This is a genomic window from Plantactinospora sp. CA-294935, from assembly GCF_050936445.1.
Classification (GTDB): domain Bacteria; phylum Actinomycetota; class Actinomycetes; order Mycobacteriales; family Micromonosporaceae; genus Plantactinospora.
Window position 1 is genome coordinate 8150251 of record NZ_JBNJMU010000001.1, and the last position, 57671, is coordinate 8207921.

The window sequence follows — 57671 nt, forward strand, 5'->3', positions numbered from 1 at the left end:
GGCGGCACCCGCGCCCCAGGCCACGAACAGGTCGAACATCGCCAGGTCGAAGGTCTGGTCGAAGGTCTGTGAGCAGACGTCGTCCGGGCCGATGTCGTATCGGTCCAGGTTGTACCGCAGGAAGCTGTCCATGTTGGCGTGCGTGACCGGTGCACCCTTGGGTCGGCCGGTGGAGCCCGAGGTGAACAGCACGTAGGCCGCCTCGTCGTACCCGGCCCGCGGCAGGGTGCCCAGAGGCGTCGCGGCCGGTGCCGCCACCCGAAGGCCGGGCAGGGCCGCCGCAAGGTGCGGCAGCGTCGCCGCCGCCGACCGGTCGGCGATCAGTGTGTCGACCCCGGCCATCGCCGCCATCCGGCAGGTGCGCGCGGCGGGGAAGCCCGGACTGAGCGGCACCGCCGTCGCGCCGGCGTAGAGCGTGGCGAGGAGCCCCGCGTACGACTCGATGCTGCGCATCGCGAGGATGCCGACGGTCCGCGCCCCGCACGCGGTCAGTCCGCCGGCCCAGCGCCGAGCCACGTCGTCCAGCTCGGCGTAGGTCCATTCCTGGCGGCCGATCCGCAGTGCGACGCGGTCCGGCGCGGTCGCCAGGCCGACGGTGAACCACTCGTGCAGCATCCGTCGCGGTGGCTGACCGGTCACCAGGCGACCATGCTCTCGGTGAAGAGTCCCATCCGGCTGAAAAACCGGGTGGTCTTGCGCATCACGGTCCGGTGGAACTCCTGACGGTACGGGTCATTGACCACTTCGGAGCGGATCTGCCTGGCCCCGGTGAGCGCCGCGTCCGCGTACACCGCAGGGTTGTAGAACGCCCGCAGGCACGAGCTGACATATCGCGACAGATACGCCGCGGCGCCCGCGACCTCCTCGGGTGTCGCGCGGTGCGTGGCTTCCTCGTACAGCGCCCGCATCATCTGCCGGCCGAACGCGATGTGCCTCGACTCGTCCTGGTGATGGACGGCGTTGATCCGCTGCGCGATCGCCGGCAGTCGGTCGTCGGTCGCCATTTTCGCGTTGTAGTAGTCGCACAGCTCCTCCGCGATGAGGATGCGACCGAAGATCATGACATCGCGTACCGCGTCGTTGCCCTCGGCGGCGTGCCCGATGACACGTTTGGTGCGGTAGACCTTCCCCCCGTACCGGTTGCAGAACTGGGCGAAAAACCACATGTGTTCGTTCTCTTCGTGAATGAAGTCGTGGAAGAACTCCGAGAGGCCCGGGTACCGCGTGTCGTAGATCCGCCCGGCTACCTCGCCGATCAGGTCGCGGATGAGATGGACATTGAGGCTGAAGAAGTTCACTGCCTCGGCCTGGGTCAGGCGCAGCCGGTCGGCCTCCGACAGGCGGTCCCAGACCGGGGTCCCGTAGCACGTGGTCAGCTCCGGACTCATCCAGAACTGGTCAGCCGGCAGCTCGTCCGGCCAGTCGAAGATGTCGAAGACGTGGTATCGCTGGTCCCGCGACTGGCTGCTCAGCTTGGCGGCGACCGTGGTGAGCCGTGCCCATGTCTGCCGCACCGCTGCCTGCCCCTCCTCGACAGTGCCGGTCACAGCAGGCCCCTGACCGCGTGCCAGATGGTGCCCGGAGTCGCGAACACCTCCGGCTGCAACAGCTCGGGCGGAAGCTCGATGTCGAACTCGGTCTCTAGATTGACGATCAGCTCGACCACTTCCAGCGAGTCGACCCCCAGCTCGGCCAGGCCGTGGTCGGGGTCCAGGGGCGCGGCGGCGCCGAGCAGCCGGCTGCGCTGCCGGATAAGCGATTCAAAGGCTGGTGGCCAGTCCACCATGTCATTCTCCTGTGTCGCGGTAGGTAGGAAATCTCGCGGGGACCGGCTGACCGGCGTGGGCCACAAGGTCACGTCGCTGGGCTCCGATGCGGCCGAGAACGCCGCCGAGCGAGCGGGTCCGATGCCACCGCGGCCCGGCGATACCCCACTGCCGCAGGGCATCCACCAGCACCGGGTCGACGGGAACCCAGACCCCGTCGACGTGGAACTCCGCCCACGAGTGCGACGCGGAAATCGGCGGGGTCAGCGACCTGCCGTGGGAGAACCGGGCGACCAGTCCCCGGTTTCCGGCCTCCTCGACCAGCATGCGGGCCACGCCGACGCAGTCCGCAATGCCGGCGGTACGAACGAAGCCGGTGTCGGCGCGCAACGTCTCCGGGAGCCAGAGGAACCGGATGTGCCGGGTCTCCTCCAGCAGGTCGAGCAGCGCGGCCGGCAGGTCGGGCCAGCTGCGCGGCCGGTCGAACGTCACCGAGTGCAGGACACCGCCACGGGCCGGCGCAGAGGCCGTCTCATGCCAGCCGTCCTCCGGCACCGCCAGGCGGTACCGGCACGGCCCGTCATGCCCGGGATCGGGACACCGCGCCAGGTAGTCCATCCGGTAGCGGGTGTGGGCGGTAGGGCGCTCCAGCTCGCGGATCCACCAGGACAGCACCTTTCGCTCGCGGGACCGCGCATCCAGGTGTACCGCGACGTTGCGCAGGTCGGTGGCGTCGAACCGGGCGCCATCCGCGCCGGACGCCGAGGGCAGGCCGGCGGCGACGAGGGCGGCGACCGCCGGCCCGTCGATCTGGTACTCGGCGGCGGCAGCGGCGGCGTCGACCTCGAACCGCCGATGGGCGTCCGGCACCCGCAGGATCAGCGCTACGACGGCGTCGAGCTCCCGGCGCTCAAGGCTCAGCGACGACGTCACGGCGCGAGCCCCGCGAGCCGCCGGTACGGACCGTCCTGTGTGACCAGTTCCTCGTGCCGTCCGCGCTGGACAAGCCGGCCGTTGCTCATCACCAGGATCTGATCGGCGTCCTCGGGGTGGGAGAGCCGGTGCGCGACTACCACCAGGGCTTGACCCGTGCCGCGCAGGTTGGTCACGATCCGGTCCTCGGTGCGCCGATCGAGGGCGCTGGTCGCCTCGTCGAGGATCAGCAGCTCGCAGTCGCGAATCAGGGCCCTGGCCAGCGAGACGCGTTGGATCTGTCCACCCGACAGACCCGCCCCGGCGGAGCCGAGCAGCGTCTCGTACCGCATCGGCATGGCGTCGATGTCGTCGTGGATCTCGGCCAGCCGCGCCGCTGCGATGACGTCGTCGAGGGAGCACTCCGGCCGGCCCAACGCGATGTTCTCCCGGATGGTTCCGGCGGACAGCCGGGCGTCCTGGCGCACGAACGCCATCGACCGCCGCACCGCCGGCCGGTCGAGCCGATCGGTGGGCACACCGTCGATGAACACCGTGCCGGCGGTGGGCAGGTAGAGCCCGGCCAGCAGCATGGCCAGCGTCGACTTGCCGGAGCCGGACTCGCCGACGATGAGGGTGAACTGTCCAGGCGCCATCTCGAAGTCGATGTCGGCCACTGCCGGTGACGCGGCGCCGGGATAGGCGAACCGCACGGCGTCGAGCCGGACCGCGCCGGTGACGCGGAACGGTGCCACCGCATCCGGCCCGGCCTCGGGCTGCGCGTCAAGGATGTCGGCGAGCCGGGTCAAGGTCGGTCCCAGACCGGCGATCTGCAGCCCGGTCTGGGTAAGGCTCGCCAGCGGTACGAACATGCCCATGGCCAGGGCGGAGAAACCGACCACGCGGGACAGTGAGATCTCGCCGCGACCGAGCAGGACCAGGCCAGCTCCGAGCACGGTGAGGGGGGCCAGAAACTGAATCGCGGTACTGGCGGCCTCGCACACGGCGAGGAACCGCCGGCTGCGGGTCCTGGCGTTCACCTCGTCGGCGAAGGTGTGGCTCCAGTTCTCCGCCGCGACGCCCTCGAGCCCGGACGCCTTCAACGTCGGCACTCCGTCCAGCAACTGGAACAGCTCGGTGTGTGCCCTCGCCTGCGCCTCCAGCAGAGCGGCGGTGAGGTACTCCTGTTTTCGCCAGCTAGCGGCGAGCAGGCCGACCTGGGCGACGGCGAGGGCAAGCACCAGCGCGCCGAGGCGCAGATCGGCGATGACGACGAGCCAGCCGTACACCAGTACCAGAACCCCGTCGAGCACGGCCGACAACGCGGATCCCGTCAGGACCTGCCGTACCGCGTTGCTGGTCCGGACCCGAATGGCGAGGTCCCCGGTGTGACGCCGGGCAAAGTAGTCGAACGGCAGGGAGACAAGGTGGTGAACCGTCCCCAGGGTCACCGACTTGTCGGCGAGGGTCTGGATGGACAGCATTGCCATCCTGCGGGCGGTCTGCATCCAGAAGTACATCGCGAACAGCACGATCGGCGCCGCGACGAACAGCCACGTGCTGACCGGCTCGCCGGGCTGGTTCGCCCGGTCCACGACGTAGGAGGAGGCGATCGGCACGACCAGGCTACACAGGGTCAGCGCGACCGAGGTCACCGCGAGTGGTACCCACGCGCTGGTGCGAGGAAAGAACTTGCCCACATAGGGCATGCGGCTCGCACCGAGGCGCTGGCGGCCGGACCTTCGCCGCGGCGTCACGGCGCCGACCGGCGGGTGGAACTCCAGCGCCACCCCGGTGAACGCCTTGCCCGCCTCGACCAGGCTGACCTTGCGGCGCCCGAAGGCCGGATCGACGATGTACAGGTGGTTGCCGGTCACCCGTTCCAACACGACGAAGTGGACGAAGTTCCAGAACAGGATGGTGGCCGGAGCGAGGTGACGCAGCCCGTCGATGGAGACCCGGACACCGCGGGCGGCCAGACCCCGACGCCGGGCCGCGGCCAGCATCGACCGGGCCGCAACTCCGTCCCGGCCCGTGTTGGTCTCGATTCGCAGCGCGTCGAGCGGCTCCGGCCGACCGAAGTAGGCGAGGACCATCGCCAGGGCGGCAGCTCCGCAGTCGCTCATCTGCGCCTGGAGCACGAGTGGAACCCGGTTGCGCCGGACCGTCAGCGCGACCCACATGTCGCGCCACCGCAGGTCGCGCCACCGCAGGTCGCGCAGCGGGCCCAGGCTCGGTAGCGCCCGCCAGCCGACGTCCACCGCTTCCCCGGCCTCCCGGGTGAGACCGTAGTTGCGCACCGCCTCGCGCCGGAAGCGCTGGCGTCGGTCCGTGAACTCCGTCGGTGGACTGGTTGCCGCCGGTGGCGGGGTGGGCTGTTCCGCGTGTCCACGCTCGTCCAGCGTGCTCATCCGCCGCTGCCCGAGTCGACCCGGATCACCTGCGCGGTGATGGCCTCCGCGGCAGGCGAGAGCAGGAACTCCACCGACCGCGCCACATCGTCCGGTGTGGCACCCCGATCCAGCATGTTGCGCCGGTTGATCGCGGCGCGGAGGTCGTCATCGATCGCCGCGGTCATGGCGGTGTCGATGAAGCCCGGTGCGACACAGTTCACCGTGATACCCCGGCCGCCGACCTCGGCGGCGAGCACCCTGGAGAACCCTTCGAGAGCGCACTTCGTGGCGGTGTAGGCGCCGAGTCCGCGAAAGGTCCGGTGGGCCGCGATCGACGAGATGTTGACGATGCGTCCACCGCCGCGATACATCGCCTTGACCGCCGCCTGGCACAGCGACATCGGGGCCTCGACATTGAGCTGCCACATCCGGCTCACGTCCGACCAGGCGGTGGCTACGTGCAGAGCCCCACTCGCGACCCCGGCGTTGTTGACCAGGCCGTAGAGGTCGGCGCACTTCCGGAGCCGGTCGGCCACCGCGATCCGGTCATCGCCGGAGGTGAGGTCGGCGGCAAGGAATGTCAACGGGTCGCCGACTGCCTCCCGCAGCGCCGCGAGCTCGCTGGAGGCGGTCCGCGACACGGCGACCACCCGATACCCGGCGGTGAGCAGCCGACGGGTGACAGCCAGCCCGATGCCCCGCGAACCGCCGGTGACGAACACCGTCCCGAGCGCCTCACCCACCACGGACCGCCTTTCCGGACAAGGTCATCGGGAACTGGTCGACCACGGTGACCCGGCGCGGCTGTTCCGCCGGGGCCAGTACGCGGCGGGCATGGGCCTTGACCCGCTGGACGACCGCGTCGTGGTCGCATTCCGGCAGTGTGACGATGTCGGCGCCGACAACGGCACCGAGCACGCTGCTCCGGACCGGATAGACCCGGGCCGCGACGACCTCGGGGTGCTCCTGCAACAGCCGAGCCACATGGCCGGGTACGACCTTCGTACCACCCACGTTGATGACCTCGCCGCGCCGCCCGAGAACGTGCACCCGTCCACCGTGGATGGTGGCGGCGTCGCCCGTCGGCAGGTACGGTGCGCCCGGACCAGGCGACACCATGAGTTCGCCGTCGCGTATCGCCAGTGCCTTCCCGGCCGGCCCGTACCCGTCGAGGACGGAGAGAGGCAGGCCCGGAAGTCCGTCGGTGACGGTGGCGATCCGGCCGAGTTCGGTGCTGGCGTAGATCTGCAGGACGCGCCGCGGCGCGAACGCCGCCCCAACCAGCCGAAGCAGGCTCGCGTCCACCGGCTCGCCGCCCATCGAGACGGTGTCTACCCGCGGCCGGGCGGCGTCGGTCCCGCGGTGCAGCGCCGCCATCCGCCAGAACGACGGTGTGCCGGCGACGACCTCGTAGCGCGCACCTGTCCCGGCGGCGAGGTCGGTGGGCCCGAGGAAGTCGATGCGGGCGGCCCGTCCGAGCGCCTGACTCACGGCTTCCACGCCGGCGTAGGTGAAGGGGGCGTACCCGACTCCCCACCGTTCGTCGCCGTCCACGGTGTCCCAGTCGACGCCGCGGGCCAGGTCATGCCACCTCCAGTGGGTCGGCGTGGGGGTACCGGTGGTCCCGGACGAAAAGATCCACAGCCCTCCGGGCCGTTCGCCGGGGCCAGGGTCGGCCGCACCGGTGCGCCGGATCCCGCCGCCCGCGACGTCCAGTACGGCCTGCGGCCGCAGGACCGCCAGCGCCGACGCGGCGATGGTCGGGCCCACCACTACGACGGACGCGTCGAGCGGACGGAGCCCGCACAGCGCGACGACAAGGTCCGTTCCGGCGGTCACCTCGACCGCGAGGTGGCGCAGGCCGGTCGCCGCGACGGCGGCTCGCAGTCGGGCGACCCGCCGCCGCAGCAGATCTTCACGTGTGACCACGGACACGGCTCAACTCGCCGCCGGCCGCAAGGCCCGGCAGAGGTCGCCGAGCGTCTCCATGCGGTCGACGGCGACGACGTCCAGCAGTACGCCCAGCTCCTGCTCGAACTCGACGATGAGTTCCGCCATGACGAGGCTGTCGATTTCCAGATCGACCAGCCGCATGGCGCCGGTATAGCGTGCCGCGGCGCCGGGCGGCGGCACGGTGAGCACCCGCTTGACCACCGCGTCAAGGGCCCTCTCGTCGATCACTGCGTCCGCGTGGATGCTTTCCACCGGTCAACCAACTCCATCCCTGGATAGCGCCTCGGACCGTTCGCCGCAGGCTGTGCTGGGCACCACCGCAATCCGCCCGGGAACCGCCAGGAACGGCCGACTCGCGACCATGGAACGGATATGGTTGGCAAGATCGTCCGGCGTGACCTCGACACCGGCGACCGCGACCTCGGCGGCGAGCAACGATCCACCATCCTCCGCGATCTCTACGAAGGCCCTGGACGAGGCAACCGCGGGATGTGTGTCAAGGGTCGAGGTCACCTCGGCCAGGTCGACGACCAGCAGGACCGTACCGTCGGGTGCCCGCAGTGGCGTGAGCTGCGGGCCACTGCCCGTTGTCGGCGTGATGCGGCATGAATCGTCCCCGTACAGTTGTGCCCGGAAGGCGGCGACGAACCCGGCGAAGCTGGCTTCCGACATGGTCGCGCCATCGACGGTCAGCCGGATGCGCAACCCGTTGGGCCGCTCGTTGGCGGCGATACGCAGGCCGTCGGCGGTCCGGTGGAACTCGGGGGTGTACGCGCCACGCTCGACAGTGATCGCGCTGCCGTCCGGAGAGTCGTGGTCGGCGTTGTCCTCCAGATACGTCATGAGCAGGGTGCGGTGGACCGGATGGCCCAGGCGCTGCGCCACTGTCGCCCACATGTCGTCCAACGCCTGCGGCGCGACGTTGCGGCGCGAGGCGGCCGACAACAACTCCCGCCGGGCCTGCACCAGCAGGTCGACCGGCCTGGCCGGCCTGTCCAGTACGACCGGCACGGTGACGTCGAACATGCCGACGACTTCCCGCTCCACGTGACGCCTGCCGTTCAGGCTCATCGAGACGGCGATCCGATCCTGCGGCGTCGCCAGGAACACGGTGGTGGCGAACACCGCGAGCAGCCATTGGACCGTGGTGAAGCCGGACTCCCGCCAGCGGCCGCGCACATCCTTCCACTCGTCACCGACGACGAGTAGCAGCTCGGTCTGGGCGACCGGTGCGGCCGGTTCCCCGAGGCTGGGAAGGAACTGGCACCGGGGCGGCAGCCATGGGCCGCGCCGCCGCCAGTACGTGGACACCGCGTGCGACCGGTCGGTGGCGGCGGTCGCCTGGCCGGTCACCGCAGCGAGATAGCCGGCGTCCTCCGGGTCGGTGTCGGTCGCCCGGCCGAAGTAGGTGTCCCACAGTCCGCGTACGACGATCATCCGGGCAGTGGCGTCGACGGCGAAGCCGGAGAACACCCCGATCACCGCGTGCAGCGTCGGCGAGAACCGCAGCAGGCGGAAGATGAACGGGTACTCGACCGCCAGGTCGAAGGTGTGCGTGAGGTCCGCCGCCAGGACAGCGCGCACGTACCGCGCGAACTGCGCGGTGTCCTTGGCCGTCACCTGCGTCAGTGCGACGAGTTGGCGATTGTCCGGCACCGGCCGGATCCACTGGACGGGTACGCGGTCAAGAGTGGTGACGCCGATCCGCAGCGCTGCGTGCCTGGCGACCGTCGACCGCACCGCGGCGAGGAGTGCCTGAACGTCCAGTGGCCCACTGACCCGGTAGGACATGAAGAGTGACGTACTGCCCTCCGGCCTTTCCACGAGCGCGCGGTGGTGCGCGAGCTGGCCCGGGAGCAACGGATGGACCGCGTCGGTGTCGAGACTGACTGGCTCAAGGCGGGCTTGCCGCGATGGCATACGGGTCCTCATTCCAGCAGTGAACCTTTTTCAACCCGGACCGCACGGCGCTTACGCACCGCATCCGGCCTTGCGGTCCGTCGGACCGCAAGGGAATGTTGAAAAAGGTTCACTGGTCACCTACCGGAGGGCAACGTTCAGCATGACCGTCCAGGTCCGCGCCGGTCATGCTCAAGATCGGCACAGTACCAACTCCCCCGGTACCGTCAAGATCTCCGCATTTGAACGGAGGTCGACGATCGGTGCGATTGCACGATCGCGCGAATCCGTTTCCGGTCCACTTTGCCGTGTGGTGTGAGAGGCAGGGCATCGACCGCGACACAGCGGGCCGGCACCTTCGCCGGTTCGAGGCGGCGGGCCAGTTCCGTCAGCACGTCGTCTTCCGGCAAGGAAGTGGCCACCACGACGGTGAGCGGGCCGTCCTCGTCCGGCGGAACAACGGCGGCGCCCTCGACGCCGGCGATGTCCAGGGCCGCCGCTTCGAGTTCGGCGACGCTCGACCGCACGCCGCGGTGCTTGAAGACATCGTCGCGCCGACCGTGCAGATACAGGTAGCCGTCCCCGTCCAGGTGGCCACGGTCGCCCGTATGCAGCCGCCGACCGTTCGCGGTCACCCGGAAGGTGGCGGCGCCGAGCTGCCGGTCGCGCCAGTATCCGGCCATGACGTTTCCACCCTCGACGACGACCTCACCGATTTGGCCGGCGGGCAACGGTCGACCCCGGCGGTCGACGACGTGCACGACGGTGCCGGGAATCGCGCGCCCGACCGACCCCGGGCGCACCAGGTCGCCGTCCGGCTCCAAGATGGTGGCTCGCTTGCACTCCGTCAGTCCATACATGTGCACCACGGCGGCGCCGGGGAACGTACTACGCAACCCGTCGGCGAGCCGCGGCGGCATCCGGGCGCCGGTGCTCGTGAACATCCGGACCGACTGCGCCACCGCCGGTGGTGTCCTGGCCGCCAGCCGGAGCAGTGCGGTGGCGATCTCCGGCACCACGGGCACGATGGTGGCCCGGGAGCTGTTTATCCGTTCGAGAAGGGCAATTCCCTCTCCTGGCCCAAGCGTCTCCAGCCGCGCCCCGGCGGCCGTAGTGAGCAGGATCTGGTAGAGCCCGTAGTCGAACGAGGGCGGCACGCAGGAGAGCACGACGTCGTCCGGCCGGTAACCCAGGACCTGCCCGATCGCCCTGGTCGCGAAGAGGACCCGGTCGTGCGGGCACACCACGCCCTTCGGCCGCGCGCTGCTGCCCGAGGTGTACATCAGGAGAGCGGGCGGCCCAGGGTCGCGGTCGATGGGGCCGGCATCGGTCGGGCGCGAGTCCGCGACGGGCCCGTCGAGCCTACTCAGGATTTCCCCGAACCGCGCCTGTGACCAGGTGGGGGCGGGGACGTCGACACTTGCGGGGTCGATGCCTATCACGAGGGCTGGAGCGATGTCGGCAAGTACCATCCGGAGCTGGAATGGGCGCATTCCGGCCGACAGCGGCGCCAGCGTCAGGTCCGCATAGGCCGCCGCGAACAGTATTGTGGCGAACCCGGCGCTGCCGGACCGCACTGCGATCCGGTCCCCCGGCCGCAGGCCCTGTACGCGAAACAAGCCGGCGAGGTTGAGGCTACGCCGCCGGAGTTGTTCGTAGGTCCACCGCTGGACACCGTCGACGACCGCGATGCGATGGGGATGCCGTTGTGCGGCAGTGTCCAGCAGGGTATGGATCCGCATGTCAAACAGGTATTGAAGCATGGCGGGGCGACGACGGGGCCACCGAGGTTCAACCGACGACGCCGTTCAACTCCCGGGCAGGGGCCGCAGGCTGCGGTCTTCGGACCGCGGCAAGGCCGGATCGGCCGCATGACGCGGAGCCGACCGGCTACTCCGCCGGGCTCGGGTCGGTGGCCGACGCGTTTCTCGGGCGGTGGCCCGCCGAGGCGACCTACTCCGACAGCATCTCGCTGAACTGGTGCCATCCGCCGGCACAAGCTTGGGCGACAGTGCGAAGCGGCTCATGGCAGTGCGCGGGAACGGTCTCCGCGGCGTTCGCAGACTGCGAGATGAAGGCAAGCGTCGCCGAAAGCAGCCGGAGTAATGCCTTGCCGTGATCTGTATACCGCAGTGAAGGATCCTCGATGAGCCGTGCCAACTGTGGCCGGATGACGGCTTTGAGGTCCTGTGCCGTCGCCGGCAGCCCGTCCGTGGACGACGAGCCCCGCATCTCAGGTGACGGTCCCGCCGCAGCCGCCTCGGCGGCTGGGGCACGAGCCTCGCCGAGCGTCTTGCGACGAACGTCGAACGCCGTTCCGACCGAGATGCCGGACCGGCGCGCCATCTCACGCAGACTGACACCAGGCTCGCGGCGCACGATTTCCTCGGCCAACCGCCTGCCTTCCTCGACCGAGACCGGATGCCGGCGCCCGTCTCGGCCGATCCGGATGTTCAGGTGATGACTCTCGTCGGTTGAACGCCGCCGAAGCGCGGCGACGGTCTTTGCCGCGACCCCGCACACCGACGCTATCCGGCGGTCTGACCACTGAGGATGCGAGGCGAGGATCCGTTCGGCCGCGGCCAGCCGGTCCCGCGTGGTCAGCGGCAAGCCGTGCTCGACGTTCAACTGCACCGCCGCGACGAACGCGTCGACGTCGGAGCCATCGAAATAGACGACAGGTATCTGCCTGTCCCCTCGCGCACGCGCGGCGCGCAGCCGATGCATGCCGTCCACCACCCGCAGCGAGGACCGCTGGACAACGATCGGTGGTACCTCGTCGGCCAGCTCGACGAGCAGCCGCGCGTGCCTTGCGCTGACCCCATCCAACCTCGGCGAGAAGCCGGCCCGCAACGAACCTACATCAACCGTATCGACATGCCGAACTGCATGAGCGGCCTCGCTGCCTGCCTTACCAAGCTGCGCGGTGTCGCCGCCATCCGGTCGCCTCTTCATCTGCACCTCGTGCCGGTTCATCACCATGAGAATGATTGCTCTGATGCCCGCCGCCCACGCGCCGACGAGAGCCTGGAGCCAGGGCGGTGCACAGCCGGATCTGGAACCTCCCCGCCATTGCCCGTCGGCAACGACGCATCCGTGTCGAAGATGCTACGACCGCCTGCGTATATTTGGCGTATATAAAAAGCACATTCGATACACCCTGTGTCTGTCGCGTAACGCATGGAGGATGGCGGCACGCTTGCTCAGAACAGGCGTTGATCAGGGCTTGTGGATCATCGTCGTAGTGGGTATCGTCCATGACCCAAAGCCTCCGGCGAGTCATCAGGGTCAAGGATTAGGGCGACAAGGAAGAAAAAGTCGTCCACCTCTATCCTGAGGTACATAGGCGCCTCAAGAACCTACTCAGGACGCACGGGCGGGATAGCTGATGTCACGGAAGTCAGAACTGTCGACCACAGATAAGGGCGACCTCCTAGTTACGCCATGGTGGTAGCAGCGATGGCGTCACAGCAGTCGACACTACGTACACCCGGGCCGGACGAACCGTTGTCGGTGATCTTGAAACTCGTCGGGGACGCCTGCAACATCAACTGCTACTACTGCTACGAGAAGCGCAAGCCCTACGCCGGCTACGACAAGCTCTCCCTCGAGACCGTCGCACGCCTGCTGGACCTGGCGGACGGCCGGCCACTGAGCCTGGAGATGCACGGCGGCGAGCCGCTCCTGTACGGCATGGAGGCGACCTCCGGCCTGCTGAGGTTGCTGCGGGGCTACCCGGGAAACGTGTCCCTGAGCGTACAGACGAATGCCACCATGTTGACGCCGGCATGGTTCGACCTGTTTGCCGAAGAATGGCCCGAGATCGACATCGGAATATCTCTTGACGGGGATCCGGAGGCCAACCGCAGCCGTGTCGACTACCGTGACCGGAGCACATCCGAGCACGTACACCAGGCGCTGGAACTGGCCGCCGAGCGCCGCCTCGCGGTCGGCTTGATCTCGACCGTGACCAAGGACGTGTCGCTCCGCCCGGAGGAGACGCTCGACTTCGTCGCACGGTTCGAGGCGGTGAAGGCGGTGAAGTTCTCCCCCTGCTTCGACTTCAACGTCATGCCAAAACGAATTCCGGTCGGCAATCGCGAGACCATGCTGCCCCTGTTACCCAAGGGCGAGGAGCATGCCGGCTGGGCGATCACGCCACTTGAGTTCTCCGCTTTTCTTGTCAGGGCGTACGACCACTGGCGCGGTACCGGCCTGTTCCGGCGGTTCCTGCTCGAGCCGTTCACCAGCGTGATCCGGGTGCTCGCCGGCCGCGACACCCGATTCTGCCACTTCACAGAGCAGAAGTGCGCCTTCGTCCTGACCCTCTACCCCGACGGTCGGCTCGGCAGCTGCGACGAGTTGGGCGTACCCGACGGGCTGCTCGGTACCGTCCACGACCTACCCTCGCTGGCCGCGGCGACATCCCTCGTCACCAACCCTTCGCTGCGTACCGGCCTTGACGAGCTGCTCGACAAATGCACCGACTGCGACTACCGGCAGACCTGCGGCGGAGGCTGCCTCGCCACCCGCCTGCGTTACCGGAACAGCGCCTTCTACGAGGACTACTGCACCCATCGAATCGAGATCATTGATCACATCGCGGCGGATATCGCCGGAGAGCGGGCAGCCCGTGAGCACTGACGTCGCCCTCACAAACGTGTGGCCGAGCCTCGCCCATGACCTGAAGGACCTACGCGAACGTCGCGCGGCACAGGTGCGGGCCGCCGGGGCACGCCTCGACGAGCGCTTCGTCGTTCCACCGACGCTTGATGCGCGGCAGTACGCCCTACTGCACCATTTCACCTATGCCATCACGGCCGCCGTGCGCGAGCGGCGCCTTGACGACGCACGTGACCTGACCCAACGTTGGGAGACGGCGTCCACCGCGAGCGGCACCTCGCTTCTGCCAGGACATGACGTACGCGTCGTCGCTGCCGACGATTGCGAGCGGTCCGACGACGACCGGTACGAGTCGCCGCTATTCCTCCACCTGGACCCTGCTTCACGAACGGTGCCGTCGGCGCCGTGGTCAGGTGCCGGGGAAGCGATCCAACGCGCCGGACTGGACCACTTCATTACCTCCGTGACAGGTGTCGTCGTCACCTTGCAGGTGCGCGGTCGACGCGACACCACACAGAGTTATGCGTTGAAGGCTCTGCCCGGCACGATCTTCATCGACGTCGTGCAGGATCCCGTCCGCCTGGGCGAGTTGATCCTTCACGAATCGGCCCACACACTGCTGAATGAGATCTTCGCGGCATGCGGGGTGGACCTGGATCCCGAAGCGCGCTGGTACTCGCCGTGGAAGCAGGCCTACCGGCCCGCGTACGGGTTGCTGCACGCCGGCTTCGCCTTCGGGGTCCTGCAGAAGTACTTCGAGTTCCACGCGGCAGCCAGCGATCGGCCGTCCGCGTACGCCCGAGTCCGGGCAGAGATCGGCGCGGAACAGTGGGACCTCGCGCGCGGCTCCGTACGGGACGCCCTGGCCGAGGTCCGCGATGAGCGGGTGGCGTCACTGCTGTGGAACTTCGTCGCCTGATGGCGCCCGTTCCCCAGAGGCAGGCGCCAACCGGTCCATGTCCCCAACCAGCCGCAGAAAGGAGCAGCATGAAGTCAGACCAGGAGTTCGAAGAGTTCGTGGACGCGATTCAGTCCGCCAACTTCGACCCTCGCGACACCCGCGCGACCGCCCACACGGCGGCCGTCTTCGCGAGTGACTGGGATCGCGTCGAAAAGGCGATCGAAGCTGACCAGACCGACAACTGAACCTTTTCCAAAGGTTCACTGGTCAGCCACGGCCGGTGGCTTCCGGGCTACCGGTGGCCACCGGCCGTTCCCCCGTCGACAACCTCGGAAGAGCGCAGTGATCATGCCGTCCAGCCCCACCGAAGAGGCCGTGTTGGCGGCGGCCCGTGCCTGGTCCGCCAGTGTGGGGGTGACCCGTAGCAGCAGCATCACGCGTCTCGACCGCATCGGCGTACCCGTTGCCATGGCCGTGCGGCCCGGCGCGCTGGCCGGATCACTAGTCGTCACGGGCGGTAAGGGAACGACCGAGGCCGCGGCCGAAATCGGGGCCCGGCTGGAGGCGGTGGAGTTGGCGGCTGCGGAGCACACCCGATCCCAGGTGCCGCTCGTCCGGACTACATACCGGGCAATCGCCGCCCAGTTCGGCGGTCCCGCCGCGCTCCTGCGGCTGTGTCCCCGCATGGACGTACGGATTCCACTGGACGAGGAGGTGACTGCGGCCCAGGGAACAGACCTGTGCACCGCCGCGCCCCGCTGTCTCCCCAGCGAGCTGGTTCTCCTCCCACCGCCGCCCGACGCGGCCGTCCGGCCGTACTTCGGGGCGAGTTCCTTCGGACTCGGATGTGGCCTGACGCTGGAGCAGGCCACCATGCACGCCATGCTGGAGGTGCTGGAACGCGATGCCCTCTCGTTTCCATCGCACGCCGGTCAGGAATGGGCCATCGACGAGTGCTCGCTGCCCGACCGCCTCAAGGACCTGGTGGTGCGCGCTCGCCAGGCCGACGTCGCGGTGCGGCTGCTGGTCGTCAGGCAGGAGTTGGGACTGCCGGTCGCGCACGTCGTGCTCTGGGATCGGGCCGAGACGGACCGGCGGTTCGTCAACGGCGGGCACGCCTGCGCGCGTTCCCTCGAGGCGGCCCTGGAGCGTGCCCTACTCGAGGCGCTACAGAGCCGTGCCGCCTTCATGCACGGCGGCCGCGAAGATCTGCCGAGCCTCGTCGAGGTAGCGACGGAGCAGCCCCGGCCGGGTGACGGGTCCGCACTGGACCTTTTTCCACCTGAACCGCGCGGCGCTCACACCCCGCGTCCGACCTCGCGCTCCGACGGACCGCAAGGGGAGGTTGAAGAACGCTCACTGTCCGACGTCAGGCATCAATTCAGCCAGCCGGTACCCGACGACTGCGCTGGTCTCGCAGACTGGCTGGCCGAACGCGGCGTCGGTCCGACGATCCGGTTCGTCCTCCGTGACGGGAGCATGGGCGGGCCGTGGGTGGTGCGTACCGTCATTGTCGGCTGCGAATCATACGTACCCCGGCTCTCGCCTCGAGTGGGTCCGAGACTTGCGGCGTGGTCGCATGGCTGACCGTGACCTGATCTTCGTCGGGCCGACCGGGTACCAGTCGAACCGCCTCGGCGCCGTCTCCGAGCGGTACTCGGTGTTTCCGCCGTTGATCCGAGGCATGTTGGCGCCGCTGCTGCAAGATCACCCCTCAGGCCGGGTCATCCTTGTCGACGGTGGCTTCTACCACGAGTACGCGGTGGACCACCGGGAGATTTGCGCCGCGTTACGGGACGGACGCGAAGTGATCGGGCTGGGCTCCATGGGAGCGTTGCGCGCGGTCGAACTGCGGTCCCACGGCATGCGCGGCTACGGCGCGGTGGTGGAGCTCATCGGACGCTACGGGCTCTACGACGACGAGGTCATGCTCCTACACGGAGCCGAGCCGCCGTACCGGCCGGTGACTGTTCCTCTCGTGGAGGTTCGCGCGGCGCTCGGACATCTGCTGCTCGCCGGGCTCGTGGATGCCGACGATGTGGCAGGTGTCATCGCCGAGATAGCCGGCCTCTGGTTCGCCGACCGCAGCATGCCACGGATCCTGCAGGCACAGCAGCGCCGGACTCCAGGCCGTCCCCAAGCTGTGGAGGCGCTGCGCAACCAGTTGCAGGGACCGGCGCTGTTGAAACGAATCGACCTGGAGTGCCTGCTCGCCGGCTCACCACCGCCTGCGGTCCGCATGCTGCCATGCGGCGCGGTCGTTCCGGACTCACCGCACGGGTTCGAGCCGGCCTGATGTTCACCGCACTCAGCATGCCCGCAGACTGGGCCCACATCTCGGCCAACGGCGTTCCCTACCATGATCCCGTCATCGGCCCCCGCCTCGCCGAACTGCAGTGCCGCGACGACAGCGAGGTCGCCGGCCGCAGTGCGGCGGCGGTACGCCGCGAGCTGAACTGGCTCGGACTCACCGGCGACGAGCGGATCTTCCACCCCTGCTGCGGCCCGGGAACCTACGCCCGCGAGATCGCGAACGGCACGGGCTGCCGCCGTTACCTGGGCGTCGACATCAACCCGGCAGCGATCGCCGCGGCGACTCGTCGCTGCACCGATCGGAGGTGCCGCTTCCATCTCGGCACGTTCGGAACAGACTCCGCGGTACCGGCGCACGACCTCTGCCTTCTCAGCTACGAGCTGATCAACCAATTCGAACCGCCGGCGCTCGTGGCGACGCTCGGTCACATCGCCGCCGGGCTTGCGCCCGGTGGGCGGGTCTTCGTCGACGTGCGCACTCGGGCGGGCTCCGGGATGCACCCGGTCGACAGCGAGTCGAGTCACTATCCTGCCGGCACAGGAGTCTTCCTGCACGACGAACACGACGTCGAGTTCCAGGCTCGGTTCGCCGCCGAAGGGCGCCTCTACCTGCAGCGTTTCCGGATCACGCGTGACGACGGCACGAGGCGGGAGTTCTACTCCTGGCTGTGGCTGTACGACCAGGACGAAGTCGCACGCGCGGCCGCATCGGTCGGCCTCGACCTGGCCGCGGCCGCGCACGTGCATGCCGGCACCGATATGCGGCCGCCGTCCGCGGCCGGCTCGATCCAACTGGTGTTCGTGAAGAAGACGAAAGGCGCACGACCATGTTGACGACCTCGGAATCGCTCCTGGTGCACAGTATCGAGCAATTCCTGACCCCGACCGAGTGCCAAGCGGTTTGCGATGCGGTGGATGAGCAGATCGCGGCTGAGGGCCGTTCCACTTTTGAAGGGGAACGCACCGTGTCGGTTCACGCCGTCGACGGAATGAGCACCCGGGACGTGATGGACCTCTATGAGCCGGCGGGCCGTCTGGAGCTGTTTCCGCTGCCCGAGGCGGCGACGACGGTACTGGAGGAGGCGGCGAGGCGCGCTCTTCCCCACCTGTGCAGCCTGTTTCCCACGGGCCGCCGGCTGACCTCCTGGATCTATCTCGAGTACGGCGTGGGCCAGTACATCACGCCGCACATCGATATGCCGTTCGACGAGAACCAACCGGATCACGTAAAGGTCGCCGGAGTGAGCATAACGCTCAACGACGGCTTCTCCGGCGGCGAGTTCGTTGTCGGAACCTGCGGCAGCCCGGACCTGTGGACCGAGCCTACGGATGAGTTGCGAAGAGTCCGCGAAGGAGCGGACTACACCACGCCGTGGTACAAGGCGCTGCCCCGGACTCAATGGCGCACCCGCGTAGCCACGGGCGACCTGGTCATGTTCGGCAGCCAGCTCAGCCACAGTACGGAGCCGGTCACCCAGGGACGGATCAAAAAAGTCATCGGCTTCTTTACCAACTGACGGAGAATTCAATGGACGCGCGTCTCGCATACGAACTGGCTGCGCTCAATTCCAATATGTCCGATGTAGAGCGCCTGGTCTCACTGCACTGGGGCCTGTCCTCGGTCTTGCGGGCCGGGGTCGCGGGCGACGTTGTGGAGATCGGTTGCAACGCCGGTTATACCAGCGTCTGGCTCGCGACAACCATGCTGGCGCTGGACCCCGAACGTGAACTGGTGCTGTTCGACAGCTTCGCCGGGATGCCCGCGCCAGGGGAACTGGACACCCATCTGCCGGAGGGCGAGTGCCTGGCGTCGGCGGAGCAGGTCGAGCAGAACTTCCGCGGCAGGAATCTGCCGATGCCGCGCGTCGTCGCAGGCTGGTTCGACGAGACACTCTCCCAACTACCCCAGCGGGTGTGTTTCGGTTACCTCGACGGCGATCACTACCGCTCCATCCAGCTGAGCCTGGAGCAGGTGTGGCCGCGCCTGGAGCCCGGTGGGCTGCTCGTCATCGACGACTACTGCGACTTGAGCCGCAACGAGCGGGCCTGGGATGGGCTGCCCGGTGTGAAGAAGGCCTGTGACGAGTTCTTCGCCGGCACCGGCTGCGTCGTGGAGGTCGTCCCGGGCACCTCCGATCTGACGCTCGGCTACGTGTACAAGCCCGCACCGCAGGGCGAGTCCCGATGACGGCCGACACGCCGGCGATGCACCTCGAGTCCCTGGCAGGAGTCTCGCCGACCCACGTGTTCCGCGACGTGCTCGAGACGACCACGGCGTACAAGTCCAGGTCGGTGGTCTCGTTCACCGGATGGAGTACCCTCCTGCTGGTCGAGCGGGCCGACGTCCCCGGCGTGGAGTTCGTCGCCAAGGGGTTCTTCGGCTACCACAGCGTCATCGACGCCGCCCCGGTCCAGCTACGTCCGGAACTTCATGGCTACTACTGGTACCGGCAACTGCCGGAACAGGCACACCGGTATGCGCGGGACCACTTCGTTCAGGAGGCGAACCTGCTGTCGCGGCTGAGCGGCTCGCCGTACTTCCCCAAGCTGGTGGAGATGAACCTCGCGGCCCCGGTGCCGCATTACGTGATGGACTACCTACCGCTCGGCTCGGTGCGTCAATGGCTCGCGGCACACGGCGCACCGTCGGCGGACGCCGCCGTCGCCTTTGCGCGCCGGCTGCTGACCGGGATGGCCGTCCTGCATGACGCCGGGTATGTCCATCGGGACATCAACGCCGAAAACGTGCTGATGGCCGACGACGGGCCAGTCATCGCCGATCTGGGTTGCGTCCGTGCCCTCACGGCCGCCGAGCCACGATCGCCGAAGTCAGCCTTGATCTCGTGGCCCCCGGAGTACGACGCGGGGTACCACGAGGCGGACTTTGCCAGTGATCTCTACTGTTTCGGAATGGTGATGTACGAGCTGCTCGCCGGCACCATGCCCCGGTACGGCGCTCCCCCGTTGCGCAGCGTGGCGACCGAGCACGACCCACGATTGGTCGATCTGGTCGAGCGGTGCGTGCAGTGGAGCCGCGACGGCCGGCCGCAGAGCGCCGCCGCCGCCTTGGAGGCGCTGTCGTGACTGCCCGGACACTCGCACCGCGTTCGCCGGTGACCGCCCCGCCTCATCCTGACGACCTGATGCGGCACATGTTTCTCGGCCGACTGATCAGCCAACATACGATGATCTTCGAGCCTCTGGTGTACGCGGAGCACCTTCGCGTCTTGGCGAGGCTGGTCGACGACTCCGTGCTGACCCCGACCGGCGCCGGACAGCTCGCCGCATACACCCCCGCGAATGTGGCTACCGCATGTATGGCCGCCGCCGCTGGTGTGCCGGACGGCGGCTGGCCGGCATTCGCCACCAGCCTGCGGTCCCACGAACTGTCCCTCGGCGTCCGCAGCCACCGGTTTGTGGCCAGTTCGTCCAGCACCGAGGACCTGCAATCTATGCGGGCGGCAGTAGAAATCCTCGTGGAGGGCGACCTGAGCGCCCTGGTGGAACTGGGGACGGGTGGATTGGTACCCGTCGCGGCGCTGCCCGGGCAGGGAAGCCTGGGCGCCAGGCTGCTGCTGGCGCGGGATCGGATGTTCGCGCCGGGCGCCTCCGTGCTGGAGTGCCTGCTGTACGAGGTGATCGCCGCCCCCGCACGGATCTGGGCGGCAGTCGAGCCGTCCGTGTACGAGTGTCTTCGTCGCGTTCTCGCCCCGGTCCGAGTCGAGGACGTCTTCGTCGCCGGCTGCGTGGCTCAACTACTCGAGCGGGCGGACGACCGCGGAGACAATCTCGCCGCGCGTATACCCGCGCTGGTCGCACTGGTGGAGACAGTCCGTTCGCCGCAGACGAGCGCCGCTCGAACCGTCGCCCTCGGGCTGAAGGAGGCATCGTTGTTCGCCGAACTGCTCTGCTGCTGGTGGCCGGGAACCGAGCGGGCGGTGCATCTGTTCACTTCCCGGCTCGACTACCTGACACGACACCCGGCCGGGCATCGAGCGCAGGAGCGCTGGTCGTGATCCCGACGAGCCGGCGGGATCGGAGGTTTCCGTTCATCGCGTTGGAGGGAACCGACGGCAGCGGAAAGTCGACGCTACGGATCGAACTGGCGAAGGCGTTGCGGCGAGTCGCACCGACCGTGACGGAGCTCGGCCAGCACAGCTGGCTTGACGCCGCCTCCGCACGTGTCATCGTGGGCAACCGCATGGCTCGCAGCAGCTGGAACGCCGAAGCTGTCGTGGAGGCATATCTTCGGGACAAGCATCTCCACTTCGAGTTCAACATCAAGCCCGCTCTCGCCGTCGGTCCGGTACTCACCGACCGGTACGTGCTGAGCGATATCGTCTATCACCACGTCCTGCACGGTGTACCGATGGAACGCATCAGCGCCTCCATGGCAGCACTGCGAATGCCGGCCCCCGACGTGATCGTCTTCGTCGACACCCCACCCGCGATGGCATGGACGCGGATCGGGACACGCAACAAGGAGCTGCGTCCCTACGAACGCCCGGACACACTCGTCCAGCTCTACGACGCCTACAACCGCGCTATTCAGGCCAACCTTGTGCCGACGCGCATCCTGCGATTCCGCAACAACGATCAGCTGTCGGAGAGCGCCGTACAGGGCCTCGTTGACTCGCTGCTGCCAGAGTTCCCACATCTGTCGACCAACCGAGAGGCGCCCACCGATGTCTGAGGTCCGAGTACGCGTTGCCGCCTATGTCGTGCGTGACACGCCCACGGGACCGGAATTGCTGGTGTTCGACCATCGGGATCAGCCCGAAGCAGGCACGCAGGTCCCTGCCGGAGGCGTGGACGCCGCTGAACCGCTTGAGGACGCGGTCATTCGCGAGGTGGCTGAAGAGACCGGCACCGTCGCGGTCACCGTGCGGACAAGTCTCGGCGTACAGCAACGGCCACACCCGCACACCGGTGAGCCACGAGTCACCGTCTTCTACTACGCGACCACGACGGAAGGTCGGGACCGCTGGTCTCACCAGGTCGCGGGCAGTACCGGCACCGATGACGGGATGGTGTTCGACTGCTTCTTCATCCCGCTGACGCAGGCGCTGGACCTGCTGCCGGACCGGCAGGACGAGTTCGTTCCCGCGCTACTCAAGCTGCTGCCCGAGAATGCATAGCGTATCCGCGGGCTTACCGGGGACGTCTCACCCGGCGTCGTCGCCGAACGACCTCTCGTCGGGCAACCCGGATCCGGACCTGCTCCTCTGGCGCCACGATCGCTGGCCCACCACGGTTCCATCCGACCTGCTGCTCTACGGCACCCCCCGGATCGTCGACGATCTGCTCATTCAGGCACAGGCATACCTCGCCGGGCAGGGGGTCGACCGCGATCACCTGACGCTACTGCCCGGCGGGCTCGAGGCGGTTGACCGTGCTCTGGCGACTCTGTTGCGCCCCGGAGACCGCATCATCGTGGAAAGCCCCACGTACAACGGGGACCTTCCGCTCATCGCCGCGCTCGGTCTGGTGCCCGTGCAGGTACCTGTGGACGAGGAAGGATTCCAACCAGAGGCATTCGCCGAGGCGCTCGCGGATGCCACAGGCGTCCTGTACCGTCCGCGGGCCCAGAACCCCACGGGGGCGGCGCTCACCGCGCAGCGCGCCGAGACACTGCGTGCCATGATCCAGCAGGTTCCGCAGTTGCTGGTGATCGAGGAGGACCACGCCGGGGGGATCGCGGGTGCCGACTATGTCTCTGCCGTTCCCGCTGGACACCCGCGATGGCTCCACGTCGCGTCCGTGTCCAAGTGGCTTGCCCCTGACCTGCGGTTCGCGATGGTGTGTGGTGACAGCGAGTCGATCGGGCGCCTGGATCAGCGCAGGCTGCTGGGCGGCGGGTGGGTCAGCCGCATGACGCAGCTCGCTGTGGCGGCCCACCTGGCCGACCCCGGCCTTCCGGCCGACCTGGCCCGGGTGCGCGTGGAATACAGCACACGACGCCGGCACATGCTTGAACAGTTGGCGGAGCGCGGCCTGTGCGGGCACGGGCGCACGGGGCTGAACGTGTGGATCGAGGTACCCGATGAGGCGGAGACCGTGGCGCGGCTGGCTGCGCACGGTTGGCGCGTTGCCCCCGGATCGCGATTCGCGGCCGCGGTGCCGGCGATACGGGTGACCGTGGCCGGCCTCGGTGCGGCGGCGGAGGCGAGCCGGTTCGCCGATGACCTACTGTCGGCATGCCAGGGAGCAACGCCGTGTCGCTGATCGAGGCTACGATCCGTCACGAGCTACGCAAAGCCGCAGATCAGGGCAAGCGTTCGGTGGACGAGGTTCTGACGGGAAGGTCCTTTGCGGCCGTGGTACTCGACGACGGCAGCATCGGCGCCGCCATGGACTACGAACGGTTCCGTCCCGGCGTCGCGTCACCCGCCGCAGTCACGAGTCTGCGAGGCGTCCACCTGGCCGACTACCTCGGGACGTCGCCCGGCGCGTCCCTGTTGGACTGTGACCTGGTGCGCACACCTGCGGCTGGTTCGGACCTGACCAGGCAAGCCGTCAAGATTGCTCTCCTCAGCGCGTTGTCTCGATCCTGGTTCCGGCACGGCGGGCTGGAGGAAGCGGGATTCGATCACATAGTGGCGCCGTTCGACGAGGTACATCCTCATCAGCCGGGGTCAGCGGTGACGGAGGCACTGACCCGAGCTGTGGGAGACGCCGCTACGGTCGGCATCATCGGCTTCGGCGGGCTGATGGAGCACCTGGCCGAAATCGACGGCGTACGCCGCGTCCTGGTAGCCGATCTGCACGAAGCCCCACGCGTCGAGCGCGTCCGAGAGACTCTCGCCCGGTTCAACGCCAGGTTCGGTGAGCCGCGCATCCAGATGGTGGGCAACGACCTGCGCCGGTTGGCGGACGAGTGCGAGGTCGTCCAGATCACGCCCTCGTCGCTCTGCAACGGCACGATGGACGAGGTACTCCGGACGCTGCGCGGGTTGCGGCTGATCGTCGTCGGGCCCAGCGGCGCCCTGCCACCGCCGGTGTGGCGTGGGTACGGTGCGGTCCTGGTCTGCACCGAACTCAAGGACAGCCGCTTCGTACGGGCCTACCACAACGACGACCACCTGTACGAATGGTTCGTGGAGTACGACCGGCGGCTGCTCTATTGGCCGACCAGCGACGATGGCCGGTGATATCGGGCACCCGTCCCGGTCGATCCGGCCACGCCGTCCGATTGGTTCATCTCCGAACGCCGCGCCGACCACGGCGGGTGGCGGCTGTGCCGCGGTTCGCCCGCGCATACGCCCGCTGGCGGCAGGTCCAACCGTCGAGGAGCAGGCGCTTACCGTGCTGTCACCGGCGCGCGGGTCTCCCCCGGCCGGCCGCTGACCTGTCGGACCCGTGGGTGCGGTGCGCAGCGAGCCGGCGCCCGCACCGACCCGCGCGCCTGCCCAGCCACGTGGCCGCTAGCTGCCGACCCGCTTCCCCGGCGGATCGGGTCGAGTCAGGGTAGGTGCGTCCCCCGCCCCGGGTGGGCCCTCCGGCAGGTTGCTGCCGCCGGGGGCGAATGTCTCGGAGCTGCCATGAACACCACTGGCCTGGTCCGGGTGACCGTCGCGGCGCCCTCCCGACGGATCGACCTGGCCCTGCCCGAGCGGTCACCGCTCGCCGAACTGCTGCCCGCCCTGTTGGCGCACGCGGGTGAGAGCCTGGCCGACGCCGGGGTCGGTTCCGGCGGGTGGGTGTTGCGCCGGGTCGACGGCACCGCGCTGGAGCCGGCCCGCACGCTATCCGGGCATCGGGTACGGGACGGCGAGGTGTTGTACCTGACGCATGCCCGTACCGACTGGCCCGAACTGGAGTACGACGACCTGGTCGACGCGATCGCCACCGGCTCCGCCCGGATCGGCGGCACCTGGGGCCCGCCGCACACCAGGACGGCCGGCCTCGCCGTGGGCGCGCTGGCCGCCCTGCTCTGCCTGGTCGCGGTGGTCCGGGCGGGACCGCCGTGGTCCGGTCCGGCATGGTGGGCACTTGGTGCGGCCGGCCTGCTGCTCGCCGCCGGTGTCGTGGCGGCCCGGGCGGGCGGCGACGCCGGGGTCGGCGTGGTCAGCGCACTGGTCGCGTTGCCGCTGGCTGCCGCCGGCGGTGGCCTGGCCCTGGCCGGTGACCGTGCGCTGACCACGCTCGGCGCGCCCCATCTGCTGGCCGCCGGAGCCGCGCTGCTCCTCGCCTCGATGGTCGGCCTGCTCGGCGTGGTGGACCGGGCCGCGCTGTTCGTCGGCAGCGCCACGGTCGGCCTGCTCGGGGTCGTCTGCGGCTGGCTCACCACCCTGGAGTCGCTGGAGGGGCACGAGACCGCCGCGATCGTGGCAAGTCTCGGCCTGGCGTTCTCTCCGGCACTCGCCCCGCTGTCGATCCGGCTGAGCCGGGTACCGATGCCGGTCCTGCCGCGCGTCGCCGCCGATCTGATGCGCGACGACCCACAGCCACCCCGGGCCGCCGTGTACGCCGCCGTGGTGCGGGCGGACAGCCTGCTCTCCGGCATGGTGGGCGGCCTCGCACTGGTCGTCGCCGTCTGCCAGGTGCTGCTGGTACGCGACGCCGGCACCGCCACGGTGGTGCTGGTGGCCGTCCTGACGGTCGGGTTCCTCCTCCGCGCCCGGCTCTATCCGATCGGACGGCAGCGGGTGCCCATGCTGGTCGCCGGGCTCGCCGGGGCAGTGTGCCTGGTCACCGGGCCGCTGATGGCGGACCGGTCGAACCTGCTCACCGTGACCGGACCGGTGCTGCTGCTGGTCGGCCTGCTCGTCGCGCTGGCCGCCGTGTGGCACGCGACCCGCCGCCCCAGCCCGTACCTGGGCCGGTACGCGGAACTGCTGGAGGTGCTGGTGGTACTGGCGGTCGTACCGGTGGCCTGTGCGGTGCTCGGCTGGTACGGCTACGTACGCGGGTTGGGCGGCTGACATGGCGTCCAAGCGCGACCAGTTGCACGCACACCAGTTCCTGGTGCAGCGGGTGATCTCGGGGCTGGTGACCAGGGAGAGCGACCCGGAGCAGCCACCGTTCCGCCGGCCGGTCAACGCCGCGTACGGCGGCATCGCCCTCGCGGTGATCGCGCTGGCCGTGGTCGGCATCTACGGGATCATCGTGCCCGGCGGCAACAAGAGCTGGCGCGGCGGCGACGCGGTGGTCGTCGAGAAGGAGACCGGGACCCGCTACGTCTACCTGGACGGCCGGCTGCATCCGGTCGCCAACTACACGTCGGCGCTGCTGGCGCTGGACCGGCACGCGCCGACCCGGGTCGTGTCGCGCAACTCCATGGTCGGGGTGGGGCGCGGCCCCCGCATCGGTATCCCGGACGCGCCCGACGCCCTGCCCGCGCCGAAACGGTTGCTCGCCGGGGATTGGACGATCTGCTCCCAGCCCGGCCGGGACCGGACCGGGGCGGCCGTCGCCGAGTCGGTGCTGATGGTCGGGCACCGGCCGGCGGCGGGCCACCCACTGGCGGACCGCGCGCTGCTGGTCGCGGAGGCCGGGACGGGCGAGCGTCACCTGGTGTGGCACGGATACCGGCACGAGATCGGCAAGGCGGACGCGGTGGCCGTGGAGGTGGCGCTGCGGGCCGGGCCGGCGATCCCGGTCGACCCGGCGGTGGTCGACGTGCTGCCGGCCGGCCGGCCGATCGCGCCGATCGCGGTACGGGAGGTCGGCAAGCCGTCCCGGGCGGTGCCCGGCCGGCGGGACATCCGGGCCGGCCAGGTGCTGGTGGCGACGAGTTCCGGGGGCGTACAGCACTATCTCGCCGAGGTCGATCAGTTGCGGCCGATCAGCGAGTTGCAGTACGACATCCAGCTCGCCTCCCGTGGGACCGCCGCCGCCTACCCCGGGGACGAGCCGACCGGCGTCCCGCTCAGCCTGCCGGAGGCGGCCGGGTCCAAGCAGGCGGCCACCGTACCCGTGGCGGCCGGGAGTCCGCCCGTCCAGCGGCCGGAGTTCGCGGCCGGTGCCACGACGACCACCATCTGCCTGGTGTTCGCCCCGCGCGGGCCGGTACCGATCGTGCTGCTGGATCCGGGGATGCCGGATGCCGACCCGATGCGGCAGACCCCCGGCAGCACCGACCTGGGCACCCGGCTCGCCGACCGGGTGCTGGTGCCGGGTGGCGGGGCCGCGGTGGTGGAGTCGATGCCCGGCCCGGATGCGCCGGCCGGCACCCTGCTGCTGGTAACGGACCTGGGCATCGCCTACCCGATGGCCGAGCCGAAGGTCCTCGATGTGCTCGGCTACCCCGGCGTACGCCCGGTCGGCATGCCGGCCGGGGTGGTCAGCCGGCTACCGATGGGCACCACCCTGAGCCATGACGGTGCGCTGCGCCCCAGCCGGATCTGACCCCGGTCAGCTCCACCGGACCGGCCAGGCCTGAACCCCCGGCCGGTTCCACCGGACCAGCCGGACGCGGCCCCGGGGAGGAGATATCTCCCCGGGGCCGCGACGCGGGACGTGCCGGGGTCAGTGGCGATGGATCCGCGCCGCCGGGCGGGAGCCGTCGGTGCGCTGCTCACCGACCTGCCACAGGTCCTCGTCGATCAACTCCACGGTGGCCGGCGCGTCCGCCTCGCGGATCCGTCCCGACCGGGGTGCGACCGCGTGCGGGTTGCCCTTGCCCGCCTTGCCGCTCAGCATCGCGGGCATGCCGGGGGTGGGGTTCTGGGGTCCACGGCCCCGACCGGTCGCCGAGGATCTGGCCGCGCCCGACCCCGGCCCCGCGCCACCGCTCAATCCCGCCCCGGCTCCGGCCACCGGCGGCATCATCGGCGGTGGCATCATCGGCGGAACGCCGGCGCCGCTGGCCGAAGCCCCGGCCGGCGTGACGGGCGGCAACGCGGGCGGCGGGCCACTCGGCGCGACCTGCGCCGGCGCGCCGACCGGGACGGCCGCCTGCGGGATCGAGGCAGAGCCCACGCCGACAGCACCGCCGACGCCCCCACCGCCGAGGCCGGCCACCCCGGCACCACCACCGGGGCCGCCGAGGTTCACCCCCGGGATGCGGGCGCCGCCGCCGAGATTCGCGGCGGGCACCCGCCCGCTTCCGCCGGCACCGCCGATCGGCGGGCTCATCGGCGGGAGACCCGGGCCGATGCCGGGGCCACCGCCGATCGGCGGGACCGTCGGCGGGGCGGCTCCGCCGGGGCCCATTCCGCCGGGGGACGGGGCACCGGTCGACGGCAGCGTGGGGGTGGACGGCTGGCCGGAGAGCGACGGCGCCGGCCCGCTGCCGGTGGGTGCCGTGCTGTCGGTCGGCGCATCGTCCGACTGGGTGGGTACGTCCGGCGTGGTGCCGGGGACGCTGCCCGGCGGGACCGCGCCGGGGGCGGTGTCCAGAGCGTTGTCGCCGCCGGTGTCGCCCCCCGGTCCGGCGGTCCGGAGCGGGGCGTCGGCGGACAGCGGGTCCAGCGCGTCCGGAAGCCAGATGTCACCGTTCACGGCCGCCGCCACCGCGTTGGTCGCGTCGTCGAAGAGCTTGCCGAGCGCGGTCATCCTGGCGGCGGCAGCCTGGAGGTATCCCTCGATCCGACCTGCGAGCTGCGTGACACCCGCTTCCCAGCCGGGATCGGAGAGGCCCATCGGTGGGTTGCTGACCATTTTGAGCTGTTCGATCAGCGGCTTGGCCAACTCGTACTGCTGCACGACAAAGGCGTAGGTGGGGCCGATCTCCTGGCCCGCATCCTGGATCTTGTGCCATGGCGCCTGCCCGCCGATCTGGTCGCGCCAGCCCCCGATCGCCAACGCGTCCTTCTCGGCGGCGTTGCGCATCTTCTCGCCGTTCGAATCGTCCCACGCCTCGTGCAGCGCGGCGGTCTCCTCCGTTATCGACTTCGACGCCTCGACCAGCTCGCCCCAGGCTCGGGTCCACACGCCGATCTGTGCCCAGATGGCCTCCTTGTGATCGTTCTCTGCCTTCATGGTCTGCACCATCTGCTCGAACTGTGCGGTGTAGTCCATGTCATTCCCCCTCCGGGCTCGGTGCGGGCGGGGTGGCGGGCCGTAGGCTCTCGATCGAGATCCGGTTCTCGTCGTTCGCGGCGAGGTACTGATGGCCGCCCTGATTGGCGGCGTACTCGAACTGGTCGAAACGGTTGTTGACCATGGTCATGAAGTTCGTCAGCGTCTCCAGGGCTCTGGCGTTCGCGGTGACGAAGTTCTGGCATTCCGGCAGCCCACCGCAACCGGAGAGCTGCTGCTCCGGCGGAGTGGCTCTGGCGAGCGTGTAGCGCAGCATCGCGTCGGATTGCCCACTGAGCAGCCCGCCTGATGGATGTGTCATCTGTCCTCCCGGTCCAACTGGGTCCGTGCCGTTGGTGCAGTTCAGCAGCCTGGCCGCCGGGCCGGGTGCCCGACGACCGCAAGCGGTCAGGCCGGATCGGCGGGTGGCAGCCAAGCGAGCTGGACGATCTGCGGCGCGCCGCGACGGGTGACGAGCCGCCCTCGGCCCGGGGGCAGCGGCTCGGCCTTGAGCCCGCCGAGCAGTGGTCCCTCGTCCTTCGACCCGGACAGCAGCAGGCCGGCCGAGCCGACGTCCCGGACCCGGGCGACGAACGGGTCGTGCATCGCCCGGCCCGCCCCGCCGGTACGCCGGGTCAGCACCAGGTGCAGACCGATGTCCCGGCTCTGCGGCAGGTACGGCAGGAGGGGCAGCAACGGGTTGTTCGTCGGCGTGGTCACCAGGTCGTAGTCGTCGACGAGGACGAACAGCTCCGGCCCCTGCCACCAGGCCCGCCTGCGCAACTGCTCCGGGGTGACGTCGGGTCCGGGCAGCCGGTCGGCCATCCCCCGGGCCGCCTCCGCGACCAGGTGTGTCGTGGTGACCAGGTCGGTGCCGTAGCCGAGCAGGTACTCGCCGTCCACCTCGCCGAGCAGCCCCCGCCGGTGGTCGACCAGGATGAGCCGCACCCGGTCCGGCTCGTACGTGCGCACGATCCGGCGGGCGAGCATGCGCAGGAACCCGGTCTTGCCGGACTCGACGTCGCCGAAGAGCAACACGTGCGGTTCCGAGTCGAAGTTCAGCCGCACCGGCTCGAGATCCTGTTCGGCGATGCCGATCGCGAGTTGGAGGTTCTGCGGGTCGTCCGCGGGCGGCAGGGCGAGGTAGGGCACCCGGTCGGGCAGCATCCGCACCGCGGGCGCCGGATCGCCCGTCCAGGCGCTGCGCACCGCGTCGACCATTCCGGCCATCCCGGCGGTCAGGTCGTCGGGGGTCCGCCGGCCGTCGACGCGCGGCAGCGCCATCAGCATCTCGTGCTTGCCGACGCTGATCCCGCGGCCGGGTGCGTCCGCCGGTACCCGCATGGCGGTCTTCCGGTCGATCATGGAGTCGATGGGGTCGCCGAGCCGCAGCTCCACCCGGGTCCCGAAGAGGTCCCGCACCGCGGTCCGCAGATCGAACCAGCGCGAGCATGCGACGAGCAGGTGTACCCCGTAGGCCAGTCCGCGGGTCGCGATCCCGGCGACCACCTCCTCGAGGTCCTCGAACTCCTTCCGAAAGGTCAGCCAGCCGTCCACCACCAGGAAGACGTCGCCGTGCGGATCGTCGGCGACGCCGCCGCCCGCGAGCAGCGCACGGTAGGCGGCCATGCCGTCGATCTCCCGGTCGGCGAACCGGCGTTCCCGCTCGGTGAGCACCGTCGCCACCTCGGCGACCGTACGCCGGACCGCCGCCGGGTGCTGCCGACCGGCCACTCCGCCGACGTGCGGCAGGCCCTGGAGCGAGCCGAGCGCGCCGCCACCGAAGTCCAGGCAGTAGAACTGCACCTCGCGCGGCGTGTGGGTGAGCGCGAGGCTGCCGACGACGGTGCGTAGCGCGGTGCTCTTCCCGGACCGCGGCGCACCGACCACCACAGCGTGTCCGGCTGCGCCGGCCAGTTCCAGCACCAGCGGGTCGCGCCGCTGCTCCAACGGCCGGTCGACGACCCCCACCACCGCCCGCAACGAGCCGGGTCGGGCGGGCCGGGCCGCCACCAGCCCCCGTGCCGGCTCGGCGACCAACCCGCCGAGCAACTCGTCCAGGGTCGGGGACTCCGCCAGCGGCGGCAGCCACACCTGGTGCGCCGGCGTACCCCGGCCGGCGATCCGCTCCACCAGGATGTCCAGCAGGCTCTCCCCGACGGCCTCGTCCGGATCCTCCTGCGGCCCGGTGGGCTCGGGCTCCGCCTCGATCTGCGGAGCGAGGTAGCTGGTCGAGTACTCCATCAGCCCGAGCCGTTCCGGCTCGCCCGGACCGGTGCCAGCGGCGACGGTCGGACTGTGCACGCCGGAGACGTACGCGGCGCGGAACCTCGTCATCGGTTCGGTGCCGAACTTCAGGAATCCGTGGCCCGGCGCCCGGGGCAGCGAGAACGCGTCGGGTACGCCCAGCACCACCCGGCTGTCCATGTCGGAGAAGGTGCGCAGGCCGATCCGGTAGGAGAGATGGGCGTCCAGGCCCCGCAGCCGCCCCTCCTCCAGCCGCTGGCTGGCGAGCAGCAGGTGTACGCCGAGCGAACGGCCCACCCGGCCGATCTGCACGAAGATGTCGATGAAATCCGGGCGGGCCGACAACAGCTCGCTGAACTCGTCACAGACCACGAGCAGCGTCGGCACCTCGGACAGCGGCGCGCCGGCCGCCCGGGCCTTCTCGTAGTCGCGCATCGAGGAGAAGTTCCCCGCCGCCCGGAGCAGTTCCTGCCGCCGGATCAGCTCACCGTTGATCGCGTCGGCCATCCGGTCGACCAGCGGCAGCTCGTCGGCGAGGTTGGTAATGACCGCGCTGGTGTGCGGCAGCCGGTCCATCCGGGCGAAGGTGGCGCCGCCCTTGAAATCGATCAGCGCGAAGTTGAGCATGTTCGGCGGGTGGGTCACCGCCAACGCGAGCACCAGGGTACGCAGCAGCTCGCTCTTGCCCGACCCGGTGGCGCCGATCAACAGCCCGTGCGGGCCCATGCCCTCCTGCGCCGACTCCTTGAGGTCCAGCTCGATGGGGGTGCCCTCCGGCCGGATGCCCAACCGCACCCGCAGCCGGTCCCGGCTGGGCCGCTGCACCCAGGTGTCCACGGGATCGAACGCGTACGGGTCACCGAGGTCGAGCAGGTCCTCGAGGCCGAGTTCGACGTTCAGCGGCTGCTCGCCACGGCCGCCACCGGTGAGCCGCAGCGGTGCGAGCTGGCGGGCCAGCGCCTCGGCGCCGGCCATCGACAGCGCGTCGGCCCGGCCCAGCTCGGTCTCCCCGTCGGTGGTCATGCTGGACAGCGAACCGTCGTCGGCGACGTCCAGCACCACGGTGGACCGTTCCATGGCCCGGGGCGGTGCGGTGGTCAGGTCGACCACCGAGACGCCTTCGACGCCACCGCCGGTCATCAGGTGGTCGGAGCCCGCGGTCGCGCCGCCGTCGAGCACCACCACGAGGTGGGGGCCGGCCACCCGGGCGCCCCCGTTGTCGGGGTCGAAGCGCGGGCGGTTGCCCAGCAGGTCGTCCAGCATCGCCTCGAGGGCGGTGATCGTCGGGGCGACCAGCCGGACGGGGCCGAGCGCGTCGACGCGGTCCGGGTGCAGCCCGTGCGGCAGCCACTTGAGCCACTCCCACTCGGGCCGGCACCCCGGCCCGGTGCAGACCGCGATCCGCAGGTCGTCGGGGGCGTGCAGGGTGGCGAGCTGACCCAGCATCGCCCGGACCAGGCCGATGACCCGCTCGTGGTCGCCGCGCACGTGGATCCGGCTGAACCCGTTGACCGCCATCGCCAGCGGCAGGTCCGGGATGGCCGAATGGGTGGTGATGAACCGGCGCAGGGCGAGCGCGGAGAGCGGCTCCAGCTGCTCCATCGGCTTGGTGTCCGGCGGGATCAGCCGGGTGGCCAGGCTCTGCCGGCCGACGCCGATCCGGGTCACGCCGAAGTCCGGGGCGTCCCGGCGTCGTTCCCAGAGCCGGTAGCTCGGGACCAGCGACCACAGCGTCGCGGGGTCCGGGTGCAGATACCAGAGCGCGGCCCGCTGCCGGTCGGCGGCGCGACCGACGCGTATCCGGTGCTGGGCCAGGCCCCGCAGGTAGAGCCGGCGGGCATTGCCCATCTCGCGCTTGCTCGGCCCGCCGCTGTTGAGGAAGGCGACCGCCACCATGGCCAGCATCGCCACGCCGAACAGCCCGAACACCACATAGCGCAGGGTGGCGTACCCTCCGGAGCCGCTGCCGCCGCCGAACATGCCACCGCTGAACATGAGCACCATCGCGCCCATCATCGCGATCATGGGCAGGACCATCAGCAGTTGCGTCCACTGCCGGGCCGGTGGCGGTGGGATCTCCGGGGGCGCTTCCAGCAACAGCTCTCCGGAGGGCATCTCCGGAGCGGGCCGGCGGGACGGCCTGCGCACCACCACCGTCGCCATGACCGTGACCTCCCTACGTCTTCCGCCTGCCGCGATCGTCGCCGCTGCCGAGGACGCGTGGGCCGGGATGGCAGGAAGGTGCCGACGGGGCCGCCGGTCGACCGGGTCCCCCTAGCGTCGACACCGGGTGCCGCATTCGCGGCCCGGGCCTTCCGGCTCACCAGCACCCGGCATCAGCAAGAAGGAGCAGCCGATGAGCATGCTTGCCGGTAGAACACCAGGGATAGATTCCGCGTCGCAGGCCACCAACGCCGTCGCCGATTCCATGGCGTCGTACATCTCCAGGTTGGAGGCGATCGTGGCGGAGGTGATGGAGACGTGGCGGGGAGGCGCGGACCAGGCATTCAGGGACAAGCACCAGGAGTGGCGCCTGGCCGGCGAGGACTGCGTCCGCAAACTCCGGGAGCAGACGGTCGCCCTGCAGAAGAGCAGCGGTGAGTACCAGGGCGTCAACACGGAAGCGGCGGGGCTGATGAGGGGGACGCAGCACGGCGGCGGGTCCGCGCCGTTCGCCGGCGCCCTCGGCGGCCCGGTCGCCGGTCGATAGTCCGGACACCGGCAGAGAGGATTCGGCACATGACGGACTGGATCAAAGCCGACTTCGGGGCCCTTGACGGACTCCGGCAGGGCATCGTCACGACCGGCGCCGGCTTCGACGACGAACACGACAGCTGGTCGTCCGTGATAGGCCAGCTCACGCAGGACTGGCCGGACCTGGCCGGCGCCAAATTCAACGAGGTCACCACGGCGGCGCTGAACTTCGACCGGGTGAACAACGAGTTTCTCGGCATGCTCGGCATCGCCGTCGACCGGGCGAACCAGCTCTACCAGGGCACTCTGGCGGAGGTCAGCAGGCTGATCCCGGACAGCTGACCGGTGCGGAGTCGGCGTGGCGGCCCCGGGGAGAGCAGCCCCCGGGGCCGCCGGGCTGACGGCCGTCGGGAGATGCGCTCTCCGGGGCGCCGCCCCGAGCGGGTACGGCAGTAGCCAACTCCGGGGCGTCTCTTCGAGCGGTCAACTCCTTCGACCGGTCAACTCCGGGGCGTCTCTTCGACCGGGGGCGGCGGAAACAGGAAGATCTGCTCCGGTGGTTCGTCCCGGGGCAGAGCGGCCGGCAGCAGCTCCGCCCGCCCCGGCAGCCAACGGCGGCGCCGGCCCCGCGGCAGCGCCCAGGCCAGCACGGCGGTCAGAGTGAGGGCCATCGCGCCCGCACCCGCGCCGAGCTTCGCGCTGACGCTCGCCCGGTCCCACCAGCCGGCAACGCGGACCGCGTCCGGATCGGGCGCCGGGAGTACCACCTCGGGCATCGCGAGCGGTTCGCGCCCGGAGAGCCCTTCCGTCACCGCCCGGTACGGGTCGACGACGCCGGCGCCGAACTCCCGGCTGGCCCGGCCGCCCCGGGCCGGTGCGGCGGTCGCCATGAGCCGCTGGGCCACCTGTGCCGCGGTCAGCTCGGGCCAGGCCGAACGCACCAGGGCGGCGGCGCCGGCCACGAACGGTGCGGCGAAGCTGGTGCCGTCGTGGTACGCGTGTCCACGGACCCTGGCCGCGCCGGCCACCCGGGTTCCCGGCGCCACCAGGTCCACGTAGTCGCCGACCTGTGAGCCCGACGAGCGGGCACCGGCGATGTCGATCGCGCCGACCCCGAGCACCCCCGGATAGGCCGCCGGAAACGACGCGGCCGGCCCGCGGTCCTGCCGGTTGCCGGCCGCCGCGACCAGCAGGGCGTCCTTGGACTGGGCGTAACGGACGGCGTTGCGTACCGCCGGGAAGTCGCCGTAGCCGGAGAGCGACAGGTTGATCACCTTGGCGCCGCGGTCGGCGGCGTACCGGATGCCCTGGGCGACCGCGCCGGGATCGATCGGGCTCGGGTCACCCTGGTCGTTGAGTTCGCGGTCGGTGATGCGGACCGGCAGGATCCGCGCCCCCGGCGCGACCCCGCGGAAGCCGACCCCGCCCGCCGGTCCGGCGGCGATGATGGAGCCGACCGCGGTGCCGTGCGAGACGCAGTCGAAGTTGCCCGGCAGGTCACCCGAGAGGAAGAAGTCCGCACCGGTCAGCACCCGACCGCGCAGTTGCGGATGGTCCGCGTCCACCCCCGAGTCCACCACCGCGACGACGACGCCGGCGCCCGTGCTGTGCCGCCAGGCGCTCGGCAGGTCGAGCAGTTGCTGCGCCCACGGCAGGTCGGCGATGACCGGCCGTGCGGGCTCCGGGTCACGGCAGGCCCCGGCCGGCGGCGCGGCCGACGCGGGCACGACCGAGACCGGCGGCACGGCCGCCGCCACCGCGATGGCCAGCAGAACGGCGGTGGGTCTCTTCATGGTGACGCATGTTCCGGTCACGCACCGGGTCCTGGCCACCCGTGACCGGAACAGGTCAGCGCCGCCCGACGCGGCGAGGGGCGCGACATGCTGACGATCGGGTGTGGAGCACAGCGGGAGGCCAGGTTGGACATCCCTGTTGGCGAGCTGTCCGCGCGGCTGGCCGAATACTCGCGGCTGACCGAGGACCTGCTGGCGATGCGCGAGGGAATCGACCAGATCCGCGTCACCGCCTACTCGCCGGACGGACTGGTCACCGTCACGGTCGGCGGCCGAGGTGAGCTGGTCGACCTCGAACTGGACCCGCGAATCTTTCGTGAACCGGACGCCACGGCCCTGGCCGGAAGCATCGCCGGGACCATCCGGGACGCGGCCGACGCGGCGGCCCGGGACGCGGCCCGGATCGCCGCGCGGCTGACCGGAGCCGAAACCGACGACGAGGTGGACCCCCTGTTCGACCCGGTTCTGCGGCTGCTCGACGGTGAGCCGGAGAGGAGTCAGCGGCTGTGGCGGGGATGACCGGCGACGGCATCGGAATGGACATCGGGTCGACCCGGGCGGTGATGGAGGCGCTCGGCCAGGTGGCCGCCGCGTTCCGGGCCGGCTGGACCAGCAGCGAGGCCGAGATCGAATCTCATGCCGGCCAACTCGGTAACGACCGGCTGGGCCGGAGCTTCCGCGAGTCGTTCGACCCGGTGGCGGAGCAACTCGGGGTCGATGTCGACCTGCTGATCGGCAAGCTCGAGCGACGGGCGGAGACGGGCCGTCTCTCCGTGGAGCGTTACGAACTCACCCGGACGGAGACCGAGCAGGTCGTCAGGGACGTGCCCCGAGCGGGCCAGTCGTAGGGGTCGGCGGGTACCGCATGGACATCCCCGAGCCGCCCGACCCGAGCGGGTTGTGGCAAGAGGTCAAGGCGCTGGCCAACCCGTGGCCTCAGGACAGCGAGACCCGGGCGTACGCGCTGGGGGATGTGCTGGAGGCTGCCGCCGGAGTGATCGAGCGAGCCGACGACGACACTCAGGCGATCGCCCGTCAGCTGTTCACGCTCTGGACGGACATGGCGGGATTCAAGTTCGCGGAGACGCTGCGTGTCCTCGACGCCGAGCACCTACCGCTCGTGCTGATCCTGCGCGAACTGGCCAAGGGCGCCCGCGAGTACGGCCGGACGATCATCGAGACGAAGATCAGCATCTGGATCGAGATCGGCGCCAACGCCGCGCTGTTCGTCGCCCTGAGCCCTATTCCAGGCGGTAGCGCCGCGGTGGCGGCGCGGGTCGCCGGACGCCTGGCGACGCTGGTCGCGGAAAGGGCCGGACAGGTGGCGGCCAGCGGCCCGCTACAGGCGGCGAGGCAGATCGCCACCCAGGCCGTTCTCGGGGCCGCTTCCGAGGCGGGCAACACGGGCACCACACAGCTGATCAGTATGGCCACCGGCAACCGTGATCAGTTCGATGCCAAGGACGTCCTCGTCGCCAGCATTGCCGGGGCCGGCGGGGAGGTGGCCGGGGACGCCCTCCGGAAGGTGGCCACCGGTGCGATCACGGAGGCCGTGGAGCGGGGCCTCGAGCGGATCGGCGTCCCCGCCCCGATCGCCAGCCATCCGGCGATCGCCGCAGAAGCGATCGTCAACAACGGCCTCACCTCCCCGACGGCCAGCTACGCCGCCGACAATGCCGTGAACGGCGACTGGGCGGCCCTGACAGACGTCGACGGCTACCTCACCGCCGTGCGGGACGGCGGGTTGAGCGCCGGACTCATGGGTGCGGGCGCCGCCAACACCCTGCATCTCGGCATGCAGCTGAACCAGCTCGGCTCGGCGCCCACGACGGTGCCCGTCGGTGGGACCGGATCGACGCTGCCGGCCGACGGGCTCCCACCGTCCAACCAGCCTGCGGCGCCGCTGCCGGACCAGGCCGCGGCTCCCTCATCGCCCGACCAGGCGGTGGGGCCGCCCGAAACGGCGGTAGGACCGCCTGACGCGGCGGTGGGACCGCCGGTGGACCGGGCCGTGACCCCGCCGGTGGACGATACAGGCTCGGTTGGACCGGGCACCAACGAGCAGGGACAGAGCGCGCCGCCCTCGACCAGCACCGCTCCTCCGGCGGCTCCCCAGGGCGCCGGCACGCCGGGGTCGATGCCGAGCGACGCCGGGACGACCGGATCCGACGCCTCGGATCCCACGCGGTCCGAGACCGCCGCCGGTCCGGCGGTGAGCCCGTCCCAACCCTCCGGCCCGGTGGCCGTGCACCAGCCTGAGACGGTCGCGCCCGGCGACGCCTCGGGGACCACCGACGCACCGGTGGACGGCGCGGCGGAGGCCGGCCCGTCGGCCGGCAGCCCACCGGGAGGCAGCCCACCGGGAGGCGGCGCACCGGACGCCACCCCGTCAGCGGCCGGGCCGTCGGAAGGCGGCCCGTCGGCAGTCGGACCAGCGGCAGGCGGCCCGTCGGCAGGCGGGCCAGCGGCAGGCGGCCCGCCCGCGCCGATCACCGCACCGGCCACGCACACCACCCTGCACCCGACCGCCTACTCCGCACCGCATCCGACCGGTCCGGTCGGTGTGACCACGAGCGGGCCCCCGACGGGACAGGCTCCGGTCGCACCGACCGCTCCGGCCGGGACCGGCGCGGCCACGGCCGCACCGACCGGACCCGCCGCGCCACCGAACCCTGCGCCGACCGTCGTACCGACCGGCCCGGCGACGAACCCCGGCGGTCCGGGCACCGAGTCCGGCACCGGCCGAGGACGGAACGGCGCCGCGGCCAGCCCGCCCGGCCCGACACCCGACGGCGGCGAGCGGCAGGCCGAGCCTGCCGCGGAGACGGCCAGCCCCGACCCGGCGCGGCCTGCCCTGCCCGGTACCCCCGTCGTCCCGGATTCGGCAGCGGCCGGTGCGCTCGCGGCGGCGGCACCGGCCGTCCGCCCGGTAACCTCCGTCGACTCCTCGGCGCCGCCGACGACGCCCACGCACACCCGGCTCGCCGGTCCACCCACCCCGGTCGGTCGCGCCGCCGGCCAGGACACGACCACCCCGGCGGTCGCCGACGCCAGGCCCGCCGGCCCGCCCGACCCCGACCCGGCGGACCCGACCGGCCCGCCCGACCCCGACCCGGCGGTTCCCGATCCGGCCGACCGCGCGGCGACTCCCACGGACGGGCCGGGTGCCGCCCCGTACGGTCCGGACCCGGTGTGGGATGTCCGGTCCGGCGACGATGGGCACATCCGGCCCGACGAATTCATGTTCCTGGACGACGAGTACGAGCGGCTGGACGCCCTGCTCGACGCCGAACTGGAGCGGCACGGGCTGCGCCGGGACCCGGACAGCGACCTCGTGCGGGTCGGCGTCCTCGACGGGCAGGATCCGCGCGGAGTACTGGTCGGTGCCCTCGCCGCGCGGGCGTTCGGCGGTGGCGACGTAGGCACCGTGCTTGCCCAGCGCCTGCCCGGGGCCCGGTTCGACCTGCTGCACGAGGGACTCGGGAACCTCTCGTCCGACCAGGCGCGCCAGGTGTTCACCACCGACATCGGGACGGTACTGGACACCCTGGGTCGTTCGGGACCCGATCGGGCGGCGTACCTGGTGGTCACCGACTCCAATGGACAACAGCGCGGGTACGCGCTGTTGTCGCGGTCGCGGGACGGCGGGCGTGTCGTGCTCGGATACGACCCGCAGACGGGCCGGGAGGCGGCAGTCGCGGGCGCCGCACCCGACACGGTACCGGTCGAGGATTTCCTCGGGGTCAGGTCGCCGGTCCGCAGCGAAGTGATGCTCCTCGGTGACCGGCCGATCCCCTGGGACGACCCGCGGGTCCCCGAGTCGGCGCGGGCGCTGCGGGCCGAACAACAGGCGGTCGAGTGGGACGGGTACGCCGTGGTCGGTCACGGCGGCGGCCAGCCGACGGACGTCATGCAGAGCGGCGGCTCGATCCGCCCGCGTGACGTGTTCGACATGACCGAACAGCATCGCTGGGCCGCGCATGCGTACGACCGGTTCCGGTCCGATCCGACCGATGTCGCGCAGATCGCGGAGAATCTGGCACAGGTACCGCGTGCCGACGGCTCGGCCGGCTTCAGCGCGCCCGAGATCCAACAGGTCAAAGAGCACCTGTTCGTCAACGAGCACCTGTTGAACGTGTACGACGACAACGGTGATGTGGTCGGTCACCAGATGGGCCGCTTCGATCCGGACGCCGACATCGCCGAGGCGTGGCTCCGGCTCCGGCGTGGTGAGCCGTTGCCGCAGGACGTACTGCTGCTCGAACACGAGCTGCGCGAGTTGCGTTACGCGGCCGAACACCCGGAGGCTACATACGCTGAGGCACACGCGCACGCGAACGAGCGGTTCGCCTGGGAACGGAACATCCCCGAGCGTACCGGGGAAGATCTTGACGGCTGGGGATACCGGGATGGCGATACTGCAACGCTTCCGCAAGGCGGAGGAGACCGACCAGGAGGTCCACTACCTCTTCGGCTATCCGGAACTGGACCGGAGGTTGACCATCAACAAGCTGGACCGGACGTTCCGGGTAACGGACCAGCGGGAGGACCACGCCTTCAGAGCGGTGGTACGACGAATCCTGGCCCGGGAGGCCGCGGAGAAGACCTGGCCGCCGGGGGGCGGGATCCAGTCCTAGCCCGGGGCTCGGGTGGGCGAGGTCCGCACCCCGGCCCGCAGGCGGACAATTCCCATACCGCGACCGAGGTGCCGGGGGCACCCGCGCACGATGGTCCGTCGGCTCCCCGACCGGTGTTCAAGATGCTGACGCAGGCGTTGCGGGAACACGGTCCGCTGACGGTCGACCGCAGGAATCTCACCGCGGTCCTGCGGTTGCCGGGCAGGCCGCCGCTGCGGTTCCGCGTCGGCACTCCGCCCGAGGGCAAACGATCGCACCGATCCGACGTCGTGATCGGTGGCGAAACCCACGTCGATGTCGTGGTCTCGGCCGGCGCGCCCACCGGTTCGGCGGGCGCGCGGTGGGCCGCCCGCGTCGTCGGCCACGAGTTGGACGAGGACGCCGCCCTGCGCAACGAGAGCTTCGTGACCCGGGCAAAGGCGAAACTGCGATCGCTGACCGACGGACCAGCGCATCCCGACGCGCTGCGACGCGGGGCCGATCCGTCGCGCAAGAGGCTCAGTCCGCACGACGAGGGCCACCGGGCCGAGGTGAAGCTCCTTGTCGCGGAACTGACGACGGCGAAGGCATTGGCGGCGTCGGGGTCGGCAGTCTCCGCGAGAGCGGTGAAAGACATCGAGGTCGAGTTGGGCCTGCTGCTCGACCACCTCGGCATCGGGCATCCGGACCCGAACGCCCCGGACGCCCGGCACGCCAGACATCGGCTGGGCCTGTTGAACCTCAGCGTCGACGAGTTCGCGACGGTCCGGCGACTGTCGAGCCACGATGCCGAGTGGCGCTCGCCCGGGCGGCGGGTGGCCCAGTTGGCGCGTACCGGCGAGGTCGCGACCATCGAACTACGCGACGGTACCCCCGTGCCGGTGCGGTTCTCCCGACGTCAGGTCGGGAGCGGGACCGGGTTCACCGTCAACCCGCCGAGCCCGCGACCCGGTCCGGACGGAGTGCCGGTACGCGGCTCCGACGGGCTGGTGCTCACCGGCCCTGCCGAGGTTGTCTTCGACCGGCAGGCGAACATCCCGGAGTTGGCGCAGGGCGCGATCGAACGACTGCGGACCGAGCTGGAGCCGCCCACCTTCGTACCGTGGATGTCGCGGGTGAACGCGTCGCCCCAGGCCCGGGTGAACACGTCGGCGGAGTCGACCCGGCTGCGCGGTGCGTACTTCTCCGCGAAGACCGCGATCGAGGACGGCCTGGCGGCGGTCGACGGGCATCGACTCTTCCTGCTGGAGTCGACCTTGCCGGTCGGCCCGCCCTGGAACGGCGAGGGTCATGTCGTCTGGGTCGACAGCCCTCGGCAGGAGCGGCGAGCCGACGACGGCCCGCTCGCCGTGGTACTGCGGATCGGTCCGCTACCCACGGGGCAGGCATACCGCGTGGAGCCGGTTGCCGACCCCGGTCCCGGTACGGCACGTCAGGTCCGGGTCGTGATCGCGGAAACGGTCGGTGCGGACGTGGACGCGCTGAAGGCGATCGTCGCCGAGGCGGTGCTGCGGGCGGTCGAGACGGTCCAGCACGGCGACGACCGGGGGCTGCTGGCGGCCGTCGAACAGGCCCACCGGACGGGCGACGGCGAGCGGGTGCTGAAGCTTCTCGCCGAGGCGGAGCTGCTCAGCGACCAGCCCGGGTCCCGGCGGCACGTCAAGGGACTGCGGAACTGGCTGGCCGGGAGGGCTGGGCCGGCCATCGCGCTGAAGATGTTCGACACCCGGGCGAGGCCGAACGACAGCTTGGGGTTGAAGGTCCTGGATCTGGCCCTCGACCGGGCCGCGGCGGACTTCACGCCCGGCGTGCGTGGTGCCCGGATCCGCGATCTGTCCGACCCGGTGGCGTTCGTCAGGATCGGTGACTCCTCCTACCAGGTACCGGTCAAGCCGACCGGGTCCGACCGCCGCGACTTCGCCGTACGGCTCGTGCCCGATCCGGGGGCTCCGCACGGGTACCGGCTGCTGGTGCGGCCGGACGCCAGCGAGGCGGCGATCCTCGTCGAGACCGCCGGTGCACTGGCGGAGTTCGCCACTCTCGGGCCGCGGGCCGGCTCCGGCCAGGCGGTCGACAAGGCGGCGCGGGGGGCTGCCGGCAAGGCGGCGCGCGACGCCCGGGTCACGGTACTCACGTCGCTCTACCGCGTCGCGACTCCGGCTGAACGGATCATGATCGAGCGGTACGTCGACGCGACAATGCCCGACCTGCTCGGTGGCACCATCAAGCACAACCTGCGCGAGTCGGCCGGGCGTCGGCGGGCCAGGATCGACCAGTCGTTGGTGGCCCGGGTGGGGCGCAAGCCGTACTGGCCGCCCATGTTCCGTCGGCTCGTCTCGTCGGTCGGCAGCGGCGGCAACACCCTGATGGTGGGCTTGGAGTTCGGCCGCGACCCGGTCGGCATCGCGACGAGCGTGGCGTCGGGCTTCGCCAACAGCGTCGCCCAGGCCGACGCCGACGCGAGACTCGGCAGCGCGTTGCCGACCGCACGGCTCGTCACCGACCCCGACAGGTCCCTGGTCGGCGAGGCGCGCAAACCACCCAAGCGCGAGCAGGGCGACCCGATCGCGAAGAACCTTCAGAAGCGCACGCCGGCGGCGCTCGCCGGCAGCGGCGCGACGGCGGCCGTGCAGTCCACCGGCGGCGACGTGCAGAAAACCGCTGCCGGCGGTGCGATCACGCTCGGCGCGTCGCTCCTGCAAGCGGTCGCGGACAAGGCCGCCGATCCGCACGAGTTCGACGCGACCAGGAAGCGCGCCGCCCTGGAGAAGCAGGAGCCGGACACGGTCCGCAACGTCTGGGCGGAGAACGTCTACCACCGGGTCCGGACGTTGTACGACGACGATCCGACGCTCGACGCGGATCTGGAGCGCGAACTGAAGGCAACCCGCAGCCACCTCGAAGAGGCGATCAAGGAATCCGAGGCCGAGGTCAAGGACAAGATCGAGGCACTGAGGCGGCGCCGCAGCGTGATCGTCCAGCCCGCCAGGACCCTGTGGAACCACACGGGCGGGCGGGTCTCCGACTCGTGGAAATTCGATCCACCGCCGGGCCTGACCTACGAGCTGGTCCACCTGCCGAAGGCGAGGGCGGCCCTTCCGGTCAATCCGCTCCGGGTCGGGTCGCAGCAGGCGCTGATGCAGGTGGCATCGCTGTACCTCGGTTTCGCCACCACCCCGGAGCTGCTCACCGCGAACATGCTGATGCAGGCGGGACGCGGCCTCGGCTACGGGGCGGGCTGGACGCCGCTGTCGGCATGGGAGGCCGACGACAGGGCGGCGGCCGCCGCCGCCCGAGCCTTGTACCAGCTCAGGGAGTCAAAGCAGATGATCGACGAGTTGCTCGTCCGCGACCGGCATCCGGAGAACCATCCAGGTGTTCCGGCCGGGCGCCTCGCGATCTTCAAGCAGGTCCAGCAGGACCGGTCGGCCACGGTGATCGAGGGCAGGGACGGGATCACCGGGATCCCGCAGGAGCAGTCGTTCCGGTCGCAGTCGGTCAAGCACGTCGCGGGCCTGGCCGGCGGGGTGGCCGCCGCCGCTCCGTTGCTCGGGGTGGGAATCCCGATCGGCGACGAGATGATCTGGCTGGTCGGGCAGGCCGGCTACACCGCTGCGTACGCCGCCGGCGAGGGAGTCATGCGGGTGGTCAGCCCGATCATCAAACGGATCGATGCCGACACACAGCTTCGTGCCGAGGCCGACCGGCTTCCGTTCACACCGCTGCACATCGCGCAGGACCTGACCAGGATGGCCAGGAATGCCGCCGAGGCGGCCAAGCAGATCACACCGATGCCGAGACCGGCGGAGGAGCCGGCGTCGCTGCCGAGCAGGTTCACCAAGGGCGCGGCCCGGGCAGGGGTCGGCGGTTGGCGACTCTTCGCCGCCGGTACGGCGTTGCGGCCCGGTGACAATCCCCCCGGTCCGGTGCTGCTGGATCGGCATGATGCCGTGGCGGTCAACCGCCTGGTCGAACACGCCGGGTACCTGCACCGGATCGCGGCGGCAGAGCAGCAGGGGCAGCGGATCCCCGTCGGCCTGGACCCGGTGATGCTGCGGGGATACCTACGGCTGGAGATGGAGCGCCTGGGCCTGCTGGTGGAGCAGGCCGGTTCGACCGCGCGGTGGGACGCCGTAACCGAGGACGCCAGGCTCCGGTTCGGCCTGGACCTGAACGGGAAGACGGAGCTGGGCACGCTGCGCGAGGAGTCCGACCGCTGGCCGAGCGGCACGAAGCCGAAGGAGGTCATGGAGTTCGTGGCCGAAGAACGCGGGGGCGACAAGGTGGGGTACGGCGTGACCCGGGCGATCGACGTGATGACCCGCGAGGGGTGGTTCAGTTCAGACCCGAACACGCCGGGCGGGGTCCGCCAACTGCGTCTCGTCGCGGAAAACACGGTACGGGTCAGCACCGATCACGGCCGCTTCGAGCTGCGGGTGGGATCCCGCGACAACGGAGCCGACGGCGGCCTGGCCGTACTCGAACCCCGGCCGAGCGGGGCGCATCAGCTCTACGTCGACAGCTCCGTGATCGCCGACCCGCAGCGCCTGGCGATCGTGCTGCGCGGCGCCGTCGACACCTGGCTCGCCGACCGGTTCGGTGGCGCCGCGGCCCTGGTCCTGCGCGACCCGGCCGAGCGGTGGCCGACACCGTGAGCACCTCCGTCGCCGGACTGGTCGCGATCGGCCACTACCTTGGCCTCTTTCCGGCCGAGCAGGACCAGTGGGGTCACGAGGTCCGGCGCGGACCCGACATCGAGCGGCTCACCGAGCCGGAGGCCAGGGCCTGGGCGGCACCCGGCGACCCGAGCCACCAACCGTCCATCCTCGACACCCTGGTCGACCGCGGCCTGCTGGTGCCGGTCTCCTGGGCCGACGCCACCGGGTTCGCCCGGGCCCACCGGCTACTGCCGCTGCTCTCGGGGCTCGGACCCGATCCGGACGATCCGGACCGCCGCCGAATCGGCACGTTCGGGCGGCCGATCGTCACCGTGGACCGGCTCGGCTACGAACTGTGGGCCGAAGCGGGCGGTCAACCGTCACTGTGGGCCGCCTGCCAGCGGTACGCCGGCAGCACCGAACCGATCCTGACCGACCCGTACGCGGTCCTGCTCGCCCTGCTGGACCGGCTCGACACGCTCGTCTCCGCCGGGGCGGCCTGCCTCGACCTCGCCGTGCCCGCCGACCCGGGACCGGAGTGACATGTCCGCCAGCAAACTGCCCCTGATGTTCCCCGTCGGCCACTACCTCGGGCCGGCCGTCGACACCTCGGGACCCGTCGCCAGCCCGCACCGGGTACGCCTCGCCGGGCAGATCCATCCGCTGCCGGGCGGCGACCCGTACACCCTCTGGCTGCTCGCCCACGGCGTCGCCGGCGGACCACGGCCCTGGACCCCGGCCCACATCGCCGCCTCGGCACCGTGGCTGACCCGGGCCCGCTTCGACCGGGCCGTCGCCCACCTCACCGAGCGCCGGCTGCTGCTCGTCGTCGACCCCGACTCGGCCGAGGCCGCCGCCGTGGCACGGTCCTACCGGTGGCACAGCATGCTGCACGGGCACGGCATGCGACTCGGCTGGCACGGCCGCTACGGAATCGGTGGAGCCGACGGACCATGGATTCTCGTCGACAACCTGGTCCACGACATCTGGCGCTGGGCACCGGTCACCCCCACACTGTGGGACGCGTGCGAAGCCCTCGCCCCGGCGTACGCGCATCCGCCCACCGACGACGATCCCACCGTGACCGGTCCCGACGAACTGCTGCCCCACCTGCTCCGCGGGTTGCACCTGCTGATCTGCTCCGACGCGGGCTTCCTCGACGAGGCGCGCCGAGAGCCGGGTGCATAGCATGGGCGGCATGGCGTTGCGGCTGGCGCGGACGAGCGCGGAGGCGCACCTCTACATGGAGCTGCACCCGTGTGAATCCTGTGGGGAGAGCAGTTTCGACCCGGCCAGCTCGGTCGTGGCGGCCGAGGGTGAGCTGGCCAGCCGGTACAGCGGCACCTGCCTGTCGTGTGGCGCGGCCCGCGAGTTCATGTTCCGGCTCCCCGCGGAAGTCCTGCTGACTGACGACGAGGACCCGCGGTTCGGCGACGATCGGCCGTCCGAGCTGCTGGACGCGGGCGAGTGGCTGTGGCTGGCGGACGTGCTCGCGAGCGGCACGCCGGTCGACCCCGCCGGAACGGCCGCCCCGGGACGCCGGAGCGCCCGCATCGACCTGCTCACCGCGGCGTCGGCGCTCTCCGAGGTGCTGAAGTTCGTGCCGGCGGGTGCCGACGCGGTACCGGCGGAGGCGTTGTGGAGCGGCCGGGGCCATGAGGTCTATTCGGCCGAACCGGGCCGGTTCCGCCGGATCCGCCTCGAAGCCGTCCGCGACACCTACCGCGACATCGCGGCACGGTTCGGCTGAACCCCGGCCTGACACGGTCCGTCGGACAGCGGGCCGCACGTCATGGAAACCTCATGTGCCCGGTCCGATCGTGTACCCGGTGGCGCGAACGCGCCGTCCGGCCACGACGGACAGAGTGAGGACCCGGTGCGCTCTCCCCTGGTGACGGCCACGCTGGCCAGGACCGCCGGCAGCACGTCGGACAGCAGTACGCCAGACGGCGGTCGGTCAGACGGACCGTCGGGACGCGACGGCGTCCGTCCGGCCCGGGACGCGGGCGGACCGGCGGGGTGGGAGGTCGGCCGTGGACGCCGCTGACCGGGCCGCCCCCGGGTCAGCCGTCCCGACGCCGGACGCGGTGGCGGCGCCACCGGCCGCCGGTCAGAGCGCTCCCGCCGCTCCGGTGCGGGTCGCCCCCGCCACCGCGCGGCTCACGGTGACGGCCGCTCGACAGCCGGCCGGCCAGGCGACACGCGCACGACCAGCGGCCGGCCGGGCGACCTCCGCTGGCCAGAATGCCGATCCAGCGACATCCGCCCGACAGGCCGCCGACCCGGCGACATCCACCCGACAGGCCGCCGACCCCGCGACATCCACCCGACAGGCCGCCGACCCCGCGACATCCGCCCGACAGGCTGCCGACCCGGCGACATCGGCCCGACAGGCCGGCCGGCCTGCCCAGACGGCCCCGCGCGCCCAGCCCCGGACCCTGCCCCGGACGGCCCCGGCGCACCCCTCGACCGCCGCGACGGCCGTCGCCGCCGGGCCACCGGCGCAGGAGGCACCGGTCGGCGGTTGGGGCCGGGACTTCCTCGCACATCTCCACCTGATTCAGGTCGTCTGCTGGCAGGTCGCCGGGCTGGCCGTGCTGCTCGCCGTCCGGCAGCCGGTGCCGGTGCTGGTCTGCGTGTCCGTCGGCGCGGCGGTACTGGTCGTGCTGACCACGGTACGGATCGACGGGCGCTGGCTCCCCGAGCATGGCGCGCTGGCCGTCGGTTACCTGTCCCGTACCCGCCGCCGCGACCTGCCGGAGGACGCCGGGAAGACCCCGACGCTGCTGGACCTGCTGGTCCCGAGTTGCACGGTGCGGGCCGTCGAGACCGGCCACGGGTCGGCCATGACGACCAGCCACCGCAGCGGCCTGACCGCCGTGCTGCGACCGGCCGCCGGCGGCACGGACCTCGTCGACCGGTTGCCCACGCCCGCGGCGCTGCTGCCGCTGGTGGACGGGCAGCAGCGCGGGTTGGGCGTCCAGACGGTGTACCACGCCGGCGTCGGGCGGGACGCCCCGGTAAAGGTGTGGCTGGCCGTACACGCCGCCCGCAGCGTCGAGGTGCCCGGCGACGACGAGCTGGCACTGATCCTGCGCAACGCCGTACGCCGGATGCGGCAGGTGCTCGGCCGCGCCGGCGTACCGGCCGAGCCGCTGACCGAGGAGGCCGCGTTCGCGGTGATCACCGGCCTGGCCCACGTCACCGGCGGCCGCAACCAGATACGCGAGGACTGGCGGTTCTGGCGCACCGGGGCCGTCTGCCAGGCCACCGTCCAGATGCGAGGGTGGCACCGACTCGCCGATCCACAGGCGAAGCGGCTGATCACCGACCTGCTCAGGGTGACCGTCGACGCGGCCGCCACGGTGACGGTCACCGCCCGTCCGGATCGGGACGCACCACGGGTGGACGCCGTGCTGCGGCTCGCCGCGACCACCGAGGCCGCCGTCGAGGCGGCACTGGCCGGAACGGCGACCCGCGCCGCGCGGTGCGGCGTCCGTCCCGCCCGACTCGACGGTGCGCATGCCCGTGGCGTTGCCGCGTCGCTTCCGATCGGAGTTTTCCTGACTTGAACGCACCCACAGTCGACGACGATCCACACCGGACACCCGGGTCAGGACCCGGCCGGAGTCCCCGGACGCTACTGGTCGCGCCGGGGCGGCACGGCGCCTACCGCACGATCGGTGCGGCGCTGCGCGACGCGCCGGACGGCAGCGTCATCTCGGTCGCCGACGGCAGCTATCCGGAGACGTTCGAGCTGCTCGACCGCTCGCTGACGGTGCGGGCGGTGGACGGCGCGACGGTGCTCCTGGACGGCTCCGGCGGCGACTGGCCGGTACTGGACGTCCGGGGCGGGTCGCTGGTCCTGGAAGGCATCGACGTGCGGGCGGACCTCGCCGCCCTCCGGGCGGAGAACGCGAACGTGACGGTCGAGCGGTGCAGCCTCACCGCCCGGACGGGTCCGGCGATCAGCGTGCGCGGCTGTCCCCGCTTCGCGGTACGCCGGTGCAGGATCTCCGGTTCCGCCCAGGGCATCGTGGTGGAGAGTTCCTCCGGCCGCATCGACGACACGTCGATCGACGACGTGGCCAGCGACGGTGTGGTGGTGGGGCTCGGTGCCGATCCGGAGATCCGCAACTGCGTCATCTCCGGCTGCGGGCAACGCGGCATCTACGTCTACCAGTACGCCCGCCCGGTCATCGAAGCCTGCGACATCTCCCGTACGACTGGCGCGGGCATCGCGGTGGCGCACCACAGCCGGCCGGTCGTACGCCGTACCCGGGTGCGGGACGTGCAGGACGTCGGTATCACGTTCGGCCCCGGCTGCGCGGGCTCGGTGGAGGGGTGCCAGTTGGACAACACCGCCGAACCGGCCATCGAGGTCGCCGAGGGCGCCACGCCGACGGTGACGGAACCCGCGCAGCGACCGGCCGCCACGGGGGACGTCGGGCTCGACGACCTCCTCACCGAACTGGACGGCATGGTCGGGCTGGCCGCGGTGAAGGCCGAGGTGCGGGCGCTGGTGGACGAGATCCAGGTCAACGAGTGGCGTCGAAGGGCGGGGCTCCCCGTGGGCGGCGTCAGCCACCACCTGATCTTCGCCGGTGCGCCCGGCACCGGAAAGACCACGGTGGCACGCACCTACGGAAAACTACTCAAGGCGCTCGGCGTACTCGCCCGCGGCCAGTTCCGCGAGGTCTCCCGGCGCGATCTCGTCGGCCAGTACATCGGGCACACCGCGGAGAAGACCACGCAGGTATTCGAGGCGGCCAGGGGCGGCGTGCTCTTCATCGACGAGGCGTACACGCTGTCCCGGCAGGCCGGCTCCGGCGGTGACTTCGGCCAGGAGGTGATCGACACCCTGGTCAAGTTGATGGAGGATCACCGGGACGAGGTCGCGGTCATCGCCGCCGGTTACACCGACGAGATGACCGGCTTCCTCGCCGTCAACCCCGGTCTGGCCTCGCGGTTCTCCAAGACTCTCGAGTTCGAGAACTACACCCCGGAGGACCTGCTCCAGATCATCGGCAGGATGGTCGCCGACGGTGACTACCTGATGGACGACGAGGCACGCCCGGTGCTGCTGGACTACTTCGGCCGGATATCGCGCGACGCCAACTTCGGCAACGCCCGGGACGCCCGCCGGCTCTTCGAGGGGGTACGCAAGGCGCAGTCGCAGCGGCTCCGCGCCCTCGGACGGGTGCCGGACGTGCTCGAGCTGCGTACGGTGACCGCCGAGGACGTACGGGCGGCGAGTACCTGACCGGACGCGCCCGCCCACGGTGGAGCCTGCATCGGGCCGGACGACACGCGGCGCGAACCCAGGGTCCAGCACGACCACGGCGTCCGGCTGGACGCCACGGCAGCAACCTGCCGCTGGGCGCCGGCACGGCTGCTTCGTTGCCTACCATGGGGCGACCCGCCGGAGGGGAACCTGCGCGGCGGCCGGCGGAGACCGGCCCGGAGAGGACAACCAGAACCATGACGACCGATCCCGAACACGGCGAGCTGGTCCCGCTGGGAGACGGTCCGGTGGCCACGGTGTTGGCGGGAGTGGACGGGGCGACCGGTGAGGCGTTCGCGCTGAAGGTCTTCCCCGGCGGGCTCGACCGGCGTACCCGAGCCGAACTGGATCGCGAACTGACCCGGCTCGCCGCGCTCCGCGCCCAGGCCCCGGTCCTCGTTGCCGATCGCGTCGAGGAGCGCCCGGACGGGCGCTGTGCCCTGCGCATGGAGCTGTGCACCCAGTCGTTGCCGGAGCTGCTCGACTCGTTCGGCCCGCTCTCCGTGGCGGACACGCTGGTATTGGGCACCGTACTCGCGACGGCGCTGGCGGCCGCGCACGCGGCCGGGCTCGTGCACGGCGGGGTCCTCCCCGGGAACGTGCTGTTCCGACCCTCCGGCGAGCCGGTGCTGTCCGACTTCGGTCTCACGCTGCGCCACGCATTCCCCCGCGATCCCCTGCGAACCGCGGATCTCCTGCCGCCGGAGACCGTACGGGACGGCTCCGCCGACGAGCGGTCCGATCTCTACGGCCTCGGCGTGGTTCTCTACCTGGCCCTGTCCGGCCGGTCCCCGCATCAGGGTCCGGCCGGCGAGGAGCCGGAAGCACGCCTGCTACGCGTACTCGGCGGACCGGTGCCACCACTCGATCGCCCCGGGGCGCCACCGGAGCTGGCAAAGTTGATCTCCGCACTCCTGGCGAAGGACCCGGACGCGCGCCCGGACGCCGCCTCGGCGGTAGCCGAGCAGTTGGACGCGCTCCGGATTCGGATCGCACCATCGCCCCCGGACCACCAACCGCCGGCCGTGGAGCAGCGCGGATTCGACGACTTCGCCGCGTCCGGCGTGCCCGGGGCGGAACCGCCGAACCCCGGCACGGAACCACAGTCCAGCGCAGCCGCACCGCCGAACCCCGAAGCCGAACCACCGAACCTCGGAGCCGAACCACCGAACCCCGGCACGGAACCACCGAACCCCGAAGCCGAACCACCGAACCCCGAAGCCGAACCACCGAACCCCGAAGCCGAACCACCAAACCCCGGCACGGAACCACCGAACCCCGAAGCCGAGGAACCGAACCCCGAAGCCGAACCACCAAACCCCGGCACGGAACCACCAAGCCCCGAAGCCGAACCGCCGAACCCTGGCCCGGAACCAGTGGCCGGTGCAGTGACACCACCGACCCCCGCAGCGGGACCGCCGGCCACCGTGACGGCGTTGCCAACCCCCGCAGCACAGTCGCCGAACCCCGCGGTGGAGGTCTCCGGTCGGGCCGCGCCCCGCCCCCAGGGCGAGCCGATTCTCGTCTTCGGCGCGGAGACACCGCTCCGGCGGGTCACCCGTACCCGGTCCGTGCTGATCGGGGTCGGTGGCCTCGTACTGCTCGCCGCGGTGGCCGGGCCGGTGCTGCTGAACCGGACCGGTGAACTCACGGTCCCGCCGGCCCCCGCGCAGACCGGGGTGGCCAGCCCGGCGACCGCCTCGCCCCGGGTGGTACGGCTGGAACTGGCCGATCCCGCCGATCGTGGCAACGTCGTGGAGCTGTCCTGGCAGAGCAGCGAGCCGCTGGACTTCGCCGTGATCGTCGCGGCCGAGGGTGAGCGGGCCCGGGCGCTACTCGCCCAGCGCAACACCACCTATCGGGTGCCCGTGGATCCGGTACGCCGGTACTGCTTCCTCATCCAGGGCAGCGACGGCAACCAGGTGTACGAGAGCCAGCCCAAACCGATCCGGGGCGCCAGCTGTGTGAAGTGACGAGGAATTCAGCGACGCGGCGGCAGCAGTACGCGCGGATCGAGCAGCGCCCGCAGTCGCGCCCGCCAGCCGCGCCGGGCCAGTCCACGGCGTACCGCCCGCACCGCCGCCCACGCCTGGCGGCCATCCTGCTCCCCCGGCGCCGCCGGTGACCACAGCGCCCGGTCCACGACGACGGCCAGCCGCCGGATGTCGTCCACGGTGGTCCGATCGGCGATGGCGACCGCGCTGGTGGCCAGGTCGCGTACCGTCATCCCGGCCGACACCGGGACACCGTGCGCGCGTAGCCGGTCGCGGACCTCCGCCCAGGCACCCACCACCGCGGCCGCTCCCGCACGGCGTCGGCGGCGCCAGGCCCGTCCGGCCGTCGCCGACGGCACGCCGACCAGCCACGCCGCCAGCAACAGCACCGAGGCGCCGAGCAGCACCCGCCACGTCGCGGCGCCCGACACGGCGCCGTCGTCCGGTCGCACGGCGGCGGCCGGACGCGGCGCGACCGGTGGATCGCGGAGTTCCTCCGGTGCGGGGAGTTGGGCCCGTACCCGCGCCGCGGCGGCGGCCAGCCCGACCCCGGAGACGGCGGTCGACGCCGACGGTGCGACTGCCGGATCCAGCGGTACCCAGCCGACCCCCCGCACGGCGACCTCGGGCCAGGCCAGTACGTCGCCGTTGCGAACCGTGTACCGCCCGTCGGGATCGGGAGCACTGGGCGCGCGGAATCCGACGGCCAGCCGCGCCGGGATGCCCCGGATCCGCGCCAGCGCCACGTACGCGGCGGCGAACTGCTCGGTCGTGCCCCGCCCGCTGCGTAGCAGGAAGTCCGCCAACTGTGGCCAGGAGTGCCCGGTGGGCAGGTCGAGCCCCGTCGCCAGCCGGTAGTTCTGCCGGAGGAAGCGCTCCAGCACCAGGGCGGCCTGGAAGGACGGGCGCAGCCCGCCCGTCGCCCGCTCGGCGAGTTCGGCGACCCCGGCCGGCACCGTGCCCACGCTACCGAGCCCGCCCGGGACGAGCGGGTCGATCGCGGCGGCGGCGAGCGCCTCGGCGTCGACCGCCGGTTGCCACCAGGTCAGCGTGTACCTCGCGACGCCGTCGGCCCCGGGCAGCAGCAACGTGCCCTGCTCCTCCTCCACCAGCGGCTCGACCCCACGTACCCCGGCGGGCCAGGTCTGACTCGGCAGCCACGGGCCGGCACCGGCGGCGAAAGTGTCGATCTCGGCGGACCGGGTCCGTACCGGTACGCTCACCGCGCCGCCCGGCCACAGCTCGGTGCCGAGCCGCCGGTACCGGCCACCGGGCTGCCAGTTGACTCCGTCGAAGGCGTCGAACACCACCAACGGCCAGCGGTCCACCCCGGCCCCGCCGCTCACCCGGAACACGGCGGTGCCGGGGTGGGCGAGCCGGTACGCGATCTCGTCCAGCGGGCTGGTCACCCGGGTCTCGGCGAGCGGAACCGCCTGGTCCGCGCGGAGCGAGTATCTCGGTGGCACGGTGGGCGGCAACAGCCCGGCGAGGATCACCGCCACCACGGCCAGGACCACCGACGGGACGGCCCTCCGCAGCAGCGCCGCCGCCCCGCCCCGATCCGAATCGCCCGGTCGGTCCGGGTGGCGGTGCTGACCGGGGTCGACGCCACGCTGCACCGCGACGACGGCTGCACTGTGGAAGGCCAGCAGGACTCCGCCGACCGCGGCGTAGCCGAGCGCCGCGGCGACGGCCGGACCGGACGGCATCGGGGCGTAGAACTGGCTCAGCAACGTGACCGCGAAGCTCGGGGCGAGCGCCAGCACCGGTCTGCCCAGCCGGTCCAGCAGCTCGACGCCGAGCACGGCGGCGAGCACCACCAGCAGTGGGACGAACAGCAGCAGCGCCGGATCCGGCCGGGCCGGCCAGGTCGACTGGAGGGCGAGCTGCCAGGAGTCGGTGAACCCGGCGGCCAGGGCGCGCAGCGTACGCCCGGTGGGCAGGCCCGCCACCGTCGTCGACCAGAGCACCGTCTCGGCGACGGCCAACAGGCCGGCAACCGCCAGCAGCAGCGGCCGCCAGGGCAGCAGGGCCGCGCGCCGCGCGCAGGCCAGCGTGGCCAGCAGCACCGCCACCGCCGGCACGCCGACCGGGAGGAGCAGCGCCGGCACGCCGAAGACCGGCGCGAAGAGCATCCCCGCGACGACGGCCGCGAGCACCACGCACGAGGCGGGTACCGCCCGGAGCACCGCACTCATCAGGGCAGCTCGTTCCATCGGCGCACCGCTTCTTCGGCGTTTTCCGCGACGAGCACCCGGACGCCGGACGCCGGGCCGGATGGGGTGTTCGGCGGCGCCGGCTCGGAGCGTTCGACGCCGCCCGGCCCTCCGGAGCCGTCGCCGGTAGCGGCCAGGACGATCACGACGATCGCCAGGAACCGATGCCGCGAGCCGGCCAACGCGACCGGCGGCGTCGTCCCACCGGTGACCGCCACCAGGCAGCCGCCGGCCGGACCGCCCACGGCCAGCGACACCGGCACAAGATCAGCTTCCCGCCCGCCGTCCTGCCCCAGCTCACACAGCACGTCGAGCAGCCGGCGTACGCTGTGCGCCCCGCCCGGCGTGCACAGGTCGAGGCCGGACGAGGTGACCAGGCGGCTGTGGTGTCCCGCCCGGGCGGCGGCACCGAGCAGGGACGCCGCCAGATCCACCGCCTCCTCGAACTCGGCGGCGGTCAGCGCGTCGGGACGGGTGTCGAGCAGCAGGGTGAACCTCGGCTGTTCCGGATCGGCCAGATCGCGCACCATCAGCCGGCCCGTCCGGGCGGTCGCCTTCCAGTGCAGGTGCCGTACCTCGTCGCCGGGGACGTACTCCCGGACGTCCAGGAGCTGCGCCGAACCCCGCGGCGCGCGGTCCGTGCTGGTGCCCTCGTGGTGGTGCCGGGGGTAGCCGACCATCGGCGCCCGCGCCGGAAGCTGCCGTGGATGCGCCCACAGGGTCGCGGTCTCCCCGGTGTGCGTCTCGCTGCGGGCCAGCCCAAACGGATCCACCCGGTGCAGTGTCAACGGGCCCACGGTCAGCCGGCCACGCGCGGTGGTCGGCAGCTCGTAGTGCTGGACCGCCTCCGCGCCCGGCGCCAGCGCCCGTACCCGGACGGTCCGGATCGCGCTCCCGGTCGCGTCGGTGGCCAGGAACCCGGCCAGCCGACCGCCACCCGGATTACGCACCCGCAGGCTGGCCAGGGCGGGGCGGCCCCGTTCGACCCGTTCGGGGTAGACCGAGCGCCGCACCTCGACCGACCGGCGGCCTCCGGTGAGCAGGACGGCGGCCAGCACGGCACCGAGCAGGACCGCACCGAGCGCGCGCAGCATCGGGTACCCGCCCCAGAGCCCGAAGGCGAGCAGCGGCACCGCTACGGCGAGCACGGCGAGTCCTCGGCGGGTCAGGCGCACGGTCAGCGGGCCGCGCCGGCAGCGGGCGTGGGGGTCGAGGCGAGCAGCTCCGTGACGATCTCGGCGCTGCCGCGCCGGTTCATCTCGGCCTCCGGGGTGAGCACGAGCCGGTGGGCCAGGACCGGCACGGCGACGTCCTTGATGTCGTCGGGCGTGACGAAGTCGCGTCCCTCGATCGCCGCGAGCGCCTGCGCGGTACGCACCAGCGCGATGCTGCCCCGTACGCTGGCGCCGTAGCGCACCGCGGAGTGGCTCCGGGTCGCCGCGGTGAGCCGGGCGGCGTACTCGCACACCGCCCGGTCGAGGTGCGACGTCCGTACCTCGACGATGGCCTCCCGCAGCGCCTCGACGTCGACCACCGCCGGCAGGTCGTCCGGGCCCACCCCGGCGCAGTCACCCAGCATCACCAGCACCTCCGAGTCGAGGTCCGGGTAGCCCACCGAGAGCCGCATCAGGAACCGGTCCAACTGCGCCTCGGGCAGCCGGTAGGTGCCCTCCAGTTCGATCGGGTTCTGGGTCGCGATGACCAGGAACGGCCGCGGTACGTCGTGTCCGGTCCCGTCCACCGTGACCCGGCGCTCGGACATCACCTCCAACAGCGCCGACTGGGTCTTCGGGGTACCGCGGTTGATCTCGTCGGCCACCACGATGTTCGCGAACACCGCGCCCGGGTGGAAGGTGAACGTCTCCTCCGACTGCCGGTAGACGGTGACCCCGGTGATGTCGCTGGGCAGCAGGTCCGGGGTGAACTGGATGCGGCTCCACCGCCCGCCGATGCTGCGGGCGAGGCACCGCGCGAGGCTGGTCTTGCCGAGGCCGGGCACATCCTCGATCAGCAGGTGATCTTCGGCCAGCAGGCCGGCGATCGCCAGCCGGACCAGCTCGGGCTTGCCACGGATCACCCGTTGCACGTTCTCGGAGATCCGCCCGGCGATCTCCGCCGCCCCGGAACCGTTCATCCCGCACTCCAGAGGTAGCGGTTGGACTGGACACCGTCGACGGTGACCCAGACGTACGACCCGACCGAGTCGAACGGGAAGTCCTCGAAGGTGAGGTTCCCCCGACTGTCGGTACGCCGGGTGGCGCCCGAATTGAAGTCCGGCCACCTGCTGGAATCCGGCTTGATGTGGTAGTCGGTGTTCGGGCTGAATCCGCGCAGCACGATCCGGAAGTACGCGCAGTCCGGCTCTTCGCACCTGTCCTCGTACGTGGTGTCGCTGCCCCGGGAGACCGTGACCGACCGGGGTGGCGGCGGCACGGTGGCCCGGACGGTGGCCGGCGACCCGCGCCCCGCCGAGTTCTGCGCGGCCACGGTGATCCGGTACGCCGTGCCCCTGGTGAGACCGGTGATCGTCATCGAGCGGGCGCTGCCGGGCCGGGTGGCCGAGCGGGCGGTGCCGCCCGCAGCCGGCGTCCAGGTGACCCGGTACCCGCTCACCGCGGCACCGTTGGCGGCAGCGGCGCTCCAGGTGACTCGCAGGTCGCCGCCCTGGGCGGCGGCGCGCAGATTCGCCGGCATCCCGGGTGGACTGGCCGGTATCGACCGGGGTTCGGGGGGTGTCCGGCGCGGCGAGGCCGGGCCGTCGCCCCTGGGCCGCTCCGCTGTCGGCGGACCGGGGCTGGGCGAGCGCGGACCGGGTGTGGGCGAGCGCGGACCGGGGTCGGGCACGGAGGACGGGGACACCGGCGTGCCCGACGGCACCCGCCTCCCGTCGCCGACCACCGGGACCAACCCGACCGCACCGTCGGGGTCCACCACCAGCACGTGCCGGCCCTCGGCACCGTCGACGTAGACCCGTTCGTCCTCACCACGGCTCAGGGTCGGCTCACCGGCCTCCGGCGGCACCGGGATGGCCCGCTGCTGCTCGCCCGCACTGTTGTACGTGAGCACCGCATTGCGGTCCAGGTCGAGCAGTACCACGGAGGATCCGGTGACCGACGGGGCCGAGTACGCGCCGTCGGGCAGCGCGACGGTGATCGGCGCGGCACCTGACCGGTTCGTTTCCAGACCACTCGCGTCGACCATTCGCATCCGCCGCCCTGCGGGGTCGAGGATGGCGACCCGGCCGCCGACGTCCACCGGCGCGACCCGCGCGGTGGGCGGGATGTCCACCCCGATCGGCGTCGGCCGGCCGAGGCCGTGGTCGGCCACCCGGCTCAGCGTGTCCGCGGTGGTGTCGACGAAGACGGGTCGCTCGCCGACCACGGTGAGCGCGCCGGTGTGGCCGGCGGGCGCGACGGCCGGGCAGGAGATCCGGTCGGCGCCGGCC

At 71.3% G+C, this 57671-nt stretch carries 46 protein-coding genes (2 of these 46 only partly in view); 27 read left to right on the plus strand and 19 right to left on the minus strand.

Features of this window, described 5'->3' with window-relative positions; all coding sequences use genetic code 11:
• From ACQEVC_RS35880 to ACQEVC_RS35930, 11 genes are all read right to left on the minus strand, one after another.
• Positions 1-639: the start of an AMP-binding protein gene (locus ACQEVC_RS35880; RefSeq protein ID WP_432886968.1), read on the minus strand. Its footprint begins 864 nt before the window's first position; 639 of the gene's 1503 nt are visible here — the first part of the coding sequence; it begins with the start codon at positions 637-639; its stop codon lies beyond the left edge, outside the window.
• On the minus strand, positions 636-1547 hold the full coding sequence (locus ACQEVC_RS35885; protein ID WP_432886971.1) for a diiron oxygenase: 912 nt from the start codon (positions 1545-1547) through the stop codon (positions 636-638). Before ACQEVC_RS35885 ends, ACQEVC_RS35880 begins: the two co-directional genes overlap by 4 nt.
• A complete protein-coding gene (locus ACQEVC_RS35890; RefSeq protein WP_432886974.1) occupies positions 1544-1786 on the minus strand; it encodes an acyl carrier protein in 243 nt (80 codons plus the stop codon). The genes ACQEVC_RS35885 and ACQEVC_RS35890 overlap by 4 nt, the downstream gene beginning before the upstream one ends.
• A gap of 1 nt (position 1787) precedes the next feature.
• The gene (locus tag ACQEVC_RS35895; protein WP_432886977.1) at positions 1788-2699 is read right to left on the minus strand and encodes a transglutaminase domain-containing protein; all 912 of its coding nucleotides are present in this window, start codon (positions 2697-2699) and stop codon (positions 1788-1790) included.
• The gene (locus ACQEVC_RS35900) at positions 2696-5089 is read right to left on the minus strand and encodes a peptidase domain-containing ABC transporter (protein ID WP_432886980.1); all 2394 of its coding nucleotides are present in this window, start codon (positions 5087-5089) and stop codon (positions 2696-2698) included. The genes ACQEVC_RS35895 and ACQEVC_RS35900 overlap by 4 nt, the downstream gene beginning before the upstream one ends.
• A complete protein-coding gene (locus ACQEVC_RS35905) occupies positions 5086-5814 on the minus strand; it encodes an SDR family NAD(P)-dependent oxidoreductase (RefSeq protein WP_432886983.1) in 729 nt (242 codons plus the stop codon). Before ACQEVC_RS35905 ends, ACQEVC_RS35900 begins: the two co-directional genes overlap by 4 nt.
• Complete coding sequence (locus ACQEVC_RS35910) at positions 5807-7000, minus strand: AMP-binding enzyme (protein WP_432886986.1); 1194 nt, start codon at positions 6998-7000, stop codon at positions 5807-5809. The genes ACQEVC_RS35905 and ACQEVC_RS35910 overlap by 8 nt, the downstream gene beginning before the upstream one ends.
• A 9-nt stretch (positions 7001-7009) precedes the next feature.
• Positions 7010-7276 carry an acyl carrier protein gene (locus ACQEVC_RS35915; RefSeq protein ID WP_432886988.1) on the minus strand — a complete coding sequence of 89 codons (267 nt, stop codon included), beginning with the start codon at positions 7274-7276 and terminating at the stop codon, positions 7010-7012.
• A 3-nt stretch (positions 7277-7279) separates the two neighbouring features.
• Entirely contained in the window at positions 7280-8848 is a 1569-nt protein-coding gene (locus ACQEVC_RS35920; protein ID WP_432886991.1) for a condensation domain-containing protein, read from the minus strand.
• Positions 8849-9150: 302 nt separating this feature from the next.
• Complete coding sequence (locus ACQEVC_RS35925) at positions 9151-10686, minus strand: class I adenylate-forming enzyme family protein (protein ID WP_432886994.1); 1536 nt, start codon at positions 10684-10686, stop codon at positions 9151-9153.
• Positions 10687-10876: 190 nt separating this feature from the next.
• Positions 10877-11899: a ParB/RepB/Spo0J family partition protein gene (locus tag ACQEVC_RS35930; RefSeq protein WP_432886997.1), complete on the minus strand. Its 1023-nt coding sequence runs from the start codon at positions 11897-11899 to the stop codon at positions 10877-10879.
• 537 nt (positions 11900-12436) lie between these two features.
• Between ACQEVC_RS35930 and ACQEVC_RS35935 the strand changes: the two genes are divergently transcribed.
• The 16 genes from ACQEVC_RS35935 to eccB all read left to right on the plus strand — a co-directional run bounded on the left by ACQEVC_RS35935 (position 12437) and on the right by eccB (position 27110).
• Complete coding sequence (locus ACQEVC_RS35935; protein ID WP_432887000.1) at positions 12437-13567, plus strand: radical SAM protein; 1131 nt, start codon at positions 12437-12439, stop codon at positions 13565-13567.
• Complete coding sequence (locus tag ACQEVC_RS35940) at positions 13557-14465, plus strand: aKG-HExxH-type peptide beta-hydroxylase (protein ID WP_432887003.1); 909 nt, start codon at positions 13557-13559, stop codon at positions 14463-14465. The genes ACQEVC_RS35935 and ACQEVC_RS35940 overlap by 11 nt, the downstream gene beginning before the upstream one ends.
• A gap of 68 nt (positions 14466-14533) precedes the next feature.
• Entirely contained in the window at positions 14534-14692 is a 159-nt protein-coding gene (locus ACQEVC_RS35945; protein ID WP_318398276.1) for a hypothetical protein, read from the plus strand.
• A 103-nt stretch (positions 14693-14795) separates the two neighbouring features.
• Positions 14796-16034: a YcaO-like family protein gene (locus ACQEVC_RS35950; protein ID WP_432887006.1), complete on the plus strand. Its 1239-nt coding sequence runs from the start codon at positions 14796-14798 to the stop codon at positions 16032-16034.
• 97 nt (positions 16035-16131) lie between these two features.
• Entirely contained in the window at positions 16132-16743 is a 612-nt protein-coding gene (locus ACQEVC_RS35955) for a TfuA-like protein (RefSeq protein ID WP_432887009.1), read from the plus strand.
• Positions 16743-17594 carry a methyltransferase domain-containing protein gene (locus tag ACQEVC_RS35960; RefSeq protein WP_432887012.1) on the plus strand — a complete coding sequence of 284 codons (852 nt, stop codon included), beginning with the start codon at positions 16743-16745 and terminating at the stop codon, positions 17592-17594. The genes ACQEVC_RS35955 and ACQEVC_RS35960 overlap by 1 nt, the downstream gene beginning before the upstream one ends.
• A complete protein-coding gene (locus ACQEVC_RS35965; protein WP_432887015.1) occupies positions 17588-18277 on the plus strand; it encodes a hypothetical protein in 690 nt (229 codons plus the stop codon). Before ACQEVC_RS35960 ends, ACQEVC_RS35965 begins: the two co-directional genes overlap by 7 nt.
• An 11-nt stretch (positions 18278-18288) precedes the next feature.
• Positions 18289-18948 carry a TylF/MycF/NovP-related O-methyltransferase gene (locus ACQEVC_RS35970; protein ID WP_432887018.1) on the plus strand — a complete coding sequence of 220 codons (660 nt, stop codon included), beginning with the start codon at positions 18289-18291 and terminating at the stop codon, positions 18946-18948.
• Positions 18945-19844: a serine/threonine protein kinase gene (locus tag ACQEVC_RS35975; RefSeq protein WP_432887021.1), complete on the plus strand. Its 900-nt coding sequence runs from the start codon at positions 18945-18947 to the stop codon at positions 19842-19844. Before ACQEVC_RS35970 ends, ACQEVC_RS35975 begins: the two co-directional genes overlap by 4 nt.
• 101 nt (positions 19845-19945) lie before the next feature.
• Positions 19946-20776: a hypothetical protein gene (locus tag ACQEVC_RS35980; RefSeq protein ID WP_432887024.1), complete on the plus strand. Its 831-nt coding sequence runs from the start codon at positions 19946-19948 to the stop codon at positions 20774-20776.
• Entirely contained in the window at positions 20773-21453 is a 681-nt protein-coding gene (locus ACQEVC_RS35985; RefSeq protein WP_432887027.1) for a dTMP kinase, read from the plus strand. Before ACQEVC_RS35980 ends, ACQEVC_RS35985 begins: the two co-directional genes overlap by 4 nt.
• Positions 21446-21898: an NUDIX domain-containing protein gene (locus tag ACQEVC_RS35990; RefSeq protein WP_432887030.1), complete on the plus strand. Its 453-nt coding sequence runs from the start codon at positions 21446-21448 to the stop codon at positions 21896-21898. Before ACQEVC_RS35985 ends, ACQEVC_RS35990 begins: the two co-directional genes overlap by 8 nt.
• Positions 21891-22985, plus strand: coding sequence for an aminotransferase class I/II-fold pyridoxal phosphate-dependent enzyme (locus ACQEVC_RS35995; protein WP_432887033.1), 1095 nt, complete (start codon positions 21891-21893; stop codon positions 22983-22985). Before ACQEVC_RS35990 ends, ACQEVC_RS35995 begins: the two co-directional genes overlap by 8 nt.
• 92 nt (positions 22986-23077) lie before the next feature.
• On the plus strand, positions 23078-23911 hold the full coding sequence (locus ACQEVC_RS36000) for a Rossmann-like domain-containing protein (protein WP_432887036.1): 834 nt from the start codon (positions 23078-23080) through the stop codon (positions 23909-23911).
• A gap of 390 nt (positions 23912-24301) precedes the next feature.
• Positions 24302-25684: a type VII secretion integral membrane protein EccD gene (gene eccD, locus ACQEVC_RS36005; protein ID WP_432887039.1), complete on the plus strand. Its 1383-nt coding sequence runs from the start codon at positions 24302-24304 to the stop codon at positions 25682-25684.
• Between the two features lies 1 nt (position 25685).
• The gene (gene eccB / locus ACQEVC_RS36010; protein ID WP_432887042.1) at positions 25686-27110 is read left to right on the plus strand and encodes a type VII secretion protein EccB; all 1425 of its coding nucleotides are present in this window, start codon (positions 25686-25688) and stop codon (positions 27108-27110) included.
• Between the two features lie 120 nt (positions 27111-27230).
• On the opposite strand, the gene ACQEVC_RS36015 is transcribed toward eccB, so the two are convergent.
• From ACQEVC_RS36015 to eccCa, 3 genes are all read right to left on the minus strand, one after another.
• Positions 27231-28724 carry a hypothetical protein gene (locus ACQEVC_RS36015; protein WP_432887045.1) on the minus strand — a complete coding sequence of 498 codons (1494 nt, stop codon included), beginning with the start codon at positions 28722-28724 and terminating at the stop codon, positions 27231-27233.
• 1 nt (position 28725) lies between these two features.
• Positions 28726-29046, minus strand: a complete 321-nt coding sequence (locus tag ACQEVC_RS36020; RefSeq protein WP_432887048.1) for a hypothetical protein — start codon at positions 29044-29046, stop codon at positions 28726-28728.
• Positions 29047-29132: 86 nt separating this feature from the next.
• Positions 29133-33134 (minus strand): type VII secretion protein EccCa, encoded by a 4002-nt coding sequence (eccCa, locus tag ACQEVC_RS36025; protein WP_432887051.1) that lies wholly within the window; start codon positions 33132-33134, stop codon positions 29133-29135.
• Positions 33135-33327: 193 nt separating this feature from the next.
• Between eccCa and ACQEVC_RS36030 the strand changes: the two genes are divergently transcribed.
• Together ACQEVC_RS36030 and ACQEVC_RS36035 are read left to right on the plus strand one after the other, a co-directional pair.
• Positions 33328-33681 carry a WXG100 family type VII secretion target gene (locus ACQEVC_RS36030; protein ID WP_432887052.1) on the plus strand — a complete coding sequence of 118 codons (354 nt, stop codon included), beginning with the start codon at positions 33328-33330 and terminating at the stop codon, positions 33679-33681.
• 29 nt (positions 33682-33710) lie between these two features.
• On the plus strand, positions 33711-34007 hold the full coding sequence (locus ACQEVC_RS36035; protein WP_432887054.1) for a hypothetical protein: 297 nt from the start codon (positions 33711-33713) through the stop codon (positions 34005-34007).
• 158 nt (positions 34008-34165) lie between these two features.
• Here the strand turns inward: ACQEVC_RS36035 and mycP are convergent, their stop codons facing one another.
• A complete protein-coding gene (mycP, locus tag ACQEVC_RS36040; RefSeq protein WP_432887056.1) occupies positions 34166-35458 on the minus strand; it encodes a type VII secretion-associated serine protease mycosin in 1293 nt (430 codons plus the stop codon).
• 126 nt (positions 35459-35584) lie between these two features.
• Here mycP and ACQEVC_RS36045 point away from each other — a divergent pair, with 126 nt between their 5' ends.
• From ACQEVC_RS36045 to ACQEVC_RS36085, 9 genes are all read left to right on the plus strand, one after another.
• Positions 35585-35977 (plus strand): YbaB/EbfC family nucleoid-associated protein, encoded by a 393-nt coding sequence (locus ACQEVC_RS36045; protein WP_432887059.1) that lies wholly within the window; start codon positions 35585-35587, stop codon positions 35975-35977.
• Positions 35965-36306 (plus strand): hypothetical protein, encoded by a 342-nt coding sequence (locus tag ACQEVC_RS36050; RefSeq protein WP_432887062.1) that lies wholly within the window; start codon positions 35965-35967, stop codon positions 36304-36306. The genes ACQEVC_RS36045 and ACQEVC_RS36050 overlap by 13 nt, the downstream gene beginning before the upstream one ends.
• A 17-nt stretch (positions 36307-36323) precedes the next feature.
• Positions 36324-44729, plus strand: coding sequence for a hypothetical protein (locus tag ACQEVC_RS36055; RefSeq protein ID WP_432887065.1), 8406 nt, complete (start codon positions 36324-36326; stop codon positions 44727-44729).
• Entirely contained in the window at positions 44726-45274 is a 549-nt protein-coding gene (locus ACQEVC_RS36060) for a hypothetical protein (protein WP_432887068.1), read from the plus strand. Before ACQEVC_RS36055 ends, ACQEVC_RS36060 begins: the two co-directional genes overlap by 4 nt.
• Before the next feature lies 1 nt (position 45275).
• Positions 45276-45920 carry a hypothetical protein gene (locus tag ACQEVC_RS36065; RefSeq protein WP_432887071.1) on the plus strand — a complete coding sequence of 215 codons (645 nt, stop codon included), beginning with the start codon at positions 45276-45278 and terminating at the stop codon, positions 45918-45920.
• Positions 45921-45930: 10 nt separating this feature from the next.
• Positions 45931-46482 carry a hypothetical protein gene (locus ACQEVC_RS36070; RefSeq protein ID WP_432887074.1) on the plus strand — a complete coding sequence of 184 codons (552 nt, stop codon included), beginning with the start codon at positions 45931-45933 and terminating at the stop codon, positions 46480-46482.
• Between the two features lie 283 nt (positions 46483-46765).
• A complete protein-coding gene (locus tag ACQEVC_RS36075) occupies positions 46766-48304 on the plus strand; it encodes a hypothetical protein (protein WP_432887077.1) in 1539 nt (512 codons plus the stop codon).
• The gene (locus ACQEVC_RS36080) at positions 48301-49995 is read left to right on the plus strand and encodes a right-handed parallel beta-helix repeat-containing protein (RefSeq protein ID WP_432887080.1); all 1695 of its coding nucleotides are present in this window, start codon (positions 48301-48303) and stop codon (positions 49993-49995) included. Before ACQEVC_RS36075 ends, ACQEVC_RS36080 begins: the two co-directional genes overlap by 4 nt.
• 218 nt (positions 49996-50213) lie before the next feature.
• Positions 50214-51989, plus strand: a complete 1776-nt coding sequence (locus tag ACQEVC_RS36085; RefSeq protein WP_432887082.1) for a protein kinase domain-containing protein — start codon at positions 50214-50216, stop codon at positions 51987-51989.
• A gap of 8 nt (positions 51990-51997) precedes the next feature.
• On the opposite strand, the gene ACQEVC_RS36090 is transcribed toward ACQEVC_RS36085, so the two are convergent.
• The 4 genes in view from ACQEVC_RS36090 to ACQEVC_RS36105 are tightly spaced (at most 29 nt apart) and all read right to left on the minus strand, a layout consistent with a single transcriptional unit that may run on beyond the window.
• Positions 51998-54226, minus strand: a complete 2229-nt coding sequence (locus ACQEVC_RS36090) for a transglutaminaseTgpA domain-containing protein (protein ID WP_432887085.1) — start codon at positions 54224-54226, stop codon at positions 51998-52000.
• The gene (locus ACQEVC_RS36095; RefSeq protein ID WP_432887087.1) at positions 54208-55374 is read right to left on the minus strand and encodes a DUF58 domain-containing protein; all 1167 of its coding nucleotides are present in this window, start codon (positions 55372-55374) and stop codon (positions 54208-54210) included. The genes ACQEVC_RS36090 and ACQEVC_RS36095 overlap by 19 nt, the downstream gene beginning before the upstream one ends.
• Before the next feature lie 29 nt (positions 55375-55403).
• Entirely contained in the window at positions 55404-56360 is a 957-nt protein-coding gene (locus ACQEVC_RS36100) for an AAA family ATPase (protein WP_432887090.1), read from the minus strand.
• Positions 56357-57671, minus strand: the 3' portion of a protein-coding gene (locus tag ACQEVC_RS36105; RefSeq protein WP_432887092.1) for a fibronectin type III domain-containing protein. 629 nt of this gene lie beyond the right edge of the window; 1315 of the gene's 1944 nt are visible here — the last part of the coding sequence; its start codon lies beyond the right edge, outside the window; its stop codon occupies positions 56357-56359. Before ACQEVC_RS36105 ends, ACQEVC_RS36100 begins: the two co-directional genes overlap by 4 nt.

Coding starts and splice junctions, on each gene's coding strand:
- ACQEVC_RS35890 (WP_432886974.1), bottom strand. CDS start 1,786: ATGGTGGACTGGCCACCAGCCTTTGAATCGCTTATCCGGCAGCGCAGC.
- ACQEVC_RS35900 (WP_432886980.1), bottom strand. CDS start 5,089: ATGAGCACGCTGGACGAGCGTGGACACGCGGAACAGCCCACCCCGCCA.
- ACQEVC_RS35925 (WP_432886994.1), bottom strand. CDS start 10,686: ATGCTTCAATACCTGTTTGACATGCGGATCCATACCCTGCTGGACACT.
- ACQEVC_RS35930 (WP_432886997.1), bottom strand. CDS start 11,899: ATGAACCGGCACGAGGTGCAGATGAAGAGGCGACCGGATGGCGGCGAC.
- ACQEVC_RS35945 (WP_318398276.1), top strand. CDS start 14,534: ATGAAGTCAGACCAGGAGTTCGAAGAGTTCGTGGACGCGATTCAGTCC.
- ACQEVC_RS35950 (WP_432887006.1), top strand. CDS start 14,796: ATGCCGTCCAGCCCCACCGAAGAGGCCGTGTTGGCGGCGGCCCGTGCC.
- ACQEVC_RS35955 (WP_432887009.1), top strand. CDS start 16,132: ATGTTGGCGCCGCTGCTGCAAGATCACCCCTCAGGCCGGGTCATCCTT.
- ACQEVC_RS35960 (WP_432887012.1), top strand. CDS start 16,743: ATGTTCACCGCACTCAGCATGCCCGCAGACTGGGCCCACATCTCGGCC.
- ACQEVC_RS35965 (WP_432887015.1), top strand. CDS start 17,588: ATGTTGACGACCTCGGAATCGCTCCTGGTGCACAGTATCGAGCAATTC.
- ACQEVC_RS35970 (WP_432887018.1), top strand. CDS start 18,289: ATGGACGCGCGTCTCGCATACGAACTGGCTGCGCTCAATTCCAATATG.
- ACQEVC_RS35975 (WP_432887021.1), top strand. CDS start 18,945: ATGACGGCCGACACGCCGGCGATGCACCTCGAGTCCCTGGCAGGAGTC.
- ACQEVC_RS35980 (WP_432887024.1), top strand. CDS start 19,946: ATGATCTTCGAGCCTCTGGTGTACGCGGAGCACCTTCGCGTCTTGGCG.
- ACQEVC_RS35990 (WP_432887030.1), top strand. CDS start 21,446: ATGTCTGAGGTCCGAGTACGCGTTGCCGCCTATGTCGTGCGTGACACG.
- ACQEVC_RS35995 (WP_432887033.1), top strand. CDS start 21,891: ATGCATAGCGTATCCGCGGGCTTACCGGGGACGTCTCACCCGGCGTCG.
- eccD (WP_432887039.1), top strand. CDS start 24,302: ATGAACACCACTGGCCTGGTCCGGGTGACCGTCGCGGCGCCCTCCCGA.
- eccB (WP_432887042.1), top strand. CDS start 25,686: ATGGCGTCCAAGCGCGACCAGTTGCACGCACACCAGTTCCTGGTGCAG.
- ACQEVC_RS36015 (WP_432887045.1), bottom strand. CDS start 28,724: ATGGACTACACCGCACAGTTCGAGCAGATGGTGCAGACCATGAAGGCA.
- ACQEVC_RS36020 (WP_432887048.1), bottom strand. CDS start 29,046: ATGACACATCCATCAGGCGGGCTGCTCAGTGGGCAATCCGACGCGATG.
- eccCa (WP_432887051.1), bottom strand. CDS start 33,134: ATGGCGACGGTGGTGGTGCGCAGGCCGTCCCGCCGGCCCGCTCCGGAG.
- ACQEVC_RS36030 (WP_432887052.1), top strand. CDS start 33,328: ATGAGCATGCTTGCCGGTAGAACACCAGGGATAGATTCCGCGTCGCAG.
- ACQEVC_RS36035 (WP_432887054.1), top strand. CDS start 33,711: ATGACGGACTGGATCAAAGCCGACTTCGGGGCCCTTGACGGACTCCGG.
- mycP (WP_432887056.1), bottom strand. CDS start 35,458: ATGAAGAGACCCACCGCCGTTCTGCTGGCCATCGCGGTGGCGGCGGCC.
- ACQEVC_RS36055 (WP_432887065.1), top strand. CDS start 36,324: ATGGACATCCCCGAGCCGCCCGACCCGAGCGGGTTGTGGCAAGAGGTC.
- ACQEVC_RS36065 (WP_432887071.1), top strand. CDS start 45,276: ATGTCCGCCAGCAAACTGCCCCTGATGTTCCCCGTCGGCCACTACCTC.
- ACQEVC_RS36070 (WP_432887074.1), top strand. CDS start 45,931: ATGGCGTTGCGGCTGGCGCGGACGAGCGCGGAGGCGCACCTCTACATG.
- ACQEVC_RS36085 (WP_432887082.1), top strand. CDS start 50,214: ATGACGACCGATCCCGAACACGGCGAGCTGGTCCCGCTGGGAGACGGT.
- ACQEVC_RS36090 (WP_432887085.1), bottom strand. CDS start 54,226: ATGGAACGAGCTGCCCTGATGAGTGCGGTGCTCCGGGCGGTACCCGCC.
- ACQEVC_RS36100 (WP_432887090.1), bottom strand. CDS start 56,360: ATGAACGGTTCCGGGGCGGCGGAGATCGCCGGGCGGATCTCCGAGAAC.